The organism is Terriglobus sp. TAA 43, assembly GCF_000800015.1.
Classification (GTDB): Bacteria; Acidobacteriota; Terriglobia; order Terriglobales; family Acidobacteriaceae; genus Terriglobus.
Genome location: NZ_JUGR01000003.1, coordinates 288358 through 339070, shown reverse-complemented (window position 1 = coordinate 339070; position 50713 = coordinate 288358). Strand labels below are relative to the sequence as shown.

Genomic DNA, 50713 nt, shown 5'->3' with positions numbered 1-50713 from the left:
CCCCGGGACATGCTAAAACTCGGCATTCTTTACAAGGACAAAGGCAAATGGCATGACAGGCAGATTCTTTCGCCCACCTATGCACACGATGCCATCTCAACGGTCAGCCATGTGGACGACTCTGGCTATGGATATTTCTGGTGGCGCCCATGGTTCAACGTCCAGATGCCCACGGGGCCGGAACGGGTCTATCTGGGTGCCGCAGAAGGTAACGGAGGGCAGAAGATTTTCATTCTTCCGGAATATGACTTCGTCGCAGTTTTTACTGCGGGCTCCTATAACGCAGGTGGATCTGCTCCGAATAAGATCATGACCTCGATCATTCTTCCCCGATTGCTGGCGGCCCACGGCGGCAAATCGTCTGCGACTCAATAACGAACTCAACACCACCCCGCAATGTAGACCGGATCGGTCACGATAAGTCGGCTTATCGATAGTGGTCCGCTCATTCTCGACAAACTCCATTGAGGTTAGATTATGGCTGGTGGAGTGTCAGAAAACGTCGAGGTACTGTGACGATCCGACATTTTGTCAGCTATCCGAGCCGCTGCAAATAGCCAGATGTAGGAGCAAATGTGGCGGTTTAGTTTAGTTTCAATCGGGTATGCGATGGTCTGTGCCTCGACGCGGGGAACCGTAGACAGTAAAGTGCTACCATCCCACATGTTCAACTTCGGTAAACCGAAAACCGCAGGCGACTGGATTGTTCATGTCGCTGGGGCCCTCATCTCGCTATTCCTTATCTGGTGGATGCTGCATTATCTTCTTGGCATCTGAAGCGCAAACCCCAGACAAAATCTTTCCGCCGGTCGTACCTTCACGAATCCACTTGCTTCAAATACTGCGTTATCGTCAAAGTGACGATAGGGTCGTTTCTCGTCACCAACTGATGAGTCTCAATATCACCTAAGCTGATTGAAGGCCGTGCGATGGCCCGGTCAGGGGCAATAGATGAAGCTTAGTTTGCTAACACTCGTGAGTTTAGCGATAGCTCTTGCGTGTGCCAGTTCGACCTTCTCACAAACCACAACCCGTTTGGGAGCGACACCTACAGAGATGCGTATGGATCAGATTGTCAGATCCTACACAGCCGCGAACGCATTTATGGGTGTTGTGTTTGTTTCAGAAGGTGATCATGTGCTGCTCGATAAGGGCTATGGATCGGCGGATCTAGAGTGGAATATTCCCAACGCCCCCGACGTTAAATTCCGTTTAGGTTCATTGACCAAGCAGTTCACCGTGGCGCTGATATTGCTGTTGCAGGAAGATGGAAAGCTCGATATCAGGAACCCTGTTAGCGAATACCTTCTGGATGCGCCTCAGACGTGGCAAAAGGTCACTTTGGCAGATCTGATGGGGAATACATCAGGTATTCCCGACTTCACCAATTTCAAAGAATTCAAGGTATGGGGAATGAGCCCGCACACTGTTGAGGAGGAGCTTGAGTTTTTCAAGAACAAGCCGCTGGACTTTGAACCTGGCAGCAAGTGGGCTTACAGCAGTTCGAATTTTGAGATCCTTGGAGCAGTCATCGAAAAAGTAACCGGCAGAACTTACGGCGACCAGCTCCAGGAACGGATCTTCGCTCCATTGGAAATGAAGAACACGGGGTTGGATATGGACGGCCTTATTCTGGCGAAGCGTGCTCAAGGCTATCGACCTGGAAAGTCGGGATTGATTTCGGTACGTTCTCTATCTATGTCTGTTCCTTGGGCGGCGGGCTCAATGTATTCGACGACAGAGGATCTTCTCAAATGGGAGCACGCTCTCTTTAGCGGGAGACTGCTCAATAAGGATTCTTTGAAGTTGATGTTGACGCCGGGGAAAGGAAGCTACGGACTGGGCGTCTATGTGTTCGCTAATGAGTCCGGCATCACTATCGTGACCCATGCAGGAGCCATCGCGGGCTTCAAGACCAGCCTGACCTATGTACCAGATAAGCGTATAGCGATAGTCGTTTTAAGCAATGTGGAGGGTGAAGCCACGAACAGCATTACTGACCAATTACTTACAGAGGCGCTAAAACAGTGAGAGCGTGGAATCCATGTTGCTGCCAACTCGGGTGTCGACGCGATGATTGGCATCGACAAGTCGGCTTAACGGTAACGATCCGCGCCGACTAACGCTCGGGGTTGCCCGGTACTCACTGAACCGGCTTATTGCGCCGTAGACTCTTGTTCAAGCACGATTACGAGCTTTTGAAAGGACCAGTCTAGTGGCAACGATCTTTTGCGTGTGCGGCCCCGTCGCATCCGGTAAGAGTACCTATTCGGCGGCCTTGGCCGCACAAAACGCTGCGATTGTCTTCTCCATGGATAAGTGGATGAACACACTCTTCGTTAAAGACATTCCCGCAGGTTCAGGTTCGAGCAACTTTGCATGGTTTTCGGAACGGGTGGCCCGGTGTGAGGACCAGTCGTGGCAAACCGTCGAACAAGTGCTGGGGCAGGATGTGAATGTCGTGCTTGACTGGGGCTTCATTCGTCAAGAGCGTCGCAAGAACGTCAGCCAGAGGGCTGCTGCCAGTCAGTGCAAGATCGAGTGGCACGTTCTCGAGGGTGCCACGGAGATAAGGAGAAAGCGTGTGGAAGAACGGAATGCAAAGGGCGGCGACACCTTTGCGTTTCAAGTTACACCAGCGATGTTCGACTTTGCGGAACGCCTCGACGAACCACCTTCGGAAAATGAGCTCCCATTGGCTATTCGTTCTTTAACCTGAGCCAAGCACGGCCTGCGGGCCATCACTACCGATAAGTCGTCTTATCTCCAGCAACACAAGGTACCTGATGACCGCCAACGAGTTTCGTAACAGACTCGTTCCTTCTCGCAACGCCCTTCCTGAAGTTGCTGTGCGCTCACGCGCACGGATGCGGAAAACAAACCTAGCTGAGGGCTCCGCCCTGGCGCGACGCAAGGGGTATCCTCAGTCTTCCGCGCTGACGCTTGTGCAGACCTTCGCTGCGCTTCGTCCTTTCCGCTTCATTTCATTTCGCTCCTAGGATGGGAGAGACCCCTCCCCCTGCACCTTGCCGCCCCGCCGTTCGCCACGTGGGCGTTCGGCATAGGCATGCCGTGTTTCTATAACGTGCGAGATCGAAGCAAAGACGCAATACCGACTGTCCCAAAGAATTTCACCTAGTTCGGGCTCGGCCGCTCCATCTTGTTGATGGTCCAGATTGTGGAACGGACCTTAATGTCCTCTATCGTCAAGCCGATGGAGCGGAGATCGTACGGTACGGGCCTCTCGGCCTGAGGGCCCTCGCTGTCAGGCGATTGCGCGTCAAATTCGTGCAAAACCAGTTTGTACCGACCGTGCAGGCCGGTTCGATCTTCCACGGGACGTTTCGAGGGGATTCCGATAAAAGTCGCGAGGACGGACATGGGTGTGTTGTAGAAGTTGTAGATGCGCTCGCCTTCGTGCTTCTCGAAGACAGCCCTGGCACCGTCTGGGAGTTCCATGATGGTTCCTGCGGAGGGAAGCTCGGTGTTTTCGGTCAGCGGCGGCGCGTTGGGGCGGCGGACGAGGGCGTAAGCATCGGTCATGCCTTCTTCGCTGCGTATCTGCAGGTTGCAGCGTTCGGCAAGGACTGTGCGGAGCATGGATTGCAGTTCCGCGGAGGTCTGCCAGTTGTTCACCTTGAGGCTGCGCCAGCGCTCTGCGTCCTCCGGCGCCACCTTAGCGCGCAGGTCATACTTTTCGGATGTGGCCCAGGAGGGGAAGCCCTTAACCTCTTCGAGGTGCTTGAAGAAGGGAGCTGGAACATAGGCAGCGTAGATCGTAGTTTCCAGTGGCACCCCGTTGGCCACGTATCCGTCGGGAAGAATACCGACGGCCATCTTGCTGGCTTCCGAACTTGGACGAATGGACACGACATCGAAGCGGAGAGGATGGCTATCGTCCGCTTTGGGAGATGACTGCGGAGACGCGGGACGGCTCAGGGTAAGAGCTATCGTGGCCATCAACAATGCGAGAGTGCGTGATCGTCGTGTGCTTCTCATTATAGATTCTCCACTCGCCAAGACAGCTCACCGCGCGCGAGAGGAGCATACCATGACGTGCTTAATCCCAATGGATACAGACACCTGAGAAACGCAGCTGATTTTGTGACGTTCTTGTACGACGTCTATCCTTTCGGTGGGTCGCAACAATACATGCTTTGCTCAAGCACTTAATTCAGACGCTTGACGGGCTTTACTGACACGAGTGTCTCGGGCCCATTTTGACCACACCTTCCATTCGCATTAAGTCACTATGCGCCTTCTTTCGTAAAGGCACTCTGATAACACAAGACCACACGCCATCCATCGGGATCCTCAAACGTGACACTGCGGACATTCCAGTATGGGTTCTCGGGTTCCACAGGATCGTGTCCCTTAGCTTTCGATCTCGCCAGAGCCGCTTCATACATGCGCGCGTCAGCCATATAAAGCACTAGGAGATTGTCTTTCGTCGGAGCTGGGCATGGGCTCCCATCATCATGATGTATGAACTCCAGATGGAATCGCGAATCAGGTAAACCCAGCATGACACCCGACGATATCCATTCCATTCCGCAGTTCCCACGAAGTATCGAAGATGTCGCAGCTCCATAGTTCACTCCATCCACTGATCGCGTTTCGTGAACAGTGCAATTGAATCACACGGTGTATCGGTATCAGTGTTCGCCCGGTCATCGAGCTATCGAAGAATGCTGCACAGCGCATGATTCCGCAGAAGTGGGGACGAATCATCAACATCGGTTCCGTCTTCGGAGAAGGAGCCCCTCTGCCGGGAGTCACGATGTACATCGCCACCAAGTTTGCGGTGCACGGCTTCACGCGTGGGCTATCGCGTGAACTCGGAGTTGTTGAGATCACTGTAAATGGAGTTCAACCCGGACCTATTGTCACTGAGATGAGTCCTGAAAATGCTCCGCACTCTGAGGTTATGAAGAAGCTCACGAGCCTAGGTTGCTATGGCCGCGTTGAGGAGGTCGCTTCGGCTGTTGCATCCCTCGCACTCCCGGAATCGGCATACATCAATGGAGAAACCCTCACTGTAGACGGTGGCTGGAACGCCTAACTGCAAAGCCGCATGAGCTAAGGAACATTCATGCGGCAGCACTCCGACTGCGTCGGAACGATGTCTCCGTTACGCTCTCGACATGGGCCATGTCAGCTCTCTATCCAGAGCCAGAGCCAGAGCCAGAGCCACTTCCGTTGCAAGCAGCTTCTAGGCAGGAGAGTGGGCAACGCACCACGATCCAACGATGAGGGCTGGATGTCCTTTCCCATCATTTTCTCTTGGGTTTCGGTCCTTGTTGCTGTCCCTGTTGAGACTGCCCGCCCCAGGGCCATAAGGATGACCAATGAAAGGTGTCCGGCCTTGATCCGAGTTGTTTCGGTTGAGGAGAAGCCGACGTGGACGAGGGTGGTGGGGATGCGGGTTGAGATTGGGGTGGGTTAGAGGCGCCTGGCTTTGTCACCTGCATTGAAGCGACCAAGGTGTCTGATCCAACAGAAATTGCTGAAGGTGCGGTGACGCCCTCAAAAGTGGATGAGATCTGTTCGTTGTTTGGGTCCGGTGGCGGTGGAACGTGAACTAACGGCATAGTGTCTCCTCTGTTTTCACATTCTTGACGTAATGTTTCTGTAAGTCTTTACTTGTAATTCCAATCAAATTCAACGACGGGAAATTGCGATTGGAGTCCTACGATCAGGGAAAACGCATCTGTGTTCCAGAAGCCGCTATGCCCCTGGAGGATTTCATACGAGGTATTTATCGTCCAGAACGGAGTATCGTTCCAGGAGCCTTCTCCCACGTATCGAGTGGTATATTGATCCGAATCGATTGGCTTTGGCTTTGCGTCAATATCGTAATTGCGTAGCTTCCCCGTGTAAACGCGCTTATAGACGTCGAGTAGGAGATCGTCCTGTAACTCGCTTCGTTCTCCAGGAAAGGCCAGATAGTCATGTAAGACTCTCTTGAATTCTTGATACAGCTCCTGGCGTTTTGCTTTCCGTTCTGGATTACAAGAACAGCTGTATTTGCTCTTGAAGTCGGGTAAGAATTGATGATCGCTACTCCAGAGCTCGACAGGGTTCTCCCATTCTTCCTTGCAAACCGAAGTAAGCAATTCATAGGCTCCGTGATAGTAAGGGTCGGAAGAATATTGAGTGTTCCAAACGACTGGCGGGTCATGGGGAAGAACGCGCTCATAAGCTGTTTTCTTCAAGTCGTGAAGCGTGTCATTTAGCCCAAGGCAGATCCAGTCTTGCTTATTGGGCTGATCGAAATAACATAAGTTGCGCAGATAATCGACTCGATTGACGGTGTTTCTGCGAAGACTCCCGATCGTGTAGGCGTCGTCGAGAAGATGTTCCGGTCCCTGATCGGGGCGATCGTTCCACTCGGAAGCGATCTGACGCATGTACTTGTGATCAATCCACGGAGCGAGTTTCAGACCCAGAGATCCCGTGTCATCGGTCCATGTGTCTGAACTCGTGTGGAGCGAGACCAGGAGCGGATGACGCAGGGAATCGTTTAGAAGGCGTCCCGGGCAAGGGCTTGAAGCAGGCACGGGCTGCTTGCGCTTGAACTGCTCTGTCAAGTTAGCCATACGAAGACTACTGTCCGCGGGATTGACGGTAACGACAAGATCGGCAAATCCCGGAAAGATCGGAGAATCGTCGTTGCATGCGAAGTTGGGAGGCTGGATCTTGGAAGCGAGTCGTTTGGTAAAGATATCGGCCGTGATGCGGCCGACAATCAAGCCTCCAAAGGAGTGACCAACAAGAATGAAACGTGCGGGATCGCGACCTTCTTTTGCGGCGCGGCTTAGGCTCAGGAAAGTCTGTTCCATACCGTTAGGCCCGCGATTTTCTGCAATGTTGGCGGCTACATCATGTCGAGAGATGACAGAGGCTTGGGTTAGGATCCCCAGCCTTGAGTCGATCGATTCCCCCCGCCATGCGACATATACGCCTACATACAATTCGGAGGGATTGGGAGTCATCCCAGCGCATATTGCCGGTTGATCTCCGGGGTGATTGAGCTTCTGATCTTGATTGCCGTTAGCTGGGTCGCCCCAATTGAGGCAGTTGATCATGGTCTGAAAGTTGCGAAAGTTATCACTCCGTCGGCCTGCATCGTGATGCCAGCCATGCACGTAGGTAATAACGACCAGATCCTTGCTTCCGCGTAGCGCACGCGCCTCTTGAATGAACTCAATCGCACGATTTTTCTGACAGTAAGGCCCGTCCTTCCCGTCACCACACGGCCAAAGATTCCCTCTCTCATCGAATTCGACAACAGCGACCGAAGGCTGATCAAAAGGTACATCGTGTGATCGCGTGAAAGAAGGATCGTCCCATCCCAACGGTGGCGTGACTGTGACTTTCGGTACGGAATCGTACACATGTTGGGGGCCGGTTGGCGTACACCCGGCTAGGCATAGCATGGCCAGTCCAGTCGTTCCTGCCAGAAATTTAAGTACTCCACATACACCAAATCTCCGCAGGAACTTTGCCGGAGAGTCTCCTGTCAAAAACACCATTTTCTCCTCCATAGAACGTTGCACGTCCACTTGGGGTTCGAGTCCCCTGAACCAACTCACAGTGGGACGGGAAATCATTGTTAGGGAAGCTTTGGCAGTGTCTCGGAGCTTACCAGCTCATTCCGCTTTCCGCGCAGCTTTGTGAATGTCGGATTCAAGCTTCCGGGGTGGAACTCTCGTTGGGTCAAGGGACCAAGGTGAGAGTGAGCGACTTAGTTGGTGTGCGTTGGCACGCACTCAATAAGGAAACCAAACCTTGCTGAGGGCTCCGCCCTGGCGCGGCGCAAGGGGTGTCCCCAGTCTTCCGCGCTGGCGCTTGTGCAGACCTTCGCTGCTCTTCAAGGATGGGTGAGACCCCTCCCCTTGCACTTTGCCGCCCCACCGTTCGCCACATAGTCGTTCGGCATGTGCATGCCTCGTTCGAAACGGTCCGACTTCGAATGGTCATCCAATCATGCACGCTTATAAGGAGGACAGCATGTTTCGTAGCTGTCGGTCGCCGCTTTGCCTATGGCGGGGTGTTATGGCCGATACTTGTCGAGATGATTTCACACCAAAGGTTTGGTGTGTCTTGCACAGAGATGTACCGAATGGCGGATCTCGCCGATCATGGCCGGCTGATTTTGAAGCGCTATGACAAAGGAGTGAAAGGAGTGAACAATTTAGAAATAGAGCCGGACCCTATGGGTGAGGGTTGGATGTGGTCAATTCATCGTCTTGGCTGATTCTGGATAATCGAAGTCGCGTATTTTTTCGGTGGGACGCCAAGTACCCTCTTGAACAACGTCGTGAATGACGCAGGATTCTCGTATCCAAGGCATAGCGCGGTTTCAGTGACAGACGCGCCAGCTGCGAGCTTGGGCAGAGCAGCCAAGATGCATGCTCGTTGGCGCCACTCTGCAAAGCTAAGATTCGTTTCTTTACGGAAATTGCGAGTGAACGTTCGACGACTCGTATCAAGGGCATCGGCCCAGCCCTTTATATGACTGGCGGATGTTGGATTCAAAAGAAACTGCCGACATACTAGTGAGAGCGTCTCGCTGCTGGGTAGCGGGAGCCACAAAGGCAACGCAGGCATCATTTCAATCTGATGTTTGAACAAGGTCATTAAGGCCGCTGCCCGGCCCTTCTGCTCATCCCTATCCCGCAGCTGGACGGCTTCAGCCATAAGGTTCTTTGCGAAAGGTGACATTTCAACGACCTTGCATTCACGTGGCATGGTCTGGGACAGCTCCGGTCCAAAATCGAGACTCTGCATCTCGACAACATCTATCATGCGGAGGTCGTGTTCTACCTGAGCCGGGAGCCACAATCCATGATTAGTCGGAACGCTCCACGTTCGATTGAGAGTGGTAACAATCGCCACGCCTGACAGTGGGCAAAGGATCTTGCTTCTACGTCGGCAATTGTTCCCGTCTTGATGCGCTGGCGGGGAGATCGTCAAACTGCTCATCGGGATCGAGGCGCTAACCCATTTGTGTGGATTCGAACCATGAAGCTTGAAGCTGCTTCTGAACATGGAGCGCCAAGTCCAGTAACGAAGAGGAGAGACGCAGCTCTGTGACAGGGCTGACATCATCACCTTCATGAGCTTCGCGGGCCGCTTCCTCTATTGCATGCCGAAGTTGCTTGTCTGCCGACTCAGCAGTCTCGATGGAAACCTCGGGATACTGTTCAATGGTTTGCGCGGCTTTTAGGAGGATCACTGAACACCGATTTTTCACATCAGCGATTAACTTAGTTTGTTGCTGCGTGCCGGCTGTTGCGTTGTGCTGCAGCAACCCGGCCTTCACAAGAAGAAACGCGCGCAACTGGGGAAGAAAGGACTCCACGCAGTGAGCCATGAAGGTCTCCTCACGGTTTTTGGGAAAGGACTCAAAGGCTGAGAGGTCGGAGAGGGTACGAATCTTGTCGAAGTTCCGATTCACATCTTCGCACTCAGCCTGAAGGCGACTTAGTTCGCGAGATGGCTCAGCGTCGTTCGAATAATCGAGTCTCACAATGTCTTGAATCGTCATCACGAGGACTGGCCGCATCGTTTCTGTCGCCGAGCGCGACCATACGTGATCGAAGAAAAACCACATCGCGACGATGCCCAGAACGATGCCGAGGATCGCATCGCGTGCTGGGACGAGTGACGTATTCAGGGTAAAGCGGTTGAGGTTCGTGAGATCGTAGGCCAGGACAATCTGAAACCCAAGGTAGGCGAGGCGCGGGCTTGATGTGGCCACCCAGGCTCCGATGGCAATTACGAAGGCAAAGAGGATTGTGAACTCTGCAAGCGAATCGAGCCGTGGCAGAACCAGCGTCTGCGCACCGAAGCCAAGGATGCAGGCTCCGACGAAGAAGCCGGCGAATCGGAGCAACTGCTTATGTCTTGTCGCCCCTGTGTTGGTAAGAGCCGTCAAGATGCAGGTTGTGACAGACCCCGCCAGAAACATCCATCCAACACTCATATAAAAGAGGTAGCAAGCCATCGCGCTCAGGGTTCCACGAATTGCAAATCTCAGATGCTCGGGATTGCTAAGAGCATCATCCCGAAAGACGGCGATCCCCGGCCCTTCGCCCGGTTCGGGCAAGTGGTGATGCGGGATCGGGTCGCTGTCTGAGAAGCTGTCGGCTATGAGATGAACGTTTCTTCCGATTTCTCCGAGCGTGGGATGTATGCGGTCATCATCATCGCCTGAGAAATTAAGCCAATCCGGGGCCTCTTCCCGAGCAAGCCTCAAACGAATCCCTGCAATATCCTGCGCAATGGAATCGCAGCGAACCGCATCGGAAGGCGACAAAGGCCAGGCCGCCTCCCCGAGATTCACGCAGAGCTCCATTAGCTGTCCTGACAACGCGGTTACCGTTGCAAGCTGCACCTTGTAGGAGGTGTCGTAGGTCGAATGGGCAAGGTGTTCGCGAATCTCGCCCGTGCCTCTCGTGCCGTAACGCCCTATCTGGACTCTGATGGAGGCAATGTTCGCATCGGCATTGCCTCCCTTTCGCAACAGTGTCTCCGCAAGGATGAGACGCTGTTGAATGCCATCAAGGACGGCGTCCGAAGGATGTATTTTGGCGAACAAAGTTTCGATCAGAGCCGAGATCACGCATCCCATCAAGATGGAGAGCAGTGTGTATAGCGTGAGCGTCACACGTGTCGCTGGCGACGCACCCGAATCCCAGATAGTCATCGAAGAAGCGATCAACACACCAAGAGCTACAGCCGCGTCATAGAGCTTCATCGCGCTGATGAGATAGAAAACTGCGAAGAGATTCGCCATCAACCAAAAGAAATGGAAAAATGGAGAGCCTGCAAAGAGCATCGCACCGATGATGATTTCTATGGCACCCAACGTACAGGCAATCGACGTGCGCAACGCCGCTCGCCGTGTTGCTCTTGGGCTGTCGCGTGAAAGCAACAATGGATAGTAGGCCCCTAGCGCTGCGGCGGGGATGCGGAAGACCATTACCAGCACCATTACAGAAGTGCAGGCGAGCACGATTCTTAGTATCAACGAGAACCTGCCCGGGTACAGGGCAAGCTCTGCACGAACTACGTCGACGACCCGGCCGAGGGACGGGAATGCTTGAAGATTTCTTGACATCGCATTCCTCATCGAACGATGACGTTCGCAACTTGCCCAACGCGCATTACCGAAGGCGGCGGATCGATGATGCGGATGCGTACGGGGTAGCGCGACGCGAGTCTGACCCAGTTGAGCGTGCGCTGTACATCGGGCAGACCCGAAGCCAGCTTTCCGACAACATCCGGATCTGGTGTGACACCGTGCCCGATGCTCTCGACGGTTCCATGCAACCTAGTCTTCGAATCGGACATCAGGTACACATCGACCGACTTACCTGGAGTGATTTTGCTGAGCTGCGACTCGCGGAAATTCGCGAGTGTCCACCAAGTGCGGCTGTCGATCAGTGTGAACAGTTGCTGGCCAACCTTGGCGTACTGTCCCTCAGAAATCGTCAAGTTCGTAACCAAGGCATCAAACGGAGCCACGACACGACATTGCTCGTAGTTGTAGCGCGCCAGCCTGACTGCTGCCGCGCGACTTTCTCTTTGCGCAACCAGTGGAGCGAGGACCAGAACGGAATGTTTTGATTCGTTGACCTGGGCTTCAGTCTGCGTCTTTTGTGCGACTGCTTGCTGCCGCGTCGCAGTCGCAACAAGCAGCCTTGCTTTGGCCAGTGACAGTTGCGAATCTGACCTCTGCACTGCCGCGCTCTTCGCATCGGCAAGCGTTCGAGCGCGGTGCACATCGTCCGTAGTAACAAAGCCTTTCGCGAGCAAAGGCTCGATACGATGCAGGTTGCCGGAAGCGTACTCCGAGTCCGCACGGGCTTGCGTGACTGCCGCTTCTGCCTCAGAGATCGCAGCTTCACTCGCGTGTATTTCGTTATCAGCGCGGGCCTCGTTCGCCAGAGCAGCCTGCGTTGCGGCCTTCGTAACGTCAACGTGGCTAACCTGCGATGAGATATGTCGTGATTCGTTTTCGATGAGGCCTTCGAGCTGTTCCTGCGCTGCGAGTGCATTCTGTAACGCATAGAGGTAGGGTCGATCGTCGATCTTGTAAAGCAGCGTACCCTTCTTGACCAACTCGTTATCGTGCACAGCAAGCTCGGAAACTGGCCCTTCGACCAGCGGCGCTATTCCGATAAAGTTAGCCGTGACCTCGGCGTCGTCTGTCCTCGGGTAGGCCGTTACGCTGTGCGCGACCGCTACTCCTGAGATCAATGCGCACGCACAAATGCCTGCACTAATGAGGGTGCCACGGGGTGTTCGTTGCGATGGTTGGTTCATTCCGTTCAAGGGACTCAGGGCCTCACTAGTTAAAGAAGATGATCCAGAGCGTGCAACTCAGGAAGCTGGTCAGGCAGGTGTAGACAACAGGCAGCGGCCATAGCTCCTTCACGATCTCTGCTTTGGTGAACATTGCATGGACAGCGGCCGTCAGGCCTGTCGCGACCGCGAAGCAGATAATCCAAGCCGGGAAGTACGAGCCGAGAAGATTGAATGTCGGTGCGTTGGAACAACCGCTTAGGCTGAGGACAGATAGCGTTGTGAAAGTCAGCGTGACGCACTTTCCGATCGAATTATCAAAGTTCCTTCGATTCAGCAATGGATTGATCTTCATGGGGTGTTACCTTTCGGATGTTGCGCGAGCAGGTCGCCGGTCCTGAAGGCGAGACCGGTAAACGACTGCAAGACTCGTGTACGGGCAGTGACATCAAGAGCTCTAGCCCGTGCAAGATCACGCTCCGCGTTCAAGACATCAAGTAAATTGCGTACGCCATCCTTGTACGACTCGACCGAGGCAGAATGGGACTCGGCGGAGGCCGCAAGCAGCGAAGCCGCGGCTTTACGTTGTTCCAGCGCCGTGACTGCCTCCTGATAGCTGGCCCATACACGTTCACCGATCTGGTCCTCGCGCTCATGAACGGCGTTCTTTGCTTCGGCCTCCTCGGCTTTGGCTTGGGAGATACGGTTCTCGCGCCGCAGGCCATCGAAGATCGTCCATTTGAGCGAGAGAGCGGTCTCGTACGTTCGGGTCTGGGCGTACGTCCCCGGATAGGTCTTTTGCTGTCCCCACGCGCGAACCCAACCGCCCTCAGCTTCGAAGCTCAGCGTAGGGAAGTAAGCCGAGGTGTAGCGAGTCACTTCGGCATGGGCAGCTTTGACCTTTGCCTTTTCGGCCAATAGGTCTGGGCGCTGCTTGTACGCGTTTGCGATTGCGTCCTCTACGGACTGATCCAAGGCATTGGGGATGTGAAGGTCATCGAGTCCTTGGACCTTGAAGGCATGAACGGGTTGTGCTGCGATGGCTGTCGCCAAATCGCCAAAGGCAGTCTTCTCCGCTCCAATCGCACTCTGGAGATCGTAGTTTGCCTTTTCTCGTTCCGCACGGGCTTCGAGAAGATCTGGCAGTGTCGCGAGACCATTGTCACGTCTCTCCTGCGCAGCTTCTTCAAGAGCCTTCGCGTCAGTGAGATTCACTTCCGCCGCCGCCCGTAAGCCGCGTGCGTTTAGAAGAGCGTAGTAGGCCTGGCTCACCTGTTGAATCAGTTGCAGGTGCGTGTCATTGAAGCTCAGATTCGCAGCGACGAGCTTCGCCTGTGCTGCCGTGATTTCAGACCGGCGAGTGCCGAAGTCAATCAAGGTGTAATCAAGATGGACTGCAGTAGCAAAGAGGCCGATATCTTGGACGACGAAGGTGTTATAGAGGAGCGGCGGCAGGTTGTAATTTTTGCCCGTAGCGAATGCGAACAACGTTGGGTAGAGCTCGCTTTTTGCGATCCCGACTGCGGCGGCACTCGCCTTCGCGTGATTCCAAGACTCCCTAGTCGTCGGATTATTCGATTCCGCAATATCGATCAACTGTCCGAGCGTGTACGCATCGGCTGCATCCATCTTCACCTCATCGTGCGTAACGATGGGTACGTACTTCTTCAGTACCGTCGTAGTTGGCTGCCAAGGCGCATTTGGGAGACTTGGGGCATGTTGGCTCCAAGCCTGCATGCTTGCCGAGGCAAGCGCAAGTAGGATGATTGGCCGCCACGTCGGGCTAACTTTGGATATGTCTCTCGCAACAGGCATCACATATACAAGCTTCTCGAACGACCAGCAGAACGGTCTTGTAGGATAGTGCTCTTGCTCTACATTGAGAGAGATATATCCATCCTCTGCATTGAGATTTGTGTCATAGAAGCAATGTCCCGTCCTGTTAAACTTAAGCTGTGAGCCAGATCGCAGATGTCGATAAGGGCAGCGCACAGCAAGTCCCGGTCTCTATGAGGTCGATGGCGCACGAGGTGACCGTGCGCTCCCAGGACGCGAGGCCGATGCGGCCAGAAGACACGTCGCGAATCTGGCGCCATCCGGGGCTCGACAATGTCGAGATGTTGCAAGGTTCATACCAGAAGTACGAATTCGCCCAGCACTTTCATACTGTTCCTGCGATCGGTGTTGTCGACCGTGGAACGATGAGTATCTATTGTCAAAGCTCAACCCATGTTCTTCCGATTGGAACGGTATTCTTACTCAATCCAGGCGAAGTTCACGCCCCGAAACCTGCAACGGACAGTGGTTGGGGATTCCGCGTTATCTACCTTGAGAAGGAGTTCTTTCAGAACCGATCGGACGATTTCGGCTCTGGAGTTCCTCAATTTGCGCAGCCGTTTGTCCGGGATGCAGCTCTCGCAACGAGCCTGCTGCGACTGCATAGCAAACTGGAGAGAGACGCGGACCCTCTCAATATTGAGAACGACTTGGCGGATGTGTTCTCTCGTCTGAGCGAACAGTTCGTGGCTGAGCCAACAAGCGACTCGGTCATCTACGGCGAGCGAAGCAAAATCCTCCGCGTCAGAGACTATCTCAATAAGAACTATTGGAAGAGCATCAGCGTTGACGATATGACTGAGATCGCTCAACTCAGCAGGTTTCACTTGATGCGGACATTCCGTCGACGCGTGGGACTGTCTCTTCACGCCTACCTGACACAGATTCGAATTGAAGCGGCGAAGAAGTATCTCAGTGAGGGAGCTTCGATTGTGGACGTCGCGAGTGAAATCGGATTTACCGACCAGAGTCATTTCACACGCCACTTCAAAAAAATCACGGGCGTGACGCCTGGACAGTACCTCCCGCAGTGGCGTCCGAACCGATGCGGTGCTCAGAGTCCCGTCAGCGTGAGATGATGCTCATTCTCCTCCGACCCATCTCCTCCGCGGCCGCTGCGGAGGAAGCAACTTTCCAAGTCTCGTTTCGAATGTATGTAGTTCCTACACGATGACGGCCGTCAAACGGCGCGGCCCGTGTACACCACGAACGCGCGTCATCTCGATGTCACTTGTGGCTGAGGGGCCGGCGATGGTCGTGATAGGCGATGTCCGCCTCGTGATGCGCGTGATCGCCTCTGCGATCGTCTCCACCACCTGATCCTTGCGAATCACGCAGATGTGATGATCGGGCAGTAGCGTTGCCGCCCTGCGACCCTGTTCGTCGCCGTGTTCCAGAATGATGGTGCCGCTCATCGCGACGGCGACGGTGCAGCCTGTAAGAACGGTGCGTGGCTCTTGCAATAGCTGTAGTGGAAGGTTCTCGTCGCGCCGAATCTCAAGGTCACTAGAGGGCAGCCAGTTCTCGGTCAGACCGGTTGGCACCAGCAGCAGTGTCTCATTCGAATCGCGCATGGCTTGCAACACTGCATCGGCAATGCCAGCTGCATTCGTAAAGACCAATTCGCTGTCCCAGTCGCGCAAGCGGTCGTAGAAAAGTTCCAACGTCTCTCCATGGTCCAGCGTCCCAGTGCGTTGGTACGTCCTCAGAATCCGCGCATAGGCGGCCTCCGCCGACTCTGTCGATAGATCTTTAATGTCCGGGTCGGCTGCGAGCTGACGGCGAACCGTATCCAATACTTTGAAGCGCACTTCGCTCATCCCTTGCTCTCTCGATTCTTCTTCCACCACTCGCGGACAGTCTTTGACCATCAGGATTTTTCCGTCTCGTTCGACAATTTGAGCTTTGATCTCTCCGACGTTCTGATTCAGAAGAATTTCGTGCGGTGGCGGGCCGTCCCCAATCTGTTTGCGGATCTCTCCGGGACACATTTCAGACAGAGCGAGTTGGTCGTCCGTGGCTAGCTAAGCGGCGGCTTCTCCTTCTGATAGCTCTTCAGGAGCGGCTTGTCACTCCACTTCGGAATGAATCCGGGGTTGGGGCTGATTGAGTTGAGCTTGTTCAGAAAACGTGCAGTCCAGCTGTGCTCCAAGGGGCAGAGCATTCTCAAACATTTTTGCCTTTGGCATCGATTGCGGCTCTAGTACCGTGATGCCAAGAATGGACTCAAAGCCCGCTGGGTGTCTTGTATGAAAGTGCGCCTTGCATCTTCGCCGCTGTCAAACGACGCCCTTCTCGCCGCAGAAGTAGCTTTCTACTAATTGACCCCATAAACGCTCACGTTCTTGTCAGCGGGTTACGAATTTGCCCGTGCTCTGGAATCCCACGCGAATCGGTCCGGACTCCGGAGAGAAAGAAGAAACGCGGAGCCAGCAGCGGCGAAGACCGAAGCATCAAGCGGTGACTTCGATCCAGATGCCATAACCATCGAGACTCCGAACGACAGGAGTAGGAGGCCGCTGAGGCTAGCTATCGCTCTCGCGTGGAATCCCAGAAGCAGACACAGGCCAAATCCTATTTCTAGGAATGTCGCGAACCATCCAAGAAGGTTGCTGAAAGCAACCGGAAAGATGGCGGTGAGCCGATGCGTGTATCCAAGGAAATGGATCATGTCGCCCCAGGCAACACCGGCCGAGCCATGTGGACCCCATACTCCGAATCTGTCAGCGACAGCCGACAAGAAGCCTGCGCTCAGAGCAATTCGCGCGAAGGCAACGATGAGGTCTTCGAGCAATGACGATTTTGGGACCTTCATGACTGGGACTCCAGTTCGGGAACAGATGAAGTGGGTTGTTTGCGTTCTGCACTGAGCAGCCGGACTCTTAGCGACTGGTTTGTCGCTAAGAGGTCGGCCACGCAGATTTGGAGTTGTCTGACCTGCTGGCGGAGTTGATCGGCCTCATTCCCCGCCGTTGCTAAGCTCGTCTCATGTTGCTCAGTACGCATCGCAGTGGTTTACCTTTCGATACGTCTAATTCGCCGGAATCGATGCGCGTAAGGGGCTGAGCCATTCGAGGCGGCGGGGCCGGAAGCAAAGATCCACTCTTGCTTTGTCGTTGCGTGCCCCTTTCAGACCGTTGTGATAGAAGACCGCATCAGGCCCCATCGTCTTGAGTGCTTCTTCCTCACTGACGCGCGGAGGAACCGGAGCCCCAACATAGCGAGCGAAAGCAGGCAGCCATTCGGCAACCGATACTGGATCGTCATCGACGATATTGTAGACGCCTGGCTCCGCGTGGAGAGCGGCAAGAGTTGCTACCGCAGCGTCCTGAACGTGTATGAATGAGTTCACGGCGCGGCCATCGCCGATCAGCGCGAGTGAGCTCTGTCGAACCAGATCAGCGGCTCCTCCGTCTGGTGTGTACCAAGTACCGGGCCCGTAGAAGAATCCATAGCGAAGGGCCACACCTTCGATTCGCGAATCGCTGAATGCACGAGTCTCTAAGAGAGTCAGCATCTGACACCCAAGAGAAATATCGGGACTGGAGTTCACTTGAAAGCCATCAGCTTCCGTAGCAAGTTCGCCGTGCTCCGGCTTTAGATAAAAGCCGCTCGACTGTTGCACGTACCTCTTCGCACCAGCCGCGATCGCAGCGGAATGTAAGTTACCGCCGCCTTCAATTCGGAGCTTCCTATCCTGGGGGAACGCTTTGGGTAGATCAGCTAAATTCTTCGGCAATGACGTGAGGAGGTCCACCACGACATCCGGAGCTGCGCGTTGCACGGCTTCATGTACAGCTTCCTTGTCGAAGGCATCGACCTGTACGAAGTCAATCGTGCCACCACTCCTTTTCGCCTGCGATGCCGCTGAACGAGCCATTGCCGTGACGTGGTGTCCATGCTCCACGAGTTCTTTTAGAAAGGGCACCCCGAGTGCTCCACTTGCGCCTGCAACAAAAACTTTCATCGTTTTCTCCTAGTAGGGCCGTACTACGCCCTCTGTTGTTGCTTAGTGCCGATCATGAGAAGTCGCATCAGGGGTGATGACAACCGTAGGCGGAGCCCCTGCGTCTTTCACGAAGAAGACCAAAAGTTTCGCGGGTTTGCTCTCACTAAGGTTTCGGCTTGGTAGGTGTACGTCCGAGGGAGCTTCGTAAAAGCTCTGTCCTGCATGAAGCGTCAGCGGAGTCTTGCCCTCAATCTGCGTAATGATGTCCCCCTCGAGAACGTACGCAAACACAGCAGCGTTATGTCGATGACTCGGCACGGTTTCACCGGGGGCAATGTCGACCGTGATCATCAGCCCTTCCTTCCCCTCGGTTCCGGCTAAATCCTTCTTAAGGAGTTCCGTAACGCTACCGACCTGTGCAGCGTGGCCTGGTAACGCGAGGGTTAGAGCAAGAAGTAGTTTTGTCATGGTGAATTCCTTTCAAAGTAGGTGCGGAGTTCCTGCAGAAGAATGAGGGATATTTACTCGCGCTTCTTCGCGTGCGGATCATAGCTTCCAGGACACATGCGGAAACCGATCGCAATGCGGTTCCAACCGTTGATCGTGTTGATCCCAACCGTGAGGTTGACGAGCTCTTCTTCACTGAACTCACGACGTACCTCTTCGTAGACTTCGTCAGGTACGTGGCCGACGGTGATGAGAGTAAGCGCCTCCGTCCAAGCCAGCGCCGCTTGCTCGCGTTCGGTAAAGAACGTTGTTTCTCTCCACGCCGAGAGAGCGTAGAGACGTTGCTCCGACTCTCCGTTCGCGCGTGCATCCTTCGAGTGCATGTCGATGCAGAACGCACAGCCGTTAATTTGCGACGTTCTCATGTAGACCAACTCGATAAGCGAGGGCTCAATCTTCGAAGCCTTCCGCACAAAGCCTTCCATTCCAAAGAGTGCGCTGTAGGCTGATGGTGATGCCTTCGACGGGTCCAGTCGTACTTTCATTTCGTCCTCCTAGAAATGAGGCTATAGTTGGTTGGACTAGGCCAACAGTCCATATTGAGCCTAACGAATGGTCCATCACTCCGAATGGCGGTGTCATTTGCCGAAGACAGAAACATTTCAAGATCTAGTTCTTGGGGAACGGAAGACGCATCAAGAGCTTTGGCGCTGGCTTTACACAGAGCTTCGCTCTGCGATACTCGATGGCCGACTGAAGGCAGGAACACGTCTACCGTCCACAAGAAACCTGGCGGATCAATATGGACTGTCGCGTGGCACAGTCGTTGCTGCGTTTGATCAGCTGCGAGAAGAGGGCTATGTGTCTTCGGAACTCAGCGCCGGAACGTTTGTGGCGTCCGCTCCTGCTGCCAAGGAGGACACGGTTCCGAAATGGAAGGTCGCTGGGAAAACTACGTCACGCGCAACGCTGGGCAGGCATACCAAGGGGTTGTTCAACCCCTCGTTTGTGCTTCCGAGTTCACGCTCTATCGGCATGGCGTTCAGAAGCTATGAGCCAGCAATCGATCTGTTTCCCGTAGACCTCTGGGCACGGGTGGCGGCGCGGGTCTATCGAAATGCTCCACGAAGTCTTTATGGTCAGGGCGATCCTGCGGGTTATCAGCCCCTACGTCGTGCCATTGCGGAATACGTTGGCAGATCGCGCGGTGTGAAATGCATTCCCGAACAGGTCGTCGTCACCTCAGGTGCGCAGCAAGCTTTGGATCTGCTCGCACGTCTTCTTCTTGATGCGGGAGACGAAGTGTGGATGGAAGACCCTGGCTATCCAGGTGCATCGCAAGCCTTCCACGCAGCCGGAGCCAAAGTGATCCCAGTTCCGATAGATTCTGAAGGGTTGCAGGTGGGAAAGGGGATTGAATTGGGGCCACGTGCGCGAGTCGCCTACGTGACGCCAGCGAATCAATTCCCATTGGGTACAGTAATGTCTGCGAAGAGGAGAGTCGAACTCTTGGCCTGGGCAGTGCGATCAGGGGCCTGGATCATTGAGGATGAATACGACGCCGAGTATCGGTATTTTGGGAAGCCGCTCGCATCCTTACACAGCGTGGATGCGTCAGGTTCCGTCCTGTATGTCGGCACTTTCACCAAGATGCTTTTCAATGCGCTTCGACTAGGGTTTGTTGTACTCCCTGAGAGGCTCGTTGAAACCTTTGAAAGGGCGCGCAGCGTCGTAGACAGACACCCAGCGACCTTGGAGCAAGCAGTTCTCGCTGAGTTCATCACCGAGGGGCATTTTGGCAATCACGTTCGAAAAATGCGCCAAGTCTACGCAGAACGGTTGCATTCCCTCACGGAGGCAGCCTCCGGCCGTCTAGCGGAGAATCTGGAAGTGGAAGCTGCAGCGGCTGGGATGAGGACAATCGCGTGGATCAAGCCGAAGCTCAGCGACCGAGTCGTTGCCGAGCGGGCTGCGCGTTTTGGACTTGAAGTCGTTCCGATCTCGACGTTCACGGCCCAATACAAACAGAAGCCTGCCCTCATGCTGGGATTCGCGGGGTGTAATGCAAACGAAATCAACCGTGGCGTTGAGGTTCTGGAAAAGGTCTTTAGAACCATCGGACAGTGATCGGTCCAGATGCTATAGGGAGGACACAGGCCTGAAACGACGTCGAAGGGAGTGGGTCTGAAGCATCCCGCAGGAGTTCGTGATCTGCTGCAATGGTCTATTCCAGAACTCCAATATGGTACAGAAAGCTAGACCAGTGATAAGTACCCTCTTTAACTGGAGGACATTCACTTGAGAAGGCTTTTTCTACTATTCATGTTTTGCATTGCTCCAGTGGCCCTTGCACAACGCGCGGACGTGCAACCGCTCCTATCGAAAGACCTATCGGGCATTCCCGGCAAAGAGGGCCTGATGGTCAAAGTCACATTCCCCCCGGGGCACAGCGACGGTCTGCATCGGCATAATGCGCATGTCTTCGTCTATGTTCTCGAAGGCACGGTCGTTATGCAACTCAAAGGGAAACCTTCTGTAACTCTGCATCCAGGCGACACGTTCTATGAAGCCCCAGACGATATTCACCTCGAAGGCAAGAACGCAAGCGCCACGTCCCCCGCTACATTCATCGCGTTCTTCGTCAAGGACAAAGGCGCTCCTGTCGTTACTCCGGTGAAGTAGACAGCCGGGACGACGTAGAGTCCTGCAGACTGACGCGCGTGAGGCTGAATCGCGGTAGGCGCTTCCGGCAGCAGTCTGCATGCATTGCCAAGTGGGAGAGTGAACTGATGTCGGCAAACTATGTAGTGACCGGGGCGTCGGGCGTTCTAGGTGCGGCGTTAGCGGTACGGCTGAATGAGAGCGGATTGGTGCCCAAGGGGCTCGGGCGGAAGCCGAAACCTCCTGGATTCGTTGGGCACTGGCTCCAGTGCGATCTAACAGACGCGGCAAGCGTCGAGTCTTGTCTTGCCGACGCGGACGTCGTAGTTCACTGCGCCTCAAGTCCTTTAGAGCCGGAAAAAGATCGCATCACCATGCGGAATCTCATCGCTGTCGCGAGACGTACACGATGCCATATCGTGTACGTGAGCATTTGCAGTATGGAATCGGCTGCGCCCTATAACGACTACTACAAGTCGAAGTTGTCGGACGAACGCGATCTCGAGTTGAGTGGCATCTCGTATGGAATCGTGCGGATCGCTCAGTTTCATCCTTTCGTGTCACGCCTCCTCTCGCACCTTGTGGTCGGACCAATCATTCTGGCTCCGAAACTGCAGTTCCAACCGATCGACGTTGCGTTCGCAGCTGAGGTGCTTTGCAAGTTTGCTATGGATCGTAAAGAGGGGCGTTCGCCAGATGTTCATGGACCTCAGAGCTTCACGCAACGTGAACTCATTCACGCATGGCTTCGCGGCAACCGAATGAAGAAGATTGTGTTGCCTTTTCCCCGCATTGGCAAGCTGAAACAACTTGGCCGGATTGAACCGGTGGAAGGATTATCAGGCGGAAGAACGTGGCAGCAATGGCTGAGGGAGGAAGAGGGAAGCCCAAGCCCTTACACGTGGTAGTCCGGTTGAAGTTGAGTACGGCCTCGTTCTCATTGAATTGATCCGGGCCCCACACTCAGTTGGACTGAAATACCCGCGCTGCTCCTACTTTTCCAAGCCGCAACGCGGGTGATGTTTGTGGCGTTCTCCAACACAGCATGTCATTGAGCGAGGTGATTCACTTCACCAGACCATTTAACTTGGCGAAGGGGTCGTGGTGAGGATCACTGTTCCATTCATATTCTGCACCGCCAGCAACGTTCACAACGGCGTCATGTCCGAACAACCTCTCGATCAAGCCAAGAGCCATGTCTGTGCCGGCTGAGATGCCCGAGGACGTGAAGTACTTTCCATCTTCAACCCACCGGGCTTGAGGAACCCATTAGATCACATCCAAACAGGTCTCAAAGTCCCATTCTCGATCAACTCCACGATCTAGCGAGTTGAATGAGTGCTTTCCTAATCGCGGTCTCATGATGGGCAGAAAATCCCAGCAGCACACCCTTCGGGTCGAGACGCTTCAACGTGTAGCGGTCTATACCAATGACCTCAACTCCTCGTGCAGCAGAGGTTTTTCTGCTTGCCGCGATGTCGAGTCCCGCCCGAACATTGGAGATTTCAAACATTCCGCCAAGGGATCGTCCATTCGTTCAAAGCTTCCTAGGGCTTAAGGACGCTCGAAAGAGCGATGCGCTAGTGCAGTTCGTCTTCGATTCCTTCGAAAACTTTGCTGTGCAGCCCGATTGTGGGACCAATTGTCAGACAGGGCAAAGAACGCCCTGAAGATGAATTTGTGGAATGGTAGCCCTATGGCACTTTGGTACGACACTGCCTCGTTGATGCCCATGGACATCCGCTATGGAGATTGGGAGGTAGAGAGGACGGGCTGGTTCTAAGCCAGACCTGTGTAGTGGTGCTAGGTCAGGTTTGGTAACAGACTCGTTTCTCCTCCAAACGGTTCTCCTTGGATCGCCATCGCCGATTGGAATGGTCATTTCCCGACGATGGCTAATTGCGCAAGGAGCTTAAGATGCGCGTAGAAATATTCCTCACAGAAGAAAATAAAGGACTAACGGCGTTTCGACCCGCTACCGTAACAAAATAAATAACGATAACAATAAAAAGGTTATCGTGATATTTTTGTTTACGTATGGATGCTTACGCCCAACTCGAACGGTATCTGCTTCAGATCGCTGGAGATCGCGTCTGGCTCCAACACCTGCCTGCGTCTGCCGCGCGGCAGCTCCCTCTCTTCATGCGGGAGAAGTTCGCTCTCGCAGAGGGAGACCTCTTCGGGAAGAGACTCTTTTTTGCCATTGAGAAGCCTGATGTACGGGATACCACCGAGGAGGTGACCGCGACCGGCATTACAAAAGAACTGCAGGTCCTTCGCCGCGCGCTGGGGAGTGAGGTTGCCCTCGTGCTCCAGCCAGTGCTCGCTCACGTCCGAAATCGGCTCGTGCAGCAGCACGTCCCCTTCATCGTTCCCGGAACACAGATGTTCCTTCCTATGATGATGGTCGACCTCCGAGAACAATACGCGCGACGCGGCACCAAGCCGCTGCAGCAGCTCTCCACTGCAGCACAGTTGATCGTTCTGTACCATTTGGTGCGGCAGCCGCTTGACCAGGTGCCGCAGGCCACCATTGCCGATTTTCTAGGGTACTCCCGTATGGCGATCAGCAGAGCTAACGAAGAGCTCCAGAACGTCCGACTCTGTGAGCTCCGCCGTAGCGGACGCGAGGTATATCTTGAGTTCCTCGGAGCGCCACGCACGATCTGGGAGACTGCCGAGCCCCTACTCAAAAGTCCCGTACGCAAGACGCACTGGATACATTGGCAGAAGAAGCCAAAGGACATCCCTCTCGCTGGAACAACAGCGCTCGCCAAGCTGACCATGCTGAACGAAGACAGCGTACCAACATTTGCAATCCGGGAACGGTTCGTCCAGGCAGCATGGAGCGCTGGAAGGTTCAGCCTCGCCCCTGGACGAGATGGCGCGGATGCGCGTCTAGAAGGCTGGGCGTACGATCCCGCTCTACTCTCCCCGCGTGGCGACACTGTGGACCCATGCTCACTCTACCTATCTCTGCGCGCAAACGCCGACGAGCGAGTGCAGAAGGAACTTCAATATCTCCTCGATAAGGTAATCGTATGATTCGTGGTCTCGACACATTTAAGGAACACTTCGCCGCGTTTCCCGATTCCTATCTCATGATTGGTAGTGTCGCCTGTCATGAGTGGTATCAGGCACTGGGCTGGGAGTTCCGCGCCACCAAGGACCTCGACATTGTCATCCTCATCGAAGCTCTGACCGAGGAGTTCGTGGAAAGATTTTGGCAGTTCATCGAATCAGGAAAATACGAGATTCGTCAGAAGGCAGATGGTGGTCGCGTCCTGTATCGTTTCGCCAAACCGCAAGAAGACGGATATCCCGCGGTGGTCGAAGTCTTCAGCCGCAAACCGGAAGGCATTACGCTTTGGGAGTCGCAAACCATCGTCCCGATTGCTCTCGATGAGGCAGAAGCGAGTCTCTCCGCCATCCTCCTCGATGATGTGTACTATCAGCTCATCCTCAATCATCGCGTCCCGAACTCTGACCCTTCCGTGGTATCCGCTCTGGCTCTCATCCCGCTCAAAGCGAAGGCGTGGCTTGATCTCGTACACCGCAAACAAAACGGAGAAAGGGTAGATCAGAAAGACATCGAAAAACATCGTGCCGATGTCTTTCGCCTGGCTGCGACATTGACCGGCGATGCCGGTCCGCAGATCGATCCGCGCGTGCAGGACGACATGAAGCAATTCCTCGCGGGCTTTCCAGCCGATGACCCCGATTGGGTAAACATCCTATCTGCGCTCCGTGCGACGCTTGGCAACCGAGCGCCCGCTCCTGCATCGCTCCTTGAAGCTATCCGTGAGACCTTCCATCTCTAAGCCTAGACAGTAGGTCTCCAGCGATTTCAAACCTCTCGGTTCGGATTATTAAAATGGCGTCTCTGCAGTCGTAGGATTACGTGACTGGAGAAAGTATGAATCCTGACGAGATAGTGAAGGCGGGATCGCTCGTAGCAAAGAGTGCAGCAGGGCTGGGGATAGCCATCCCTTTTACAGGGGTCGTGAAGCGAATGCTCGGTCCGGCATCAGATGAAATTGCTGAAATGATGCGCGATCAGATTCGTCTTTATCGATACGAGCGACAACTCGCCTGCGTAGAAAAAGCTGCAAAAATGGCCGAATCCGCGGGCATTAAGACGGGGCCAGTTGCCCCGAAAATCTTATTTCCGCTTCTCGAAGGTGCATCGTTCGAAGAGAATGAAGAAATCCACACGATGTGGGCCACTCTATTAGCCAATGCCGCTTCTTTGTCGGGTGTGGACGAGGTGCGTCCCGCATACATAGCCATGTTGAAACAACTGGCGATCGATGAGGCGCGACTCCTCAATGAATTGTTTTCGATATATGAAAACCGCAACATCAACGGGAAAATACCGCGCACAGAGTTCGATCTGGGGGAAATGCAGACTGCATACATCGCCGGTTTTCCCTCACAAGACGACTCGAATTTCTATGTTTGTGTTGCGAACCTCGAAGCCGCAAATCTCATTGCGAAAGTTGAATACAGTACGATTGCAATGATCGGTAGTTACTGCCTTACTTTTCGAGGGTTTGCTTTTGGCTCTGCTTGCCGAGCGCCGCGCAAGGTAAGTGGAGACCAGTAACGCACTACCGATTCCCGACCAAAAGTTCGACCTTCCGCTGTAGTGGCAGGCTATCGACGCGCGGAGAGCAACGCTCGATCAGCTGAGAGGGAATGCCGCAGATTGAAAACCTGCTATAGGGCGGTCGTCGCAGATCCTCTAATTAAGATTCTTACGCGCTCTGCGTGCGCTCTGTTTATTCGTTGTGGGCCGTTTTGCATGGTCTAGAGTGTCATCCGCTGACCTGCATGTTGTTCAAACTACGTTATCGTGTTGATTCGATTCCTACAGCGTCCACCTTGGTCGAAAATACTGCATTCCGGTCGAAAAATGTTCGGAAACGACCTCTTCGGTCGAAAAACGTTCGGAAGGGCCGCTCCGAGCAAGATGGAGGCGATCTGGCTCAAAATCCAATGTCTGATGCGGCTTCCGGTTTGTGCAACAGCTTGTTGCACGAACTCGGCTCGCTGCCTCCACGAACGAAAAGCCTCGCTTTGAGAGGCTGAATTGCCACAACCCAAGGATGAAAATCATCCGACCCGAACTCATCCTCTCCATCGTCGTGGATCGGGAATCCGAGGACCACATTATCCGTGAACATCTTGACAACGTGGGGCGCTTCTTTCATTCCTGACGCGCTGAACTCTTCATAGTCGATAGCGAGATCAACCTTCGCGTCATTCAGCGCGTTAGTGAGTTCAATCAGCAGCTCATTTGCTTTTCCGTTCGTTGTCGCCTGCTTCACACATCCGCGCTGAACTTCAAGATGTCGAGATATACAACCCAGGAATGACGCATCGACGGTTTACCGATCGAGGTCTCATAAGGGCTTTGGAGCGCGATTGTGTCAATACTTAAACCTTACTCGCTTCATTTCCAGGAAGGATTCGCTCCTCTACGCGCCGCAGGGAGTTCGCGGCATTCGTGGCACGACATCGTGCAGCGAGTGTCGCTCGTCAATTCATCAGCACACGCCATGAATGGTTGATGGGAAGCCGTGACTGGACTATGTCACGATGAACTTTCCATCCCCTCCAATCGAGGAAGCAACTAATGTCTACTGTCGTGGCAATATCGCTCGACACAATTCCCGACATCGTCTTCAATGCGACCGTCAAAGAACACAAGTCGAGAATCGTCGACAGAGAGAGAGTCGAGCAACGCCTATCTATAGCTTTCTATAGGTGACAGAGGCTCGTGGTCCATGATTCATTGGGCGGAGCCGTGCTGTGGGCGCTACTGCCGGACGTTGGAAATCGATGATGGTGAATACTGCGGCCGTCGGTAAATCCCGACCGCACGCAGGGAGCCTCTCACTTATCCGATGCATACATGTAGACGGCGCATATCATGGCAATGTGGTGGGAGGGACCGATGAGCTTGCCAAAATCTGAAGTTGTTGGCGCAGTAGAGCCAAGTCAGCGTATGTTCCCTGAACAAAAGTTTTCTGCGTTTCGGCCAGTATCCACCGTCCCCCAGGAAGTTTTGTTTGTGCTGGATGGGAAGCAGATCGTGGCGCATACCGAGGATCTTCTAATCGATTCAATTCTGAATGAGAAGGATCTACCTCACATCTGCTATCACTCTCGCCTGATGGGCCCAATCGAAACCTGTGACACATGTATGGTTGAGGTCGACGGGGAGATCGTTCGCGCCTGCGGCACGAGCATCAAGGCTGGGATGAATGCCGTCACCGATACTGCACGTGCAAAGGCTGCGCGGATGGAGGCTCTCGACACGATTCTTGGCAACCACATGTTGTATTGCACGGTATGCGATAACAACAACGAGAACTGTCGAGTCCACAACACGACGAGATCTCTCGGAGTAGAGCATCAGAAAATTCCTTTCACACCGAAGCCATATGAAGTGGATATGTCCAATCCCTTCTATCGCTACGATCCTAGCCAGTGCATCCTCTGTGGCCAGTGTGTTCAAGCGTGTCAAACCGTACAGGTCAACGAGACGCTCTCGATTGGCTGGGAGTTGGATCGTCCTCGCGTGCTGTGGGATGGAGGAATGCAGATCGGAGGGTCGAGTTGTGTCTCATGCGGACAGTGCGTGACTGTCTGTCCTTGCAATGCCTTGATGGAGAAGTCCATGCTCGGCGAGGCCGGCTACATGACGAATCTCCCGCATGCGGCCCTCGATAAGTTAATCGATGTCGTAAAGGAGATTGAGCCTGAAATGGGCTACGGTGTGATCATGCAGGTCTCAGAGGTAGAGGCCCACATGCGCGAGTCTCGCATCAAGAAGACCAAGACAGTCTGCACGTACTGTGCGGTTGGTTGTAGCTACGATGTCTGGACGAAAGACCGCAAGATCCTCAAGGTCGTTCCAGCCCATGGCGACTCCAATCAAATCTCGACCTGCGTGAAGGGCAAATTCGGATGGGACTTCGTCAACCACGAAGATCGCCTGAAGAAGCCTCTTATTCGGGAAGGAGACACATTCCGTGAAGCATCCTGGGAAGAAGCTCTCACACTGGTGGCGTCGAAGTTCACTCAGATCAAAGCTGAAACAGGTCCGGACTCTTTGGCAGTCATCGCATCGTCGAAGACAACAAATGAGGAGATTTACCTGATGCAGAAGTTTGGGCGTCAGGTGATCGGTACGCAGAATATCGACAACTGTTCGCGGTACTGCCAGTCTCCCGCGACTACTGGCCTCTTCCGAACTGTCGGCTATGGAGGTGACTCCGGTTCCTTTGAGGATCTCGTTTTTTCGAGTGTGATTCTCATCGTTGGCGCAAACTCGGCGGAAGCCCATCCCGTGCTCGCAGCGCGCATGAAGAGGGCACACAAGTTCTTCGGCACGAAGCTGATCGTTGCTGATCCTCGGAACAACGAGCTGGCACAGCGTGCCGACCTACACTTCCGCCCTCGACCCGGTACCGATCTGGTCTGGCTTTCCGCGATGAGCCGATACATGTTCGATCACGGCCATGCAAAGCTGGACTTCATCGAGAAATCGGTGAACAATCTTGAAGCTTTTCGACAGAGCCTAGAGCCCTTCACCCTGGAATATGCCTCCCATGTATGCCAGATTCCGTTGGCAACACTTGAGCAACTTGCAAAAGAACTCGCGGCGGCTAAAACCGTGGCGATTTGCTGGGCCATGGGTGTAACGCAGCACATCCGTGGATCGGACACATCAACCGCCATTTCGAACCTGCTGCTGACGACGGGCAACTATGGACATCGTGCCGGCGGCGCATATCCTCTACGCGGACATAACAACGTGCAGGGTGCAGGCGACATGGGAGCGGCGCCAAACTTCTATCCGGGCTATCAAGCGGTAGATGATCCTGCGGTCCGTGAAAAGTTTGAGAAGAACTGGGGAGTGAAGCTCCCTGCTGATCGTGGAATGGACAACCACCAGATGGTGGAAGCTGCGATCGAAGGTAAACTTCGCGCGATGTACATCGCTGGTGAGGATATGATCGGGGCGGATTCCAACTCCAATCACGTAGCCAAAGCATTTGAGAAGCTGGACTTTATGGTGCTGCAGGATATCTTTTTCACCGAGACCTGTCGTTATGCAGATGTGATCCTCCCAGCAGCCCCCGCTCTCGAAAAAGACGGCACCTTCACCAATACGGAACGTCGCATTCAGCGTCTGTACCAAGCTCTCCCGGAGCTAGGAGATGCGAAGGCGGATTGGAAGATCACTCAGGAGATCGCGCGGCATATGGGTGCGGATTGGAACTACTCGCATCCCTCCGAAATCTTAGCGGAAATGGCATCCCTGAGTCCTATCTATGCTGGTGCAAGCTATGCACGGCTGCAGGGCTATGACACACAGCAATGGCCGATTTCGGAAGAGGGCGTGGATCAGCCAGTTCTTTATCTGAATGGCTTTCCTTTTCCAGATGGGAAAGCACGTTTCTATCCTGTCTCCTTCGTTGAGCCTCTCGAGCAGCCTGATACCGAGTTCGATTTATTCCTGAATAACGGTCGGCAGCTTGAACACTTCCACGAAGGCAACATGACCAATCGTGTTCATGGAATTCATGAGGAAACCCCCGAGCGCTACGTCGAGATCTCGCCAGAACTCGCGCAGGAACGCGGTGTGGAGTCGGGACGTTGGATACGGCTCACCAGTCGACATGGCTCCATCAAGATCAAGGCTCTTGTGACGTCTCGTGTGGAGGGCCGTCAAGTATATCTCCCTTTGTTGTCGCAGGAAGGGCCGGTGAATGTCCTGACAGGCTCTCATGCGGACGATGCGACCAACACTCCCGCGTACAAAGAAACTGCCGTGAACTTGATGGTTCTGGAGGAGTTGGGGAACAGCCCCCTCAACCCATTGAACTTTCGCGCTAACGGAAGGCCCACACCGCAAATGGGTGTCGAAGTAGAACGCAAGTGGAAGCGAAAGGATTATCACGAACCCGGCGCGCCGCAGTTAGTCACCATTCAGAGCACCAACGGTCACAAGAAAGGAATGGAAGCCTAATGGCAAAGGCAGTGGAGTTTCGCCATTTCAAGCCTGCCAACTCGCGGGATGACCTGATTCGTCGCATCGAAGCAGCCCCTCAAGAACACGCGGACGCGATCCTGGAGGCATACGATCTGCTTGAGAGTCTCCACGAGAAAGGCATCCTGTCTGCTCTGAATGGAGCTCTTCGGGCCAGCGATACGGTCATTGAAAAAGTGACGGATGTTGTTAGTTCTAAGGAAGCTGTCAACGCAGTGCGTATTGGTCTGCTGTTGGGGAATCTTCTCAGCGCAGTGGAAGTGGATCGCGTCCATACGCTTCTGACATCTCCGGAAAAGAAGGCTCCATCTCTCATTTCGCTCGTCGGCACAATGAACAATGAGGATGTGCGGCGGGGAATGTCAGTCGGGCTCTCTCTACTGGGAGTGTTTGGCGCCGCTCTCGCTCGCACTGAGAAGTAGTCCGCATCCGTAAGAAGCGTTACTCAGGAGTAAGGTATGGCGGATCATCTGGTTCTACCGAGGGAGACTGAAAGCTCCAACCCCATGCCACTCAAGACGCTGCCGATTGCAGGTACCAGGCGCCGAGAGATTCTTAAGGTGGAGGCCAATCAGTCTGCTTTCGTCTCGGACGCTTTGGCAGTCGAAGAGCCACTTGAGATCAAGCTTGCTTACGGACCGAGCAACAATCGAACGGTTAAATCCATTGCCGTGACGATGCGTACGCCCGGAAACGATGCGGAATTGACGATTGGGTTTCTGCTGACAGAAGGCGTGCTTCGAGAACCAGATGATATTGAGCGCATTACCGTAGCCGCGCGAGCGCCCGAAGTAGAGCGAGAGAGCGACGCTGATGACGAACTCGTACATGCGAGAAACTCCATACTCATTGAACTGGCGCCGGACGTAGAAATCTCACTCAATACCCTGGAGCGCAACTTCTACACCACGTCGAGTTGTGGGATCTGCGGCAAAGCGTCACTCCTGGCCCTGCGGAGTGTTTGTCCCCCTCGGCGATCCAATGCCTTCGACATCGCCGCGAGTGTTCTCCTGAGCGTGCCCGATCGTTTGCGCAGAGCCCAAGGCAACTTTCAGCAGACGGGCGGACTTCATGCCGCGGGACTCTTCGATCGCGAAGGGAACTTACTCTCCCTGCGTGAGGACGTAGGGCGGCATAACGCGGTCGACAAATTGCTCGGAGCCGAATTTCTTGCGGACCGAACTCCGCTGGTTCAGCGACTGTTGCTTCTTTCTGGTCGAGCTAGCTTCGAGCTGCTACAGAAAGCGGTCATGGCCGGGATTCCAATGATTGCTTCGGTGGGTGCCCCTTCAAGCCTCGCAGTGCGCGTCGCAGAGCAATTTGATGTAACCCTCATCGGGTTTCTTCGCGAGAACCGGTTCAATATCTACCATGGGGCGGATCACGTGATGGGACTTGAGGTTTAGGTCGAAATCAACATCATTGGGCTTGAGGAGGTCCGCTATGAAGCTTCGCATCAAGGGGGATTCAATTCGTCTCCGTGTCTCTCGCTCCGAACTTCAACGTCTCAGGGACGGACAGGTGATCGAGGAAACCGTTCACTTCCCAGGCGGCGACCTTAGATACGCGTTGGGCTCATCCCCGCAGATCGATGCGACGACCGCGAGCTTTCGTGATGGCAGAATCACATTGGTGATCTCTAGCGCTGAGTTGGCGATGTGGTTGAACGAACAAGAAGTCGGTATCTACACCAGCATCCCAACTGCTCCTGATCGCCAGCTAGAAATCACAATTGAGAAAGACTTTGCCTGCCTTGACCGCTCAGACGAAGATAACAGCGACACGTTCGTAAATCCGCATTCTGGAGTCGCCTGCTGATATTGATCAACAGGGCCGTTTCTTAACAGAAGCCTCTATTGCATATTCCGCTTGGAAGACCTCTTCGGCTTGCACTGTTGCTGGCTTGTCTACCCTCAGCATCCATTAGGAGAACCGATGAAAGTTCGCTGGAGACTTGCCATAACTTTCGCAGCGCTTGCATGCCTAGCTTCGGTCAACGAGAAACTCCGAGCTCAGACATACCAACAAGCGGATATGCGCAATCGAGGCGATGTGCCTCTAGCACTCTTGCGATTTTCATGTGATGTTTCCGATCTATGAACGATGCTTCCGACGTTCCTTTACGGCATCAGCAAGCTCCTGGAGAAGCTCCTTAGTCTCCGGCCAGTCGATGCAGGCGTCTGTAATGCTCTGACCATAGACAAGGGCTTTGCCGTTCACAAGTGACTGTGCTCCGGCAACCAGATTGCTCTCAATCATCACACCTATGATGCGTCGTTCGCCTCCTGCCACCTGGGCGGCGACATCGTGGCATACGAGCGCCTGCTTGTGATGATCTTTACCGCTATTTGCATGGCTGAAGTCGATCATGATGCGAGGTTGTACCTTGGCCTTTTCCATCTGGTCGGCCGTCGTCGCTACGGAGGCAGCTTCGAAGTTGGTGACGTTGCGACCGCCGCGCAGAATGATGTGGCAATCTGGATTGCCGGATGTGAGCAGGATCGATGCCTGACCGGTCTCGGAGGTGCCGAGGAAGGTGTGCTCGTGGCTAGCCGAGAGGATCGCCTCGACTGCAATCTGGACGTTGCCCGAAGTGCCGTTCTTGAAGCCAACCGGGCAGGAGAGGCCACTGGCAAGCTGGCGATGAACTTGGCTCTCCGTGGTGCGCGCACCAATGGCACCCCAGCTTACGAGATCCGCAAAGTATTGCGGCGAGATCATATCGAGAAACTCAGTCCCCGCGGGCACGCCCATCTCCGCAAGGTCCAGCAGCAGGGCTCGTGCCATGCGAAGGCCATCGCTGATGCGGAAGGATTCATCGAAGTAGGGGTCATTGATGAGGCCCTTCCAACCCAGGGTCGTACGCGGTTTCTCAAAGTAGACACGCATCACAATCAGCAACTCGTCCGAAAGCTCAGCGATCGCCTTCTTCAGGAGGGAAGCGTATTCACGTGCTGCTTTGGTGTCATGAATGGAGCAGGGACCGACTACGACAATGAGGCGATCATCAGTCCCATTCAGTACGTCGGCCAACTGGCGGCGGCCTTCGAACACTGTGCGCGCGGCTTCGTCCGTAACGGGCATCTCGTCCTCAAGAAAGATGGGAGGGAGGACGATTCGGCTGGACTTAATACGAAGGTTGTTTGTCTGGTATGTCATAGCAGCTTAAGTCAGAATACTAAGATGCCAACCGGCCTGATACAGTCGGTGGAGTTCGATGAAAACACAATCGCGGTGGGCTGTTACTTGCTTCGCATGACGTAACTGCTGTTCGACCACTACCCCCCAAAATTAGCAACTGCCGAACGGGCTAATTTCGGATGATCCCCCGATCTGTTGGGTCGGATTCAATCACTTCAATGAATGGGGCGATGCACTGCGTTGCCGCAAGCGAAACCCGCAAAGAATAGGGATGATGATAGAACGGACCCGGAGTCGACGTGTTCCATGTCCTGCGATATGGACACTTCGCCGCCCAGTGATTTCCGGACATTTTTCATCCGATGACATGTGGATGGACAGCTTGGATGATTGAACCTATCCAAGGTCTGAGCTACATCTCTTCTTCGTCGCCAATGGGCATTCCCGGAGGTGTAGTGATTGACTTCGCAGGCACGAACTTATCCGGGTTCCTGTTGAACTCGTTGATGCGCTCGATCATCGCCAAGCGGTGAATCGCCTCCGCACTGTCAGCAGGGGGCGCCTCAGAAGTCCATTGCTTCAGGAGGTCCTCCACGTGATAGCGAGCGATGGCTCGTGCCTGTGAGGCCGCATCGGCATTCACGGCAAGTGAAAGCATCGCCTCAAGTCCGCGAAATTCAACGGCTCGCATCACCTCAGAGCTGATCGTATGGCCGCTCTCGGTTCGCTCTGCGGTCGTCTTCGAAACCTTCTCCATCATCACGCGTAGACTGGGACCCTTGTTGCCATCCGCTGTGTCACGCATGTGGTATTGCAGCAGTCGGGATGCACGCGCGGGATCAAACAAGACATTCAGTGTGAGATCTGCTGCTGATTCTGCGGCGGCGATTGGGTCGAACGTCAGACCGGTCTCACTCGGGAATGATTCCTTCGTCCTGGGATAATCGGGGGGAACGGGTGGCAGGATCTTTAGTAAGGACTCCGGCAACGTGAGGGTGTCCGGTTCCAGCGTCTTCAAGACAGACGTCAGAGCAGCATCCTGGTCTTTCAACGGAACGATGGATGGGGCTGGCTGTCCGTCTCCACGCAGGTTGTATTCATAGCGCAATCCGCCGATCAGCTTGATCGTAGCCTCCGTCTGGTAACGGTGGAGCAGGTACAACGGCACGAGCGTCTGTTCAAGCTGCGCCATTGGTGTTCCTTTGCGAATCGCATCTTCACCGAAGTGGGCCAGCGCTGCCTTACGGACTTCCAGGATTCGATTCAACTCTGCTGTAGCATCGGGTCCGTTGTCCCAGAGGTGCGCGATCGGACTGGCGGATCCGGCGGGACGGGCATCATCGTCACTCAGGAAGGGGAGGTTCTGTTTCTGCGCTTCCTCCAGAATTCGCGATAACTCCTGCTGTTCATCCGTGCGCGGAGCGAACTGTCGATAGCCGTAGGTGATCGCTACTTTGTCCCAGGCGCCGATGCCGATCGCGTAGGCGTGGGTCAGATCGACAGCTCCATCTTTGCCGAGTTGAATATTCGGATGAGGGTAATCCATGACACTTGTGCTCTGACCGAAGCTAGAGGCCGCGAAGTTGTGCACCAACCCTAACGTGTGGCCCGTTTCATGCGCGGCGAGCTGCCGCAAGCGAGCCAGCACCATCGCTAACATCGGATCATTCGAAGGAACGGTTCCGTTCTTGTACGGCGAGAGCAGAGCTTCTGCAATCAGGTAATCCTGACGCCCACGGAGAGAGCCCAGTGTCACGTTGCCCTTAATGATTTCTCCGGTCCGGGGATCGATGACGGCCGAGCCATAGCTCCAGCCACGCGTATAGCGATGGACCCATTGGATGATGTTGTAACGGACATCTATCGGATCTGCATTCTCCGGGAGCAGGTCGACTCGGAACGTACCCTTCGCCCATCCGCTTGCCTGGAATGCTTCATCCCACCAGCGCGCTCCCTCCACGAGAGCCGTGCGAATTGGCTCCGGCGCTCCACGGTCGACGTAGTACTGGATAGGAGTTACCGCCTCACAGGCGTTTTTGCATGCGGGGTCTTTCTTCTCCAGCCGATGCCGAACCAGAAGCTTCTGATCGAGTGCGCCTCCGAGCGGAGCGGTATAGTCTCGGTAATCTGCACTGAAGTATCCGGATCGCGGGTCGAAGCGCCTGGGAGTGTATCCATCCTTGGGCAATGCCACAAAAGAGACGCGTTCATGCAGGGTCATTGCATGAGCATCCGGCGCTACATCTTTGACGAACTTCGCGTCTGCCGTGCTGTCAATTGCAAATGTGAGTTTGGCTTCCAGTTCGGTATTCATTGGGAACGCGCGTGAGTCGTCAATTGCAATGACCGAACGAGTGGCGTCCAGATGATAGGTCCCCTGCTTCGCCTGCGCCAGGCGGTTGATGACGCCATGCACGTCACTGAGCAGGAAATTGGTGGCATCGATGAGGACAGCGCCGTTCGTCTCTGCCTCCACCGTGAATCCCCACAGCACTGATTCCGGAAACGATTGCCGCACTGCGAGCGCTTCCGCTGCGGTCGTAGAACCACTGCGGAACGCGACGTTGGGCTGTACAAGAAGCACCTTCTGTCCAACGCGCTCAAACCGCACAAGTCGGCCATCTCCAATCTGGCCGCGGTCAAGAGAGAGATCGTTGGAGCCCGTGCCGTAGGGCAGGGAGTCGACATAGATCATGTCGCTATCGAGCTTCGGTATCTCGAGATACAGCCGTCCCGTTTGTTCATCCCAATCGAGCGGCAAGAAGCCGTCGAGATGCCTCATGTCCTTTGTCTTATCGGCGATGCTTGGTGCTGCCGCGGCATGGATCGAGAGCGGGGAGAGGGCGACGACAAGGGCGAGTACAGTGAGCTTACGCATGGTTTGTCGCTATCAAACCACGTTGCTCCGCCAAGGTGCAGCATTTTTTGCTCACACAGGACTGCGGAACTGATCGATTGAATGGTGCCACACCATTGAGCGAACCGCCCAGTAAACCCCACACCCGATCCGCACCGTTTGCGATGAAGCGTATCGGCAAGCAAATCATCGGCGTGGACATCGAGGTCACCCTCTATTCCACGTTGGATTCATCCAGCATGCAGAGATAAACCATTTCCGGAGATGCAATCGGTCGGCCGGGCCCAGGCTGTTTTATGCCGACAACACGAAGGTGGTCGATTCGAAGCAGCATCGGTTGTGCGACTCCACAAAGCCATGCTGGCTGGCTCCCCGCGAGCCAGCCGAACGCCCACTTTTGCATGCAATGGCTTTGGTGAAATCTTTGTGGCATTTTTGTGGCAAATACTGCCGTTTTGGCCGTTTTTACCGGTTATGCCGTCTCATAAGTCCAATGTCATCAGTAGTTTAATTTTGGATTCGTACCTTCACACGGTGGAAGTCGTAGGTTCGAATCCTGCTGTGCCCACCATCAAATCAACAACTTACAAGCATCTCGATTTGGCGATTGGTAGCATTTGGTAGCAGATGCTCAATTCACCATCTCTGAGCCTGCGTTGCTGGTGAGCATCGCGTAGACCGTACCTACCATTTGCTGCACGCTCTCAGGCGGTTCCTGCATGTACTCGTTCGCGGTGGCGTCAGCTCGCGAGTGCCGTAGGTGGGACTGGATATCTTTAACTGAACCGAGATGCCTCGCCCGCGTTGCAATCGTGCGCCGGATCACCTGGAAGTTCAGCTTTTCGATACCTACAGACTCCCCGAGAGGCTTCAAGACCCTTTTCCGGTAGTTGCTGGTGTCGATGAACCCGCCGTCCGCATTCGGAAACATCGAGTCATCTGGAGAAGATTTCCTGTGCGCCTCGTTTTTACAGAGAGCACCTTGGCAGGAACCTTCCTTACACTCCAGCTTCCACCCTTTGAGCTCGGTGACCAGATCATCTGGCAGTGCATTTTCCCCAAGCTCTTGGGGGTCTTACCGAAGGGGCGAATCACCCCACGGTAGATGGTTTCAGTTAAGTCGAGTGTGTTCTCGCCATCAAACGTGCCAGCGGATGGCAAAGAGCTCACTCGGCCTTAAGGCATCTGTCATCTCGAGGAGGATTGGGGGCGCATGACTGTCGAGCCGTTCCCGAGTGGCCAGTCCTGTTCTACAACCAATCTCATTCGGATCGTGCATTCTTGTCGCGTCTCAAGCTGTCAGCCAAAAGTATTGCTTCAGCAATTTCGCGCATGGACTTTCTTCGCTGTCGGCTTTCCCGCTGCATGTTCCGGTACGCGTCGTCCTCGGAAAGATTCAGATCACGCTGCAAGATGCCTTTGGCACGATCGACGAGCTTGCGGGTTTCAAGCCTGTTCGTGAGGACAGAGTTCTCCGTTTCGAGACGAGCGCGTTCAATTTCTGCTCCGACGAGAATGCCAACAGTGGAGAGCATTCTCTGCTCCAACTCGCTATGTTGGTAAGGCTGCCTGTGCTGCACATTCAGAACTCCCACGACACGATTTGCGCAACTTACGGGGGCGCATAGCATCGCTTCGAAGCGGTCCTCCGGCAGACTGACGAACGCACTGAAGCGGGGGTCTTCACTTGCTCGTTCCGGAATGGCAACTGTTTCGCGATGTTCCGCAACCCATCCGGTAACGCCTTCGCCGATGGAGAGCTTGAGATGGTCGAGTTCTTCCGTATGGGGATTCCGTGAGGCGCGTAAGACAAGTTTGTCGTCTTCCAGTGTGTACAGGAAGCAGGAATCACATGGAATGACGATGGACACGAGCGTCACGATGCGTGAAAGTGTGACGTGAAGCGGGTCTGTGGATGCGATATGACTGCTGATTTCCTGCAGCACGTCAAACGGAGCCAAGCCGTCTCGGAATCCAGACATCGCAGAAGTAGAAGGTGCGACCTGTTGCACGCTCCCGCGGTAGGGTGGACGCGGTCTCACACTGGGTGCGGCAGTAGACGACGTTTGCACTGATCTCTTCTCGGCCAGAAGCTTCTTGGCGTATTGCGCAGCTTCATTCACCATGAAGCCCATGCGAGGACGCGAAGGCTCGAAGTCTGGTTGAACGCCGTAGTGCTTCAACTCCTCCGTGGTAGTGGGTCCAATCGAAACGACCATGGCTTGCTGCAAGGCGATGCTCAGCATCTCGCGTAAACCCAATTCATCAGCGATTTGGAACAGATGAATCACCTGTACCGCCGTCATGAACAAGACAACGTCAATTTCGCCGTCGCAAAGGCGGCGTACTGCATCGCGCAATGGTTCGAGATCAAGTGGCAGGCCCCATTGATATACGGGAACCTTTGTAACCTCTGCGCAACGACCAACCAGCTCCGCGATGAATTCCGGATTGGTTGCGCCGTATTCCTGTACCGCAACGCGAAACCCGCCGAGCTGCTGCCCATACTGCGAATCGAGCAGTGCAAGCACTTCATGCCATGTGCTGGGTTCCTCAGTCGACGCGGACACGGGCACCTGGAGCTCCCGTAAAACGGCAACAGGCTTCACTCCACGCGTGACCACTTCACGTTTTCGGAATTGCTCCAGGATTGCGCCCTGTGAATACCTGGTCTCTAAAGTCTGGAGGAGTTTGGTGACCCCGATCCCTGTCAGAAAGATGAGGAGATCGAAGTCGCCGTTGAGAAGACGTTCCCCGAATGCGAAGCAATCGGTATTCGATTCGAGGGGAATCTCTCGCATCGCGGACACAACGATGGGGTCGCCGTTATACGTGCGGATCAGCTTTTCGACTTCGCGGGCGCGACGGGTCTCAAGCGATAGCACTCGCAGACCATCGAAGCTGGCATGACGCATGCATTACTCCCAAAGAGAATGGGCAGCGGTTAAAACAGAAAACTGCCGAAGTTTCTTGAGTGTAACGTGTTCGAACTGCATTCTGTGCCGGCCCAGAACATGATCCTTGGCGATGGTTAGGAATCTTTCCCATTGCGGTTCGGAACGTGTCATGTCATACTTCGCGTATTGAAGTACGTCCTGCCATGACTGCCGGACAGCTTCCTTCCTGCTTTTGACTGGCCCCAAGGTGCGCCGGTTCCAGCGTTACGAAACAAGCTCCACGATGAGCCCAGATGTCACTCGATTCGCGATTGAGTGTGCGTCAGCGTGTTCTCGAAGCTTGTGCCGCTGACCCACTCCGAATCTTTGACTCTGGGCTCGCCTACTTGATGCAGTGCGAGGAAGAGTTGCCATGGCAGAGGTTCAAGCACCTGAAATCATTGCCTCCGGAGAGTTCTTGTCGGAGCAAAAGGCCTATCTGCAGGGCTTTTTCGCTGCGGTCGCTCAAAACTATCCCTATGTGGGACAGGTCGGTTCGGGACAATTCACTGCCGATCAGAATCTTGGTGGACCGAATCTGGCGGATGCTCCAACGTTCTTCAACACACCTGTAGAAGACTTATGCGCGGAAGAACGCTGGAAGTATGATTCCAATCCTTTGGATCTGTGGGATGAATTGCTCGAGCACGCGGCGGAAGACAAAGTTCCCAATGCTGAGTTCCGCTATCGCTTCAAGTTCCATGGATTGTTTCATGTAGCTCCAGCGCAGGATAGTTTCATGATGCGTCTGCGCGCACCGGGCGGAATTGTGAGCACCCATCAGTTGAGGGGGCTGGCGGATATCGCAGAGCGATTTGGTTGCGGCCGCCTCGACATCACGACACGTGCAGGAGTCCAGATTCGTGAATTTGCCCCGCGATCGATCGTTGATGTTTTGAACGCAGTGCGCTGCCTTGGCATGACATCCCAAGGCTCTGGAGCGGACAACATTCGGAATATCACTGCATCTCCGCTTGCAGGGATTGATGCTGCAGAACTAATCGACGTGCGGCCATATGCGAACGCGCTCCAGGCCTACATCCTCAACTCTAGCGATATGTTCGGGCTGCCACGAAAATTCAACATCGCATTTGATGGCGGCGGCACCATCAGCACACTTGCCGACACAAACGACATCGGCTTTCTTGCTGTTCGTATCGCGGAACGGAAGTCCGTCCCCCCGGGTGTTTACTTTCGCGTGTTGCTATGTGGAATCACGGGGCACCGGCAGTTCGCATCCGACTGTGGTTTGCTGTTGCGGCCGGACCAATTGGTTGCTGTTGCAGCCGCCATGGTGCGTGTCTTTGCAGAACATGGTGATCGAACCGACCGCAAAAAGGCTCGTTTAAAGTACCTGATCGACAAGTGGGGGACAGATCGTTTTCTTGAAGAGACAGAGAGGAAACTGACATTTCCAATCGTACGGATCTCCGCAGAAGAGTCTGAGTCGCGGAATGCGATTGACCGTACAGCCCATCTTGGCATCCATGCACAACCGCAATTGGGATTGCACTACATCGGAGTGGTTGTTCCTGTGGGTTGGCTTCCCGTTGGTCAAGCGCGCGCACTTGCCGATGTCGCCGATCGGTATGGATCGGGAGAAATTCGCCTGACCGTCTGGCAAAACCTGCTGCTGCCGAACATCACAACGCAGAACTTAGATGCGGCTCGTGAAGCTCTTCGGAATGCGGGACTCGAAGTTGAAGCAGGTCGTGTGTTGAGCGGTACGGTGGCATGTACAGGGAGTCGTGGATGTCGTTTCGCAGCGACTGACACTAAAGGGCATGCTCTTGAACTTGCAACTTTACTTGATGCAGCGTTTCCGGTTCTTCAGCCGATCAACCTGCACGTCACCGGTTGCTCTCACTCCTGTGCACAACACTACATTGGCGATATCGGTTTGATGGGAGTGAAGATCGGCGGCGAGCCCGGCTATCAGGTGAGCGTGGGCGGTGGTGCTGACAACGATCAAGCGCTGGCTCGAGAGCTATTTCCCGGGTTGCCTTATAAAGAAGTCCAATCCGCGCTGCACAACATCATGAAGCAGTACATGGAACAAGCCGTCCAGGGAGAGTCGTTCTTGGAGTTCTGCGGTCGGCACACTATCAGGGAGTTGCGTGGCTTTTGCAAGGTTGAACGCTTCAGTGAGGTGGGCGCATGAAAGTCGTGACACCATTCATTCCTGAAGATGCACCCTTCAGCGCGGAACAGCGAGCGTGGCTCAACAAGTTACTGGCTGATTTGTTCCCCAAGCATCTCTCCCCCGCGCCGCAAGCGAGCTATCGCCTAGGTTTATATTTCGCGTCGCAGAGCGGTACGGCAGAGCGGCTTGCCAAAAAAATGTCCAAGCTTCTTAGGGAAGCCGGACATGCACCGACTGTGCAATCAGTGGAGAGCTTATCGCTGCCGGCGCTGGGACAAGAGACGTATGCATTGTTTTTTGCCAGCACCTACGGCGAAGGAGAGCCCCCTGAGAATGCATGCGCTTTTCGAGATGCTCTCTTCTCAGACAATGCTCCCCGTTTGCAAGCACTTCGTTACGCAGTCTTCTGTCTTGGCGATCGTGCGTATGAGCACTTCTGCCAGTTTGGAATCGAACTAGACGATCGCTTGAACGCTCTCGGAGCCTCCCGCATCACGGCACGCGTCGAGAGTGACTTGGATGTCGATACGCCGTTCAGTGCATGGAGTGCGCAGCTTCTCAAGGCGTTCTGTGATTTCGGTCCGACGTTGAGCGAAGCGGCACAGATCACCGCCTCGCCTGCTGCAGTTAACCTCGCGCATACGCGTGAAAACCCATATCATGCACCACTAGTTGATAAGCGTCTGCTGACCCATCCTTCATCGAGCAAACAAACCGTGCATGTCGGTTTTGATTTGACGGACGCGGAGCTGCAGTACGAAGCCGGGGATGCATGTGGTGTTTTGGCTGAGAACGATCCCGCACTTGTGGATGAGATTCTTGCGCTACTTAGTTTTTCACCTAGCGATACGGCCATTCTTCCCAAGTCGGGACCACTCACGGTACAGCAGCTTCTTCGGCATCACCTTCAGATCACGAAGTTGACGCGCAAAGTCGTCCAACGGTTTGCAGAGAAGGCCCAATGTCAGACGCTCTCCACGCTTCTCACTGCAGACACGGGAGAATTGGAGACATACCTTTATGGGCGTGGGTTGATCGATCTTCTGCATGCTTATCCAGGAGTGCTTTCGAACGCGGCCGAACTGGTCGAACTTTTGCCACGACTTGCGCCTCGACTATATTCCATCTCGTCTAGTCCCACCGCGCATGGGCGCGAACTGCACTGCACAATTGGGGTTGTGAACTACACCGCGCACGGCCGTGACCGGGGTGGTGTGGCGTCCACGATGCTGGGACGGAGAATGGAGATAGGCTCCCGAGTGCCGATCTATCTGCATCCGAACAAGCGCTTTCGTCTGCCGAAGAATTCCGAGGCGCCGATCATCATGATTGGTCCCGGAACGGGTGTTGCACCCTTCCGTGCATTTCTTCATGAGCGTCGCGCACTTGGGCATACCGGGAAGAATTGGTTGTTTTTCGGAGAGCGCAGCGCAGAGACGGACTTTCTGTATTGCTGCGAGATGAAGTCTTTCGTTGACGACGGTCATCTGACTCGCTTCGATACCGCATTCTCTCGTGATCAGGCGCACAAAGTGTACGTGCAAGACCGAATGCTTGAATCTGGTGCGGAGCTATATCGATGGCTGAATGATGGCGCGTCCTTGTACGTTTGTGGCGATGCGAGTCGTATGGCGAAGGACGTGGATGTTGCCCTGCATCGCATCGTGTCGACCCACGGAAACCTTACGAATGAGGCAGCACAGGAATATGTTTCCGCGCTGCATGACGAAAACCGCTATCACCGGGACGTGTACTAACACCTATGCCTCTTCCTCTTCAAGAAATTGCGATGGAAGCAGAGAGCGCCGATTTGGTGCGAATGACGCTCGTCGCTAATGGCGCGTCACCAGAGCTTGCTCAGGCTCTGATTCCATCGCGGCCGCTTGAGGCAGGAGAGCAGTATCGCTTCCATTTCGACATGACGAAGTGTATCGGCTGCCGTTCGTGTGAGGTGGCGTGTAACGAGCAGAATGGCAACCCGGCGCATATCCAGTGGCGACGTGTTGGCGAACTGGAAGGCGGCGTCTATCCGAACACGCAGCGCACTTATCTTTCGATGGGCTGCAATCACTGTCTCAGTGCGGACTGTCTGCGCGGTTGTCCAGTCAATGCGTATACCAAAGATCCGCTCACGGGGATTGTGTTGCATTCAACGGATGCTTGCATCGGTTGCCAATACTGTGTGTGGAATTGTCCCTATAGCGTTCCACAGTTCAATGCGGAGCGCGGTGTGGTGGGGAAATGCGACATGTGTCGTGGGCGTCTGCTGGATGGACGAGAGCCAGCATGTGTGAATGCATGTCCCGAAAATGCGATTCAGATTGAGATCGTGAACAAGGAAGCATGGGGTAAGGATTTTCATACTGCAGAGTCGCCTGGGATGCCTGCGGCTGGACAGACCGTCTCGACGACTCGCATTACCTTGCCTGAACGGTCGTCCTCTTGGTTGGAGCGCGTAGATACAGGCTCGATTCACCTGGAGCATGCGCATCCATCCTTGATAGCGATGACGACGGTGATGCAGGCGTCGTTTGGAGCACTTGCCGTGATGACGCTGGCTCATGAACTAAACGCAGCGGTTCTGACATCTCTTTGGCTGCTGACAACATTCGCGTTGAATGTTTCCGTGTTTCATCTGGGGAGACCCGCATATGCCTGGCGCGCAATTCGCATGTGGCGGCGTTCCTGGCTTAGCCGCGAAGTCTTGTGTTTCGGTCTCTTCTACGGCAGTGTGACTGCATGCGCAGCCGCAGCGTGGCTTCGAGAATTCCAGTGGGCCATAACTCCGCTTGCATATTTCGGCATATTGCTTGGGATGTGCGGGACTCTTGCTAGCGCCGCGCTCTATCTCGTGAAGGCAAGACCTTCGTGGAACACGATCCATACACCCATTGATTTTCTCGTTTCCGCTGCCTATCTCGGCAGTCTCGTCGCGGATGTAATGACAAGAGGATTCGTGCTTCATCGCAACCTGGTTTTGCTGTTTGCTATGTTGTGGGGATTGAATCAGTCGATTCGCATTGTTCGGCTTCGTTCCGCAAGCCTGTTTGAGTGGCGCGCCAGCTACAACCTGCTACGTGGTGAGCAACTCTTCTATTGGGTCGCTCTGGCATTCCTCAGTGCAGGCGCATCGGTCTTATTCGCATATGCTCCATTGCCTTGGCTTGCGCTGTTTGCAGGCACAGTAACTGTCGTCATCGGCAGATACCTCTTCTTTGTGTCTGTTGTGCCCCTTAGCATGGGCCTCACCTTCATCGGCAACCGCGCGGAGGTCGTATGACGATTTCGCAGCGAGTGATGAGAGCGCTGGGACTGGACACCGCGAAGAAGAAATATGCCTACGGAAATGATCCAGTTTTCGGACATATCTCAGAATCCCGGATTGCTGACCAGTGGACGAAGACAACTTGTGGCTACTGTTCTGTCGGTTGCGGGATGCTGGTGGGAACCCGCGATGGCAAGGCAGTGGCGGTCCGCGGCAATCCTGATCATCCTGTCAATCTTGGTAAGCTTTGCCCTAAGGGGCTGAGTGAGCACCAGATGATCGATACACCGGGTCGCGCCCGTACTCCATTGCTGCGACGAGGTGGAAAAGGATCGCCGCTTGAGCCCATCTCGTGGGATGAAGCGCTGGACGTCATGGTGGCACGTATTACAGCCCTACAGCGTGCGCATGGTTCCGACACACTCGGCGTGATCGGAACGGGACAGTTGCTCACGGAAGAGTTCTTCACGCTTGGCAAGCTCGTTCAACTCGGTTTTCGCAGCCGGAACTACGACGGCAACACGACACTCTGTATGGCATCCGCCGTATCGGGCTACAAGCTCAGTTTTGGTTCTGATGGCCCGCCCGGTTCCTATGCCGACATGGAGCATGCGGACGTGGTTCTCCTTGTTGGTTCTAACATCGCGGATAATCATCCGATTCTGTGCAACCGACTCCGCAAAAGGCCAGGCCAGGTTCTGATTGTTGCCGACCCTCGCGTGACCAAAACGGCGATGATGGCGGATATTCATCTGCCGGTCAAACCACGTTCGGACATCGCCTTGTTGAATGGCATTGCGCACATTCTTCTGCGCGACGGCATGATTGATGAAGCCTTTCTTGAGAGTCACACTGAAGGCCTGGACGAGTTGCGGCGCTTTGTTGCCGAGTTCACTCCGGAGGCGGTCGCAAGAACGACCGGGCTTACCGCGGAGACGATGGAGAATATCGCCTTCCTCTATGGAACTGCGTCGTCCGCTTTCATTGGATGGACGATGGGAGTGAATCATTCCACGCAAGGATCGGTAACGGTTGCGGCGATCAACAACCTCGCACTCCTCACGGGAAAGATTGGCCAATTGGGATCTGCTCCTTTTTCCATTACAGGACAGTGCAACGCGATGGGAACCCGCGAGAGCGGCTTTACTTCTGGTATGCCGGGATATCGCAAATTCGACAGCGCAAAGGATCGCGCGGAACTCGCGGCACTGTGGAATATCGACGAAGACGAGCTGCCCAAGTCGCGTGGGCTCGCCTATCCAGACATTATTGAGGCCGCGCTCGATAAACGCGTCCGTGCTCTGTGGTTCATCGCGACAAACCCAGTTGTGAGTTTCCCGAATGTAAAGCTGCTGACCCAGGCATTGTCGACGGCAGAGTTTGTTGTGGTGCAGGATGGCTTCTATCCAACTCCCACCATGGACTATGCCGACCTTGTACTCCCTGCTGCGATCTGGGGTGAGAAGGAAGGAACTTATACCAACTCAGAGCGTCGTGTCAGCAAGGTGAATGCGTTCGTTGCCCCTCCGGGAGAGGCGCGTCCGGACTTCGAGATTTTTCTTTCAATCGCGGAGCGGCTTGGTGTTCGCGAGAGGTTGTTTTCCGGATGGACCTCTTCGCACGATGCGTGGCAGGAGTGGCAGCGTGTATCAGCCGGTCGCCTCTGTGACTACAGTGCTTTTACGTGGGTACAGTTGGAGGGACAAGGCGGCGCGCAGTGGGGCGGTACGAGTCTGTATAAGGATGGTGTATTTCCTTACGACGGTGGACGCGCAAAATTGCATTGTGTTCCGTGCTTGCCATTCTCTGAGCAACCGGATAAGGAATTCGACTTCATCCTGAATACAGGACGTACGGTGGAGCACTGGCATACGCGTACCAAGACGGGCGCTGTTCCCCAGCTTGACCGGATGGTTCCCAATGCGTGGTTAGAGATGAATCCAATCGATGCGGATCGTCTTTCTTTGCGTCAACATGACCGGATCACGTTGGTGTCTCGTCGAGCAAGAGTGGAGGGCATCGAGCTCCGAATCACCGGTATTGTCGCGCCCGGACAGGTCTTCATGCCATTCCACTTCGCGGAGCAGAACTCCAACCTCGTTACGTTGGGCGCCTTCGATCCCATCAGTCGCGAACCAAACTTCAAGCAGTGTGCTGTGCGCGTCGAGCGCAGCCGCTAACTTCTCGCGGCCATGGCCGCCGTGAGAGCTTCACCCGCAGTAACGAGTCGAACCATGACGTTCGCTCCGCAGCACAAGCCGTAAGCGTAGTTTCCAAACCAAACTCACTTCGACTTTAGGAGCCACATCATGGCCAGCGCAAAGGCGTTCTTACGTTCCGGACATCCACCAACTCTCTTCGCAGCGTTCCTGTACTTTGACTTCAGCTTTGCTGTCTGGGTCCTCAATGGTGCCATGGGGCCATTCATTACCGAGCAGTTTCATCTTTCCCCTGCACAGACAGGGTTGATGGTTTCCATACCCACCATGGCAGGGGCATTGATGCGCTTCCCGTTGGGTGTGCTTGGTCAGTACATCGGACGTAAAAGTGCGGCCATCATCGAGATGCTCACCATCATTGCGGCGTTGATGTATGGCTTCTTTTTTGTCCATACATTTTCAAACGTCCTCGCGATGGGCGTCTTGTTGGGAACCGCAGGCGCTAGCTTCGGTGTCGCACTATCACTTGGAGCAGGATGGTTTCCGAAAGAATACAAGGGCCTCGCGATGGGGATTGCGGGAGCAGGGAATAGCGGAACAGCGCTTGCTGCCTTCTTCGCACCGCGTCTCGCGAAGGTCTACGGATGGTCGAACGTATACGGCGTCGCTGCGCTCTTCATGCTCTTGCCTCTGTTAACCATGATCATCTTTGCGAAGGAACCACCTGACAAAGAGCACCAGACTCTAGGGCAGCACCTCAAGTGTCTTGTGGAGGCCGATGGCTGGTACTTCAACCTGATCTACATCATCACGTTTGGCGGCTTCCTGGGACTCGCAACATTCCTGCCCTCGTTGTTTGTGTCGCAGTTCCACATGGCAAAAACGGAGGCTGGCACGTTGACCATGATGGCAACGCTGCTGGGAAGCGCGACACGTGTGTTGGGCGGTTGGTTGTCCGATAAGATCGGCGGGATTACGACGCTCTCCGTTGTCTTTCTCGTAGCCATCGCGGGCATCTTTGGTCTTACGACATCCCCATCGTTGGCCGCGACAACACTTCTCTTCATGTTGTGCTTTGCGGCGTTGGGTGCTGGTAACGGCGCGACCTTTCAGCTCGTTCCGTTGCGGTGGCCACTCACGACGGCGATTGCGGGCGGCATGATTGGTGAGATCGGCGCACTTGGGGGAAGCATCCTGCCCAATGTACTTGGCATCTCGAAGCAAAAGACCGGTTCCTTCTCAGCAGGCTTTGCTATCTATGCAGTGTTCGCAATCGCGGTGTTGGTCGTGATGCGGCTCGTTGCCCGACGTTGGACACGAACATGGGTTGGAAAGGGCGGAAGAGCGATGTCTCCTGCACCTGACAGCTCTGAGGTGATTGTTCCCGTAAGTCCCGCGATCGCGGTCTGAAACTGCGAAGACTCGCTCCTCCACAATGGGCTTGTATCCCGAAGCCTTAAGCTGCGCGTGGCCCCGGTCGGGTCAGCGCATGGATCAACAGGAGACTAACGTGAAATCACTCTTCGTGCTCGCGCTTGCGAGTTCCGCTCCCTTGTTGTCTGCTCAAACGTCCTCCCCGGCAACAGGGGACCCAACTGTCTCCGTCTCGATTCGCCAAAGGACGAACGCAACCCAATGGTTTTCTGCGACGCCAACGAGCGAAGTCTATGGGCATCAAGACTCGTTGCTGCGTCTTTCCCTGACGCAGCGAATACATAACCTGGATTACATGTTGGACCTTGGACAAAGTGCAGAGTTGGCTCTTCCCACCGATGCTGTCTCTTCCGTGGCGGCACAAGGACAGCTTGGACTTGGTGGCACGTATTACGCCGCGAACAGTAACAATGCCTACCCGGCTGCGGCATCGTTTCGGCAGGGCTACCTTCGCTATCACTTTCACAATGACTTCGATTCCGTCCGTGTTGGTCGTTTTGAGTTCTTCGACGGACAGGAGGGAACGCCGAAGGATACATCCGTTCGATGGCTACAAACCAATCGCGTCGCACAACGTCTTGTTGGCAATTTTGGATTTTCGAACGGCCAGAGATCCTTCGACGGTATCGATGTGAAGGTCGGAAACAAAGGGTGGGATATGACGGCTATGGCTGGCCGCGTCACCCAAGGTGTCTTCAATATGAACGCCAATCCCGAACTTAACGTTGATATTCAGTATGCGTCGTACTCTCACTCAGTCGGACAGCATGCAATACTCCGTGGCTTTGGCCTCGGCTATCACGACGGACGCACCGGGATTGCCAAGACAGATAACCGCTCCGCGGCAGCAAGAGCTTTGGATCATTCAAACATTCGCATCGGGACCTATGGTGGGGATCTTGTTGCTGCGATCCCCGTGGGGAGAGCGGCTCTGGATTTCGTGGTGTGGGGCGCAGGGCAGAGTGGCCATTGGGGATTATTGGATCACTCTGCCGGCGCTGTTGCGATCGAAGGTGGTCTGAAACTAAGTACCGTGTCATCCATGCCGTGGGTGCGTGGAGGCTATTTCCGCTCGACTGGCGACAACAATCCCAACGATGGGAAACACAACACGTTCTTTCAGATCCTCCCAACGCCGCGAGTGTATGCACGCGATCCGTTCTATAACCTGATGAATTCCACCGACAGCTTCATGCAGATGGTCGACACTCCGGGGAAGAAGGTGGAGATCCGAAGTGATCTCCATTTCCTGCAGCTCACGTCGAACCAGGACCTCTGGTATCAGGGCGGAGGTGCCTTTGATTCCAAAGTCTTTGGATACACAGGGCGCCCATCGAATGGACACAACAGCTTTTCGTCTCTCTTCGACATCAGCACAGATTATGCAGTGACGCCTCGTGTTTCACTCGCTGCCTACTATGCACATGCGTATGGAAAGACGGTTATTGCGGGAACGTATCCGCGTATGCGTGACTCGAACTATGGCTATCTGGAATTGAACTATAGGTTCCAAAAACATCTTTAAGGAGCGTGCCGCTTGAAGTTGCGCATCAAGGACAATTCGATCCGATTCCGACTTCTTCGGACAGAGGTCGCCAAACTGGCAGACGAGGGAGAAATCTCCGCGTTTACGTCCTTCGCTTTCGACAGTTCCGCCGACCGTTTCTGCTACTCGATCAAGCATCGCCCGTCTTATGAGGCGATCTCGGCAGGCTTGAGAGGAGCGTCCATTCGCGTCGCCGTGCCGAGCGAGGTGATACGGTCCTGGGCAGTGAGCGATGCAGCAGTCGGACTGTACGCGGAACAGGTTCTGTTTGGTGGAGCGACGTTACATATCGCCATCGAGAAGGACTTCGCATGCATCGACCGAAACGATGCAGACAATGCAGACACATTCCATAACCCCAATGCAACGTTGTGCTAATGAGCAGAGCGCGCCTGGCAGTTTTCCCTTGAATCCCAGGAGTAGGCGGAAAGCACACTCGCGGACTTGTCGGAATCCAACCGGCTCGATACCTGTTCGTGTCAAGGACCCGCGTATCCGGCGGTTGAGGACTGAGCTGGCTTGGTGGGAGGAATACCTCTCTGTCTCCGGCGCTTCGTGTGTGTTTTGCCACCCACATCAGCCGGACGTTACTTGCCGCAACGCCCTCCCTTAGTTGGAGCGCGCGTCCCACGCGCAGACAAGGAAACCAAGCTTTGCTGAGGACTCCTCCTTGGCGCGGCGTAAGGGTGTCCCCAATCTTCCGCACCTTCGGCTCGTGCAGACCTTCGTTGCGCTTGGCCCTTTCCGTTCCGCTTCGCCGCTCTCCTTCGCAAATACGGTAAAGCACTTCCAAAGTACGAGCAGAGGATTTCGACACGGCCTCTACACGGAAGGGCACGGGCCGATGTGGGATCTGGCGGAGATCCGGTCTCGATCGCCCTTCTTGAATCGTTCTACGATTCCGGGAAGCCTATCGCGTTGGCTTGCCAATCTTCGGGTGTGTTGCGTCATGTGAAGTAC

Annotated in this window: 41 protein-coding genes and 1 pseudogene (1 of these 42 cut by a window edge); 24 read left to right on the top strand and 18 right to left on the bottom strand. The window is 54.7% G+C overall.

Annotated elements, in window-relative coordinates; genetic code table 11:
- The 3 genes from M504_RS22405 to M504_RS19220 form a co-directional block, all read left to right on the top strand.
- On the top strand, positions 1–375 hold a 375-nt coding region (locus M504_RS22405; RefSeq protein WP_198137709.1), incomplete at its 5' end, for a hypothetical protein.
- A gap of 687 nt (positions 376–1062) precedes the next feature.
- Positions 1063–2031, top strand: a complete 969-nt coding sequence (locus tag M504_RS19225; RefSeq protein ID WP_198137708.1) for a serine hydrolase — start codon at positions 1063–1065, stop codon at positions 2029–2031.
- A gap of 184 nt (positions 2032–2215) precedes the next feature.
- Positions 2216–2719: an ATP-binding protein gene (locus M504_RS19220; RefSeq protein ID WP_047497295.1), complete on the top strand. Its 504-nt coding sequence runs from the start codon at positions 2216–2218 to the stop codon at positions 2717–2719.
- Positions 2720–3135: 416 nt separating this feature from the next.
- Here M504_RS19220 and M504_RS19210 read toward each other — a convergent pair whose 3' ends face one another.
- Positions 3136–3999: a TIGR03435 family protein gene (locus M504_RS19210; protein WP_084214555.1), complete on the bottom strand. Its 864-nt coding sequence runs from the start codon at positions 3997–3999 to the stop codon at positions 3136–3138.
- A 637-nt stretch (positions 4000–4636) separates the two neighbouring features.
- On the opposite strand from M504_RS19210, the gene M504_RS19200 reads away from it, so the two are divergent.
- Positions 4637–5062: an SDR family oxidoreductase gene (locus M504_RS19200; protein ID WP_084214554.1), complete on the top strand. Its 426-nt coding sequence runs from the start codon at positions 4637–4639 to the stop codon at positions 5060–5062.
- Positions 5063–5639: 577 nt separating this feature from the next.
- Here the strand turns inward: M504_RS19200 and M504_RS22180 are convergent.
- Positions 5640–7547, bottom strand: coding sequence for a hypothetical protein (locus M504_RS22180; RefSeq protein ID WP_156994034.1), 1908 nt, complete (start codon positions 7545–7547; stop codon positions 5640–5642).
- Between the two features lie 578 nt (positions 7548–8125).
- Between M504_RS22180 and M504_RS22650 the strand changes: the two genes are divergently transcribed.
- Positions 8126–8260 (top strand): hypothetical protein, encoded by a 135-nt coding sequence (locus tag M504_RS22650; protein ID WP_255347745.1) that lies wholly within the window; start codon positions 8126–8128, stop codon positions 8258–8260.
- Here the strand turns inward: M504_RS22650 and M504_RS22820 are convergent.
- The 5 genes from M504_RS22820 to M504_RS19165 all read right to left on the bottom strand — a co-directional run bounded on the left by M504_RS22820 (position 8245) and on the right by M504_RS19165 (position 14052).
- The gene (locus M504_RS22820; protein ID WP_369792922.1) at positions 8245–8613 is read right to left on the bottom strand and encodes a helix-turn-helix domain-containing protein; all 369 of its coding nucleotides are present in this window, start codon (positions 8611–8613) and stop codon (positions 8245–8247) included. The two genes, M504_RS22650 and M504_RS22820, sit on opposite strands and share 16 nt — an antisense overlap.
- Positions 8614–9001: 388 nt before the next feature.
- Complete coding sequence (locus M504_RS22175) at positions 9002–11128, bottom strand: FUSC family protein (protein WP_198137706.1); 2127 nt, start codon at positions 11126–11128, stop codon at positions 9002–9004.
- An 8-nt stretch (positions 11129–11136) separates the two neighbouring features.
- Positions 11137–12336 carry a biotin/lipoyl-binding protein gene (locus M504_RS19175; RefSeq protein WP_047497283.1) on the bottom strand — a complete coding sequence of 400 codons (1200 nt, stop codon included), beginning with the start codon at positions 12334–12336 and terminating at the stop codon, positions 11137–11139.
- A gap of 25 nt (positions 12337–12361) precedes the next feature.
- Complete coding sequence (locus M504_RS19170; RefSeq protein WP_047497282.1) at positions 12362–12670, bottom strand: YtcA family lipoprotein; 309 nt, start codon at positions 12668–12670, stop codon at positions 12362–12364.
- A complete protein-coding gene (locus M504_RS19165; protein ID WP_198137705.1) occupies positions 12667–14052 on the bottom strand; it encodes a TolC family protein in 1386 nt (461 codons plus the stop codon). The genes M504_RS19170 and M504_RS19165 overlap by 4 nt, the downstream gene beginning before the upstream one ends.
- Before the next feature lie 281 nt (positions 14053–14333).
- Between M504_RS19165 and M504_RS21575 the strand changes: the two genes are divergently transcribed.
- Positions 14334–15230, top strand: a complete 897-nt coding sequence (locus M504_RS21575) for an AraC family transcriptional regulator (RefSeq protein ID WP_052201064.1) — start codon at positions 14334–14336, stop codon at positions 15228–15230.
- 84 nt (positions 15231–15314) lie between these two features.
- On the opposite strand, the gene M504_RS22395 is transcribed toward M504_RS21575, so the two are convergent.
- The 5 genes and pseudogenes from M504_RS22395 to M504_RS19125 all read right to left on the bottom strand — a co-directional run bounded on the left by M504_RS22395 (position 15315) and on the right by M504_RS19125 (position 19092).
- Positions 15315–15971, bottom strand: coding sequence for an LUD domain-containing protein (locus M504_RS22395; RefSeq protein ID WP_047497280.1), 657 nt, complete (start codon positions 15969–15971; stop codon positions 15315–15317).
- A gap of 33 nt (positions 15972–16004) precedes the next feature.
- A pseudogene (locus M504_RS21925) lies at positions 16005–16325 on the bottom strand (radical SAM protein); the annotation flags it as partial.
- An 857-nt stretch (positions 16326–17182) separates the two neighbouring features.
- A complete protein-coding gene (locus M504_RS19135; RefSeq protein WP_047497273.1) occupies positions 17183–18118 on the bottom strand; it encodes an NAD(P)-dependent oxidoreductase in 936 nt (311 codons plus the stop codon).
- Positions 18119–18160: 42 nt separating this feature from the next.
- On the bottom strand, positions 18161–18568 hold the full coding sequence (locus tag M504_RS19130; protein ID WP_047497271.1) for a cupin domain-containing protein: 408 nt from the start codon (positions 18566–18568) through the stop codon (positions 18161–18163).
- A 53-nt stretch (positions 18569–18621) separates the two neighbouring features.
- On the bottom strand, positions 18622–19092 hold the full coding sequence (locus M504_RS19125; RefSeq protein ID WP_047497269.1) for a carboxymuconolactone decarboxylase family protein: 471 nt from the start codon (positions 19090–19092) through the stop codon (positions 18622–18624).
- Between the two features lie 97 nt (positions 19093–19189).
- Between M504_RS19125 and M504_RS19120 the strand changes: the two genes are divergently transcribed.
- The 3 genes from M504_RS19120 (at position 19190) to M504_RS21920 (ending at position 22116) form a co-directional block, all read left to right on the top strand.
- A complete protein-coding gene (locus M504_RS19120) occupies positions 19190–20674 on the top strand; it encodes a PLP-dependent aminotransferase family protein (RefSeq protein ID WP_047497267.1) in 1485 nt (494 codons plus the stop codon).
- A 195-nt stretch (positions 20675–20869) separates the two neighbouring features.
- Positions 20870–21229 (top strand): cupin domain-containing protein, encoded by a 360-nt coding sequence (locus M504_RS19115; protein WP_047497265.1) that lies wholly within the window; start codon positions 20870–20872, stop codon positions 21227–21229.
- Between the two features lie 107 nt (positions 21230–21336).
- Positions 21337–22116 carry an SDR family oxidoreductase gene (locus tag M504_RS21920; RefSeq protein WP_156994028.1) on the top strand — a complete coding sequence of 260 codons (780 nt, stop codon included), beginning with the start codon at positions 21337–21339 and terminating at the stop codon, positions 22114–22116.
- Between the two features lie 1123 nt (positions 22117–23239).
- Here M504_RS21920 and M504_RS22170 read toward each other — a convergent pair.
- Complete coding sequence (locus tag M504_RS22170) at positions 23240–23566, bottom strand: hypothetical protein (RefSeq protein WP_156994026.1); 327 nt, start codon at positions 23564–23566, stop codon at positions 23240–23242.
- On the opposite strand from M504_RS22170, the gene M504_RS19100 reads away from it, so the two are divergent.
- The 3 genes from M504_RS19100 (at position 23555) to M504_RS19090 (ending at position 25814) form a co-directional block, all read left to right on the top strand.
- Positions 23555–24253: a hypothetical protein gene (locus M504_RS19100; protein WP_156994024.1), complete on the top strand. Its 699-nt coding sequence runs from the start codon at positions 23555–23557 to the stop codon at positions 24251–24253. The genes M504_RS22170 and M504_RS19100 overlap by 12 nt on opposite strands.
- The gene (locus M504_RS19095; RefSeq protein WP_052201063.1) at positions 24250–25029 is read left to right on the top strand and encodes a hypothetical protein; all 780 of its coding nucleotides are present in this window, start codon (positions 24250–24252) and stop codon (positions 25027–25029) included. The genes M504_RS19100 and M504_RS19095 overlap by 4 nt, the downstream gene beginning before the upstream one ends.
- A gap of 95 nt (positions 25030–25124) precedes the next feature.
- The gene (locus M504_RS19090) at positions 25125–25814 is read left to right on the top strand and encodes an Abi-alpha family protein (RefSeq protein WP_047497257.1); all 690 of its coding nucleotides are present in this window, start codon (positions 25125–25127) and stop codon (positions 25812–25814) included.
- Between the two features lie 382 nt (positions 25815–26196).
- Here the strand turns inward: M504_RS19090 and M504_RS19085 are convergent, their stop codons facing one another.
- On the bottom strand, positions 26197–26538 hold the full coding sequence (locus M504_RS19085; RefSeq protein ID WP_047497255.1) for a hypothetical protein: 342 nt from the start codon (positions 26536–26538) through the stop codon (positions 26197–26199).
- Positions 26539–27167: 629 nt separating this feature from the next.
- Between M504_RS19085 and fdhF the strand changes: the two genes are divergently transcribed.
- The 4 genes from fdhF to M504_RS19065 are packed head-to-tail and all read left to right on the top strand — an operon-like array spanning position 27168 to position 32090.
- Positions 27168–30251: a formate dehydrogenase subunit alpha gene (gene fdhF / locus M504_RS19080; RefSeq protein WP_232296370.1), complete on the top strand. Its 3084-nt coding sequence runs from the start codon at positions 27168–27170 to the stop codon at positions 30249–30251.
- Positions 30251–30694 carry a DUF1641 domain-containing protein gene (locus tag M504_RS19075; protein ID WP_047497253.1) on the top strand — a complete coding sequence of 148 codons (444 nt, stop codon included), beginning with the start codon at positions 30251–30253 and terminating at the stop codon, positions 30692–30694. Before fdhF ends, M504_RS19075 begins: the two co-directional genes overlap by 1 nt.
- 36 nt (positions 30695–30730) lie before the next feature.
- Positions 30731–31678 carry a formate dehydrogenase accessory sulfurtransferase FdhD gene (fdhD, locus tag M504_RS19070; protein WP_232296369.1) on the top strand — a complete coding sequence of 316 codons (948 nt, stop codon included), beginning with the start codon at positions 30731–30733 and terminating at the stop codon, positions 31676–31678.
- A gap of 37 nt (positions 31679–31715) precedes the next feature.
- On the top strand, positions 31716–32090 hold the full coding sequence (locus M504_RS19065) for a hypothetical protein (protein ID WP_047497251.1): 375 nt from the start codon (positions 31716–31718) through the stop codon (positions 32088–32090).
- Between the two features lie 276 nt (positions 32091–32366).
- On the opposite strand, the gene M504_RS19060 is transcribed toward M504_RS19065, so the two are convergent.
- From M504_RS19060 to M504_RS19040, 4 genes are all read right to left on the bottom strand, one after another.
- Positions 32367–33431 carry a 3-deoxy-7-phosphoheptulonate synthase gene (locus M504_RS19060; RefSeq protein WP_047497249.1) on the bottom strand — a complete coding sequence of 355 codons (1065 nt, stop codon included), beginning with the start codon at positions 33429–33431 and terminating at the stop codon, positions 32367–32369.
- Positions 33432–33825: 394 nt separating this feature from the next.
- Positions 33826–36291: a zinc-dependent metalloprotease gene (locus tag M504_RS19055; RefSeq protein WP_047497248.1), complete on the bottom strand. Its 2466-nt coding sequence runs from the start codon at positions 36289–36291 to the stop codon at positions 33826–33828.
- 610 nt (positions 36292–36901) lie between these two features.
- Positions 36902–37201 carry a hypothetical protein gene (locus M504_RS21570; RefSeq protein ID WP_052201061.1) on the bottom strand — a complete coding sequence of 100 codons (300 nt, stop codon included), beginning with the start codon at positions 37199–37201 and terminating at the stop codon, positions 36902–36904.
- A 331-nt stretch (positions 37202–37532) separates the two neighbouring features.
- The gene (locus tag M504_RS19040) at positions 37533–39185 is read right to left on the bottom strand and encodes a uroporphyrinogen-III synthase (RefSeq protein ID WP_047497245.1); all 1653 of its coding nucleotides are present in this window, start codon (positions 39183–39185) and stop codon (positions 37533–37535) included.
- Positions 39186–39579: 394 nt separating this feature from the next.
- Between M504_RS19040 and M504_RS19030 the strand changes: the two genes are divergently transcribed.
- The 8 genes from M504_RS19030 to M504_RS18995 form a co-directional block, all read left to right on the top strand.
- Positions 39580–41367 (top strand): NirA family protein, encoded by a 1788-nt coding sequence (locus M504_RS19030; RefSeq protein ID WP_047497241.1) that lies wholly within the window; start codon positions 39580–39582, stop codon positions 41365–41367.
- The gene (locus M504_RS19025) at positions 41364–43106 is read left to right on the top strand and encodes a sulfite reductase flavoprotein subunit alpha (protein WP_047497239.1); all 1743 of its coding nucleotides are present in this window, start codon (positions 41364–41366) and stop codon (positions 43104–43106) included. Before M504_RS19030 ends, M504_RS19025 begins: the two co-directional genes overlap by 4 nt.
- Before the next feature lie 32 nt (positions 43107–43138).
- Entirely contained in the window at positions 43139–44629 is a 1491-nt protein-coding gene (locus M504_RS19020; protein ID WP_232296368.1) for a DmsC/YnfH family molybdoenzyme membrane anchor subunit, read from the top strand.
- Positions 44626–46794, top strand: coding sequence for a molybdopterin oxidoreductase family protein (locus tag M504_RS19015; protein WP_047497236.1), 2169 nt, complete (start codon positions 44626–44628; stop codon positions 46792–46794). The genes M504_RS19020 and M504_RS19015 overlap by 4 nt, the downstream gene beginning before the upstream one ends.
- 129 nt (positions 46795–46923) lie before the next feature.
- Positions 46924–48183, top strand: coding sequence for a NarK/NasA family nitrate transporter (locus tag M504_RS19010; RefSeq protein ID WP_047497234.1), 1260 nt, complete (start codon positions 46924–46926; stop codon positions 48181–48183).
- A 274-nt stretch (positions 48184–48457) separates the two neighbouring features.
- The gene (locus M504_RS19005) at positions 48458–49732 is read left to right on the top strand and encodes an alginate export family protein (RefSeq protein WP_232296367.1); all 1275 of its coding nucleotides are present in this window, start codon (positions 48458–48460) and stop codon (positions 49730–49732) included.
- A 12-nt stretch (positions 49733–49744) separates the two neighbouring features.
- On the top strand, positions 49745–50131 hold the full coding sequence (locus M504_RS19000; protein ID WP_047497232.1) for a hypothetical protein: 387 nt from the start codon (positions 49745–49747) through the stop codon (positions 50129–50131).
- Positions 50132–50671: 540 nt separating this feature from the next.
- Positions 50672–50713 carry the 5' portion of a hypothetical protein gene (locus tag M504_RS18995; protein ID WP_198137704.1) on the top strand. Its footprint extends 219 nt past the window's final position, so 42 of the gene's 261 nt are visible here — the first part of the coding sequence; the start codon lies at positions 50672–50674; its stop codon lies beyond the right edge, outside the window.

Coding starts and splice junctions, on each gene's coding strand:
- M504_RS22180 (WP_156994034.1), bottom strand. CDS start 7,547: ATGGAGGAGAAAATGGTGTTTTTGACAGGAGACTCTCCGGCAAAGTTC.
- M504_RS22820 (WP_369792922.1), bottom strand. CDS start 8,613: ATGCCTGCGTTGCCTTTGTGGCTCCCGCTACCCAGCAGCGAGACGCTC.
- M504_RS21570 (WP_052201061.1), bottom strand. CDS start 37,201: ATGTTTCCGAATGCGGACGGCGGGTTCATCGACACCAGCAACTACCGG.
- M504_RS21575 (WP_052201064.1), top strand. CDS start 14,334: ATGGCGCACGAGGTGACCGTGCGCTCCCAGGACGCGAGGCCGATGCGG.
- M504_RS21920 (WP_156994028.1), top strand. CDS start 21,337: ATGTCGGCAAACTATGTAGTGACCGGGGCGTCGGGCGTTCTAGGTGCG.
- M504_RS19040 (WP_047497245.1), bottom strand. CDS start 39,185: ATGCGTCATGCCAGCTTCGATGGTCTGCGAGTGCTATCGCTTGAGACC.
- M504_RS19165 (WP_198137705.1), bottom strand. CDS start 14,052: ATGCAGGCTTGGAGCCAACATGCCCCAAGTCTCCCAAATGCGCCTTGG.
- M504_RS19130 (WP_047497271.1), bottom strand. CDS start 18,568: ATGACAAAACTACTTCTTGCTCTAACCCTCGCGTTACCAGGCCACGCT.
- M504_RS19225 (WP_198137708.1), top strand. CDS start 1,063: ATGGATCAGATTGTCAGATCCTACACAGCCGCGAACGCATTTATGGGT.
- M504_RS19060 (WP_047497249.1), bottom strand. CDS start 33,431: ATGACATACCAGACAAACAACCTTCGTATTAAGTCCAGCCGAATCGTC.
- M504_RS19175 (WP_047497283.1), bottom strand. CDS start 12,336: ATGAACCAACCATCGCAACGAACACCCCGTGGCACCCTCATTAGTGCA.
- M504_RS19030 (WP_047497241.1), top strand. CDS start 39,580: ATGGCAGAGGTTCAAGCACCTGAAATCATTGCCTCCGGAGAGTTCTTG.
- M504_RS19055 (WP_047497248.1), bottom strand. CDS start 36,291: ATGCGTAAGCTCACTGTACTCGCCCTTGTCGTCGCCCTCTCCCCGCTC.
- M504_RS19010 (WP_047497234.1), top strand. CDS start 46,924: ATGGCCAGCGCAAAGGCGTTCTTACGTTCCGGACATCCACCAACTCTC.
- M504_RS19170 (WP_047497282.1), bottom strand. CDS start 12,670: ATGAAGATCAATCCATTGCTGAATCGAAGGAACTTTGATAATTCGATC.
- M504_RS22395 (WP_047497280.1), bottom strand. CDS start 15,971: ATGAGCGAAGTGCGCTTCAAAGTATTGGATACGGTTCGCCGTCAGCTC.
- M504_RS22175 (WP_198137706.1), bottom strand. CDS start 11,128: ATGTCAAGAAATCTTCAAGCATTCCCGTCCCTCGGCCGGGTCGTCGAC.
- M504_RS19135 (WP_047497273.1), bottom strand. CDS start 18,118: ATGAAAGTTTTTGTTGCAGGCGCAAGTGGAGCACTCGGGGTGCCCTTT.
- M504_RS19095 (WP_052201063.1), top strand. CDS start 24,250: ATGATTCGTGGTCTCGACACATTTAAGGAACACTTCGCCGCGTTTCCC.
- M504_RS19210 (WP_084214555.1), bottom strand. CDS start 3,999: ATGAGAAGCACACGACGATCACGCACTCTCGCATTGTTGATGGCCACG.
- fdhD (WP_232296369.1), top strand. CDS start 30,731: ATGGCGGATCATCTGGTTCTACCGAGGGAGACTGAAAGCTCCAACCCC.
- M504_RS19090 (WP_047497257.1), top strand. CDS start 25,125: ATGAATCCTGACGAGATAGTGAAGGCGGGATCGCTCGTAGCAAAGAGT.
- M504_RS19065 (WP_047497251.1), top strand. CDS start 31,716: ATGAAGCTTCGCATCAAGGGGGATTCAATTCGTCTCCGTGTCTCTCGC.
- M504_RS19115 (WP_047497265.1), top strand. CDS start 20,870: ATGTTTTGCATTGCTCCAGTGGCCCTTGCACAACGCGCGGACGTGCAA.
- M504_RS22650 (WP_255347745.1), top strand. CDS start 8,126: ATGGCGGATCTCGCCGATCATGGCCGGCTGATTTTGAAGCGCTATGAC.
- M504_RS19125 (WP_047497269.1), bottom strand. CDS start 19,092: ATGAAAGTACGACTGGACCCGTCGAAGGCATCACCATCAGCCTACAGC.
- M504_RS19075 (WP_047497253.1), top strand. CDS start 30,251: ATGGCAAAGGCAGTGGAGTTTCGCCATTTCAAGCCTGCCAACTCGCGG.
- M504_RS19020 (WP_232296368.1), top strand. CDS start 43,139: ATGGAAGCAGAGAGCGCCGATTTGGTGCGAATGACGCTCGTCGCTAAT.
- M504_RS19025 (WP_047497239.1), top strand. CDS start 41,364: ATGAAAGTCGTGACACCATTCATTCCTGAAGATGCACCCTTCAGCGCG.
- fdhF (WP_232296370.1), top strand. CDS start 27,168: ATGAGCTTGCCAAAATCTGAAGTTGTTGGCGCAGTAGAGCCAAGTCAG.
- M504_RS19015 (WP_047497236.1), top strand. CDS start 44,626: ATGACGATTTCGCAGCGAGTGATGAGAGCGCTGGGACTGGACACCGCG.